The following is a 57,671-nucleotide window of genomic DNA, read 5'->3' on the forward strand; positions in this document are numbered from 1 at the left end:
TTGTCTCCGTTTTAAAAACAAAAAGGACCGCCCCGCATTGCACGGAAGCGATCCTATAATAGCACCCTTTCTGGTGTTGGAGACAATATACAAAAGTGCGAGCAGAAAAACAAGTGGAAAAATAGATGACTACTGCACCTCGGAAATAGCCGCTCAAGTAAACTTAGTGACCGCTGCTGTCGTCGCCTCTAGTCCTTGAGGCAACGAACAGAAAACCCGTAGTCCTTGTAGTTGAAGTCCAGGTACGCATCGCCGAAGTAGTAGTTCAAGTCCATGAGGTACGCATTGTTGCTATTGCCCTCTGTAGAACTCCAAAAGTACGCGTCGTCGCCCTCGACGCTGTAATCCCCGTCGTTGTTCCTGTAGCCGGCAGGGAGCGCGGAGAAGGCGAAGGCATCCTCGTTGATGATGCCTCTATACGCCTTCCAACCTGTTGTAGACTTGAGCATCTTGCCAGCGGTTGATTGACCGCCGACTGCCGTGAACAAAGTTTCGAATTCCGCTTTTGTTGGCAAGTGCCAGCCACTCGGACACACTCCCTGTACCGGATAAGTCGGTGAACAGGCCTTGCCTTTGCCACAACCCTTACTATTTGCACTCCATGTACCCACGCTGTCCATAGCCGCCGCCCATGTGTAAAGGCGACCGTACTTGGAGCAGTAGCTTGCATTGTCAGCATAACAATAGCTGTTCGCAGTTTCGTAGTTGAGATTCTGGGCCATCCAAGTTTGCGTGCCGATGGTGACAGTCTTGTACGTCTGCCCGTCGCGGGAATCTATCATGGTTCCGGCCGTCACTTCGGCAGGCTCAGTGACCTTGCTAGAAGATGATTCTGCTTTTTCTGAACTGCTCGACTTTGTCGAACTGCTAAATGCGACAGAACTACTTGATTTTACACTGCTGCTGGACACACTTGTCTCGCTATCGCTCGACTTCGGTGTGACGCTGGATGACGACGATTTGGCTCCGCTGCTGCTGGACTTTGTCGAACTGCTACAGGATCCTTCGTGGCTATCGCTACTCAGGATGACGCTCTCACTGCTGGATGACGATTCGTCACAATCCTCGCACACACTGGAAGACGAACCTTCCGAAGGGCGAGTCGCAAAATCGCTGTCGTCATCGCCGCAAGCAGCAAGCATCGCGGCAAAGGATATGGCAATACAGCCGACAAAAAGTTTTTTCATCGTGTTCACCTATTTCCCCAAAAAAACTACGGCCCGGCAGGTATCATATCGTGGCACATTCCTACTGCCCCGATTCGCTCAATGAGGAATTCTCCCGTAGTCCCGGCCGCGCCCGAGAACTTCAGCCTAACAGAAGCAACCTTTTTCAAGGCATCCGTTAAATCGGGGCTTACGCCAGCACCGCAGTTGTTCTTGAACTTTTCCCAGACAAAATCGCTGATTTTTTCGCTTGTAGAAGCCGGAACGCTCGCCACAAAGCTACACGACCCCATCGTCGGGATTGCACCGTCTTCAAGACCAAGCTCGATCTCGAAATCAATAGATGATTTGTACTGAAGGCAAATTCCGCCCCACGGAGAAACATTCACACCTTCCTGTTCTTCGTTCCAGACATTAAAAGCCACACCCGCATAAGGTTTTTCGTAGCCATCTCCGAACTTGACTCCCAGCTCAATTCCGTGGTGTTTTTCAATGAGTTCCGGGAACGGAGAACCATAAATTAGCGTATCAATATCGGACGGGAACTGAAGTGCAGAAGCCCCTCCTTTAACGCGATCGTTAAATTCATACCAGTACCCAGAAGTGCGGCTGTCACCACCCGTTTCAACTTGACCTTCACCGCGGTCGTTATAGCCATCCCAGAGCATGTTCCCGATAATGAGTTTGGCACTGGAAGACGATTCCACAACGCTAGACGAAGAAGACTTCGGCGCAACAGCGGACGAAGACACCGGAACGCTACCGGAGCCGCACTGTCCGAGCGACCCGATTTTCTTGAGAAGGAAATCACCCGTATCTCCCGCCTTGCCATTGAACCGCAGGTGGACCGCAGCCGCATTTGCAAGGACCTTAGATGCATCGATATCCATTCCAAAACCGCAACTCGAGCCGAACTTGCTCCAAGGGATATCGACCATTTTCACGGAATCCGAGGCGCTTAGATGGTAAGCAAGTTGACAGTCAATCGTCAAAGTTCCATCTTCTGCCTGAAGCCAGACATTGAAATCGAGGTCAGAAGAATATTCTAAGCAAAGACCACCCCATTCCGAGACATCGGCACCTTCCTGTTCCTCATTCAGGATGTTGAAGCCGAGGCCTACGTGCGGAACTTCGGCACCAGCGCCCAAAACAACCTTTTCCTTTATTCCGCCATAGGTTTCCATCATGAATTCGTAGCAGGTGCCGGTATACCAGTTTTCGTCACACGCTTTTTTAATGTCCGGCGGAAAGGTAAACTTCGAGGAGCCGCCATCGTCAATGTCGTTGATTTCATACCAATATCCCGCCATTTCACCGTCACTTCCGGTCACTACGCGACCTTCCTCATCAGCGGAACCGTCCCAAAGGAACTTAGGCCAGACTCCCCCCGAAACCAGGGCGCGACTTTCGCTCGAAGCGACTGAAGAAGAAGACTCCTTTACCTTGCAGCACGTCGTATCGGGCGGAAGTTCGCTGGAAGACGACGGACTGGATTCATCGTGACTGTCGCCACTCAGGATGACGGCAGACGAGGAAGAACTTTCGTTTCCGGAAGTATCCGGGGAAGTGGACGAAGAATCGTCACCGCAAGCCGCAAGCATCGTGGCAAAAGAGACGGCAACACAGCCGGCAAATAATCTTTTCATGGATTTTCTCCCTTTAAGGCCCTAAACATTTTGTTTTCTTAATATAAATTAAAAATTCCCGCCTTTACCGGGCGAGAACTTATTTTTTTTGCTACGGGAATGCCACAATCCCACAAAAAAGGCATTTTTTACCCGAAATGCCAGTCCGGATGTTCTTCCATCTCCTGAAGCTGGATCTTGTGAAGCACCACGTGCCCTTCGGAAAGGCTCTTCTGCACGTCGATGATGCGCTGGTTGCTGGACCCGCGGAACTTGAGTTCGAGCGACTTTTTCGCCATGACGAACGGGCCGTCGATGAGGATATCGGCATACGAGAGCAGTTCCAGAAATTCCGGTTTTTCCTCCCAGTGCTGCTGCAGGTACTCGAACGTGTATCCCGTGAAAATCACGAGATTCTTGTCGCGGTCCTTGATGGCGCTTGCAAGCGGGATGAGCGCCGCAGCCTGGTCCATCGGGTCGCCACCGCTGAACGTGACACCGTCCAGAAGCGGGTTCTCGTCGAGCATCGAGAGGATTTCCTCGATATCAATAAAATGACCCCCGTTGAAATCGTGGGTCTGAGGGTTCTGGCACCCGGGGCAATTGTGATGGCACCCCTGGGTAAACACTACCATGCGGATTCCGGGACCGTCCACGAAAGATTCGGGCTCGATACCGGCAATCCGCAAACGCGGGTATTCGTCCATGTTATACGCCGTGCTTCACGCGGTCGTTCACTTCGGCACGCTTTGCGTTGTTGAAACGGTCAACCGTACCCACGAGGTAACCCGTGATGCGGCGGATGCGTTCGAAGCACACGCCTTCGCCATAGAGAGATTTTTCTTTTTCGGACATGTTTTTACTCCTTGGTTAAAATGGTTTATCTAATGCCACGGAAAGCAGGCATTCCCGGAAACTTCTTCCGGAGTTCGTTCAGTTTTTCTTCAGAAATGTAATGGCCTTCGCTACGTCCGCAACGGGGGCAGGTGTCACCGATGACTCCCACGAAACCGCAGACCGGGTCGCGGTCAACCGGGTGGTTGATGGAACCGTAACCGATACCCACCTCGGCCATGTAGCGCACGATCTTCTCGAAAGCGTCGAGGTTCTGCGTCGGGTCGCCGTCAAGCTCGATGTAGCTGATGTGGCCCGCGTTGGTGAGCGCGTGGTACGGGGCTTCGAGAGCGAGCTTCTTGAAGGCCGAAATCTTGTAGTACACCGGCACGTGGAACGAGTTGGTGTAGTAGTCGCGGTCGGTAACGCCCGGGATAATGCCATACTTCTTCTTGTCCATGCGGACGAAGCGGCCCGAAAGGCCTTCCGCCGGCGTAGCGAGCAAGCTGAAGTTGAGGCCGAGGCGCTTACTTTCCTTGTCGCAGAAGTCGCGCATGTGGCCAATAATCTTGAGGCCGAGTTCCTGGCTGGCTTCGGATTCGCCGTGGTGCTTGCCCGTAAGCATGACGAGCGTTTCGGCAAGGCCGATAAAGCCGATGGAGAGCGTGCCGTGCTTGATGACCTCGCCCACCGTGTCTTCCCAGCCGAGCTTGTCGGAATCAATCCAAACGCCCTGCCCCATGAGGAACGGGAAGTTCTTGACCTTGCGGCGGCTCTGCACGGCGAAGCGTTCCATGAGCTGGTCGCTCACGAGCTGCAGCATGCGGTCGAGTTCCTTGAAGAACAGGTCCACCGAGCGCATCTTGATGGCGATGCGCGGAAGGTTGATGGAGGTGAAGCTCAGGTTGCCGCGGCCGTAGGAGATTTCGCGGGTCGGATCGTAGTTGTTGCCGATAACGCGGGTACGGCAGCCCATGTAAGAGATTTCGGTTTCCGGATGGCCCGGCTTGTAGTACTGCAGGTTGTACGGAGCATCCTGGAAACTGAAGTTCGGGAACAGGCGCTTCGCGCTCACCTTGCAGGCAAGCTTGAACAGGTCGTAGTTCGGGTCGCCCTCGTTGAGGTTCACGCCCTTCTTCACGCGGAAAATCTGGATCGGGAAGATGGCAGTCTCGCCACCGCCCAGGCCCTCGTCCGTAGTGAGGAGGAGGTTACGCATGACCATGCGGGCTTCCGGATCGGTGCACATACCGTAGTTGATGCTAGAGAACGGAGTCTGCGCACCGGCGCGGCTGTGCATGGAGTTCAGGTTGTGGACAAACGCTTCCATCGCCTGGAAGGTAGCCTTGTCGGTCTCTTCGTAGGCCTGCTTCTCGGCAAACTTCTGGGCCTTCATCACCATCTCGGTATCGAAGGTCTTGGAAAGTTCGCGGGCTTCGGTTTCCACGAACTTCTCGTTCGGCACGAGGGTCGCCACCATGCCCATCTGTTCCATTTCGGAATGGAGCTTCTTCACGATAGGCATGATTTCCTCTTCTTCCTTGCCGGTGAAGAGGATGAGGGCCTTCACCATGTTAGAGAGGTAGGCCTTGCGGTAGGTGATGCGCACGCCGTTCGCCATCGCGTAGTCGAAGTTCGGCACCGACTGGCCGCCATGCTGGTCGTTCTGGTTACTTTGTATGGCAATCGCCGCAAGGGCAGCGTAGCTGCGGATATCCTTCGGTTCGCGGAGATGGCCGTGACCGGTATTGAACCCGTTTTTGAACAACTTAATAAGGTCAATCTGGCAGCACGTCATGGTGAGCGAGTAGAAATCCAGGTCGTGGATATGGATATCGCCATCCATGTGGGCGCGGCTGTGCTCGGGCTTGAGCATCATCATCGTGTAGAAGTGCTTCGCAGATTCGCTACCGTACTTGAGCATCGTGCCCATCGCGGTATCGCCGTCGATGTTCGCGTTCTCGCGCTTGAGGTCGGATTCCTTCGCGGAACTGAACGTGATGTCGCGGAGCGTGTGCATGAGGCGAGTGTTCACCTCGCGGATGCGGGTACGCTCGGCACGGTACAGGATGTAGCTCTTGGCGGTATCGGCATAGTTGTTGTCGGTAAGCGCCTTTTCGACCGCGTCCTGGATCTCTTCGATGTCCGGCTTGGTCTTGCCTTCGGCCTCGAGGCGGCCCACGGCGTAGGCGGCTACCTTTAGAGCAGTACTGCTCAAAACGTCTTCGTGGCCAAGCAGGTCAATCTGTTCCTGGGATGCCTTGATCTGTTCGTTGAGTTCGCCAGAGGCGCGGAAGGCCTTGATAATGGCGTCAGAAATCTTCTCGATGTTGAACGGCATTTCGCGGCCGTCACGCTTCCTAACTGTAAAAATCATACCAATCCAAAAAAAAGTTCAACACACTACATCTTGTGCAAGAGGTCGAACCGCCACCACAAGATGTAGGTAATAAGATAATAAAACATTTTGGCAAAAGAATGATTTTTTTCAAAAAAACAGTAATTTTTTTGTAATAATACGAAAAACTTATCAACAACTTGTAAAATGGTTGTAGCCGGACCTCGACCGCTGGTCGGGTTTTGAAAAATCCAACTCCCTATGGCACAAACATTTAGCCGTTTCGGGGGCTCCGGAAAACTATTCACACCCCCAAAAAGGGGCTATTTTCGCCCCAGCGGGTTGACAAGGGAAAGCGGTTTGAGCAGTAGTTTTGGGGGTTACTTCAGTTCCACGACAATACGGACAGAAGCGCTGACCTCGACGGAATCGGCGATGGCGTTTTCATCGGGGCCCATTTCGGCAGCGCCATCCAACATCGCCGCTTTCGCCATCATGAGGCCATTCGTGCGGTACCTGCGATTGTAGGTAATTCCGCCGCCTTCCCCGTTAATCTGGAGAACGCGACCGAGCTTGGCGTCAACACCTTCGGCATAGTCGCGGGCCTTCGCCAGCGCCTTCTTGCCCGCAGCCTTGATAACCTGCGACTGGACGCCATCGACATCCTTAAGCTGGGCCGCCGTCCTATGGATTTCGACATCCGGCTCGGCCGCAAGCGCCTGCACGAGAGCGGCGGCATCAATTTTGCGATTTACCGTAATGACAAAATTCTGCGTGGCCACGTAGCCAACAAGTTCCCGCTTTCCACTACGGTACGACCATTCCTTGCGGACATCCACGCTGTTCTGCTCCACGTTGGACTGCGGAATTTCAAGCGACTTCACGTTTTCGAAAATCACAGAGCGGCGTTCCGCCAGACGCCTGGTTACAGTTTCCTTGTCCCTGCCGCGGATTTCAAGGCTAAAGCCCATCTCGAACTTGTCGGCGGCAAACTTCTTGGACTCCGAAACCGAGACCTCGATTTTCGGGACGTCGTACACCGTCGTACCGTCAGAAGAAACCGCAGGTACAACCGCGGGTTCGGCCTTCACTGTGCGGATAAGGACGCACGCGCAGGCAATCAACAACACGAGACAGATGATGTTAAGCAGTTTTGCAATCATCGTTTAGACCTCCTTTTTTTGGGAAAATCAACTTATTTCTTCGCGAACAGGAGCGCCGCAAACTTGAGCACGACGGCGACGAGCACGGTGGTCGTCATGCTGATGAACGGCATCCACGGCCAGCTGAAGACTTTATCAAAAACGGCAGGCACGCCAAAGGCGGGGATACCCTGGATAAGCACGAGGCTCCCCATGCCGCAAAGTACGGAGGCAATCACCTGCCAACTCTTGAGGCCCTTCACGAAGAACGCGAGGAGGAACATGCCGAGAAGCGGGCCTGTAAAAAGTCCCGTAAAGAAGAGGGCGTTCTTGAGGAGGCTCCCCTGCTGCGTTGCGGCAAAGAGTGCAAAGAACACGCCGAGTACGCCCCAGACCACCGTCCAAATTTTAGCACGCTTGAGCCCGCCCATTCCCGCAGATTCGTCCCAGCCGAGAAAATCGCGTTCGGACGTATTGCTGAGCGAATTGATGGAACTAGAAAGGCTGCTCATGGCCGCCGCGCAAATGGCGGCGACAATCAATCCCGTCACACCAGACGGAAGGCCGTTCACGATAAAGTACGGGAACACGTCGTTCTGCCCGACACTTTCGGGGAGGCTAGCGACATGCGCCTTCTGATAATAAACGTAAAGAGCGGCGCCCACCCAGTAGAAAAGAATCGAGACAAAGCAGCCGAGCACCATCGAAAGCACGCTTGAACGGTTCGCCGCCTTCACGTCCTTGCAGCTCAGATAACGTTGTACAAACTGCTGGTCACACCCGCGTATCGCAATTTCAAGAATCGCATAAGCAAAGCCCGCCGAAATAAGCGTGCGTGCATTGGATACATCCATCGAGGCGTCCCACCACTTTGTCTTGCCGGCCTCGCTCGCCATGGCCGCCATCTCGCCGAAACCGCCTACCGCGTTCGAGATAAGCACGAGCACCAGGACGCCACCGCCAAAGAACACGCAGAACTGCATCACGTCGGTCCAGATGACGGCCCTGATACCGCCGAACCACGTGTAGAAAATTGCGACCGCGGCAGAAACGACAATGGCCAGTTTCAAGTCTATGTGCAGGATTTGCGCCAGCACGAGCGAGGGCGCATAAAGCAATATACCCGTACGCAACAGCAGGTGCAGACTGTAGAACACCGCGGCAAGCCGGCGCACAGCCTTCGAGCCGAAACGCACTTCGAAAAGTTCGTACGCGCTGGAAATGCCCGACGTGCGGAACCGAGGAATGAACACAAAGCCCACGACGACGATGCTCAGGAGAGCGCCAATCTGGAACATGAGGAACGTCATGTTGTCGCCGTACACGTCGGCTGGAGCACCGAGGAATGTCGTCGCGCTCACGGATGTCGCGATGAGGCTTATGCCCACGGCGACCCACGGCATGGAACCACCACCGAACATGTATTCCTTGAGATTCTTGTTGCCGCGGGAAACCCACAGGCCAATAAACAGCGAAAGCAACAGGTAGGCAGCAAGCACTACCCAGTCAAGCAACGTAAACACGACTAGACTCCCTGCTCAACGGCAACGTGCTCGGCCGTCTTGTCGGTGTACTGGATAACCTGGTTGCGGCCGCCTTCCTTCGCCTTGTAGAGCGCCTGGTCCGCATAAGTTACCGCCTTCTTCATGTCGTGGAAATCGGGCGTCACGAGGAAGGCGCCGATGCTCACGGTCACGCGGAGGGGGTCCTGCTGGTGCACGTCGAACTCGAGCTTCATTACCGCATGGCGAATGCGTTCCGCCGTCTCGATCATCCCTTCGGGGGTCGTATCGACAAGGCCAACGACAAACTCCTCGCCACCGTAACGGGCGACAATGTCTATTTCCTTGCGGATTTCGCCACTGATGGCACCCGCGATTCCCTTGATGACCACATCGCCGATGGGGTGGCCGTAGGTATCGTTCACGTTCTTGAAGTGGTCGATATCCATCATGAGCACGCCGATATTGTACTTCTGGCGGTCGGCTCGAATCTTCTCGGTACGCAGGTTCTCGTGGAGCGTACGGTGGTTGATAAGCCCGGTAAGGCCGTCGCGCGTCGCGAGGTCCTTGTCGCGTTCCACCTGGCAGGCACGCGCATACGCAAAACCCGCAACACCCGCAAAAGCCTTGAGCAGGTTCATCTCGTGTTCGGAATAGCGGTCGCTCCGGCGGCTTTCAAGACAGATGGCGAGTTCTGCCTGTTCCGCGTTCGCGTCGGAAGGTACCGGCATCACGAACAGCTGGCGGATATCCATGTTCTTCTTTTCCTGGCTGTCGATACGCGGGATGTACGCATTGAACGCCGACTGGTTGAACGTGCGTTCTACCGGACGGTTATGGTACAGCGCGAGAATCGCAAGGCCCTTGTCGGAAAGCGTAAATGTCTTGTTCTCGAACTGGTCGGCATCGATACCGTAGCAGCTCACTACGCGGCCCGTACGTTCCTGGTGCAGGTTGTAGTCGTTCTGGCGGTCGAGGGCCAGAATCATCATGCGGTCGAAGGGAATGTTGCCCTTCACGTATTCCGAAATCTGGCGGTAGATTTCCTTCACCGACATGTTCTTGAAGAACTGGTGCTGGTAATGGTACAGCACGCTGAACTGCTGCTGCTCGATGTAGTTCTTCGCCGAAACAAAACTCTTGAAATAGAGCGTATAGAGCGTGCTCGCGATGTAGGTAAGCGCCTGCGCCGTATGCTGGTTGAACGCACTCGGGTAGAGCGAATCCATCACGACAGCACCCACGCGGTTCTTGCCGCGGTCAAGCATCGGGACCGCGACTACGGACTTGATCATCGGGTTATCGATGTAGTAGAGCAGAGGCTTGCCGCCCGAAAGGTCGCCCTCGAGCAGGCGGTTCACGTCGAGGCGGAAAAGCTGGCTGATAAGGCCCGTATTCTCGGTAATCTTCACGTCGGTCGCAATCTTCGCCTCGGGATTCGAGCAGGCATACGCGCGGATTCCCCACTCCTTCATGGAATTGAGGGGCGAAAAGACCACGAGGGAATGTACGTTCGGGACAATGCGCTTGAGGCCCTCGAGCATATCACCGAAGGCCTTTTTCACGTCGGCATCGGCGCGCGCCCACACCTGGTTTACACGGAGGGTCGAACCGGGCTCGTTGTAATCGGTCTCGGAATCCCCGAAGGAATTCTTGAGTTCGGGCGTGACGGCAGGGGTAATTCCCGTAGCGCGCACTGCACTCCCCACCACAGGGAGCGACGCGGTCTTTCCGCCGGGAATACGCGGCAGGTTCATGTAACCGAGAGCCGCGGCGACACCCGCAAAGGGGATCAGGAACAGGAACATCCCTCCCTGGAGCGAAAGACCCAGGAGGAAGCCTGCAACAACGAACAAGATTATCGACATCTGCATCTGCGTCCTCTGAAACTTACAGCCGGAATGAACGGTAGAGCATGGAGCAGGCGACTCCCGCGAACAGGAAATGGCTTATCCATGCGGCAAGGAATGGCGACAGCGCCCCGTTTTCACCCATCTTCAATCCGATTCTTTCTAGAATATAATAACTAAAAACGAGCAACAGGCCAACTCCGAACTTCTGGGATAGCCCTCCAGAACGACTATACCTGTGGCAAAGGGCCGCCCCGATGAGAAGCACGATCAGGTTCATCCAGTGGGCCGAGCGCTTGAAGTGCAGCGAGGTTTCCATGGCACGCGTATCTTCACCGGAGCGTTTCAGCACCTCGATGCGTTCCATCACCATCTTCGAGTCCATCTCGTCGGAAACCTGGCGTTCGTTGATGAGGTCCTCGGGCCGGGTAAACACCTTCCCGAGCATTTTTTCCCTGTGGAACGTCAGTACCGTCACCGAGCCGTCCTTGTTGAACACGCGCTTCATGCCGCGTTCGAACAGCCAGCACGGTTCCTCGCGCAGGGAATCGGGCTTCGTGGTATCGGGTTCGAGCCAGCGCACCGTCTTCGCGTCGTAACGTTCCGCAAGCCTTCCCTGCTCGCGCAGGAGCAGCACCACGTCGCGGCCCATCTTCGCCTTGCCCGAATAGAACTTGAAGAACCAGCTCGCCTTCTCGCTGTCGATAAACGTGAAGTCGTTCTTTTCCTTGATGCGCGGGTTCTTCTTCTTTTGCGCGTTCGTCTCCATGATTTCGAGGCGCTTGTGGTTCGCGTCGGGCAGCCAGTGTTCGCTCATCTCGTACGAACCTATCGAGGCGAGCACGCCCAAAAAGAATATCGGGAACAGCGTCTTGAGCGGGCTCTGGCCCGAGCTCTGCATGGCGCTCATCTCGAGATGGCGAGACATGTTACCCACCGAAGCCAGCACCGCGATAAACATCGAAACCGGCGTGATAAGGTACAGCATGTACGGCAGGTAGCAGAAGTAGTAGTCGAGAGCGTCCTTCGTATCGCGGGCAAGCCATGTCTTGATGTTGCCCACGAAGTCAATAACGGCGAACATGAAGATGGCACCGATGGTCACGATAAGGAACATCTTGAGGAAATTCCAGACTAGGTACCTTGAAAACTTCATGCGCGGCCCCTCCCTATGGAGCGGAACTTGCGGCCCGCCGCCCTCATGAACCTGAAGAACTTGGAATCGCCGGTAAAGCGGTCACGCACCATCGCCACCGTAATGAATATGCCGAACACGCCGATGATGATGTTCGACGCCCACATGGCAAGTTCCGGCGAGATGATAAGGCGGTCGGCCAGGTTCTCGCCGCCGATAAGGCAAATCCAGTAAATCACGAAAAACGCAAGACTGTAGATGATGCCCGTACCGATACCGCCCTTGCGGGCCATGATACCGAGGGGAGCACCGATAAGCACGAAAATGAAGCACGCGAACGAGGTGCTGAACTTCTTGTGGATTTCGACCAGGTACTGCGCGGCACGCTTCTGTTCGGATTCCATGCGGCCCCACAGCCTCTCCGTATTGCGCAACGAAGAAATCTCCTGCATGCGCAGGCGTTGCAGGGACTTGCGCCTCTGGACAGAATCAGGGAACAGCGCACCCTTTGCATCTTGAGGCACAATGCTATCGCCCTTCACGTAGTCGCGGGTCGCGACGAGGGTCGGCAGGCGCTTTTCGAAGGCGACCTGCGATACGGTATCGTACTTCGCGCGGGCCTCGTTCACCACGTCCATCATCATCTCGACGGGCATCTCGCGGTCACTGCGGTAACTGCGGCTCCTGCGTTCCAGGCGGTCGTCCACGTTCTGCAGGGCAAGGTCCTGCGAGAAGAAGCGGATTCGGAAATAGTTCTCGGGCTTGTCCGGGTCCACCGTATGCGTCTCGCCACTGCGGAGCCTGAACATGAGGGTAGCACCGTTATCCACGTAGTCGAGCGTCGCACTGTCGGCATAGACAATCCTCGGCGCGCCCTTTTTTTCCATCTCGTACACCTGGATGCCGTAAAGCACGCCCGATACCGGGTCGATGCGGTTTACCCACAGGTGTACGTCCGGGAACTGCGTAATCAGGCGCCCCGCGTCGATAAACACGTGCGGTTTCTTGCGCGAGACCGCGTTCATGAGTTCTACGGAGCGGTGGTTCGCCTCGGGCAATACCCAGTTGTTGAAAAGAATCATGAGCACCACAAGGAGCGAGGCCACAAGCATCACGGGGCGCATGAGCGACAAGGGGGAAACACCTGCCGCCTTGACCGCAGTAATCTCGTGGTCGCCCGAAAGGCGCCCGAAAGCCATGAGGCATGCGACAAGCACCGCCATCGGAATCGAGAGCGAAAGCATCCATGCGAGGTTCAGCGCGAATATTTCGAGCACCGTCGATGCGGGCAGGCCCTTCGACAGCACGTTATCAAGAATTTTTACAAGAAAATCGACAACAAACAAAAACGTTATGCCAAAAAGCGCCGCCAGGAACGGACCAATAAGCTCTTTCAACACATAACGGACTAGAATCATTTTTCCTTACGTTCGATTTTTTCTACTTTAACGGTGAAAAATTAGAATTAACCGAAGAAAAAAAATGAAACTGACCCTAAAGACAGCACTGTTCTCAAGCATTTTTCTTAGCGTAGCCATTTTTAGCGGCTGCTCCTCCGATTCTTCGGGCAGGGTAACGCACACGCAGTTCTGCAAGAACAAGTACGACAAGGCCGAAGAGCTCTTCAAGAAGGAAAAGTACGGACGCGTCATCGACAAGGCCGAAGAAATCATGAGTTACTGTGCCGGTACGGGCTACCTGGAACAGACTTCGTTCCTGCTCGCCGAGAGTCACTTCAACCTGGAAAACTGGATCGAGGCGCGCGGCGAATACGGCAGCTTCATCGCGAACTTCCCCGGCTCCCCATTTGCGGAATCCGCCGAGTTCAAGAAGGCCATCTGCTCGTTCAACATGGAATTCCGCGTGAGCCGCGACGAGGCGAACACCACCGTCGCCATGAAGGATTTCGAGCGTTACCTCTCGAACCATCCCGATACCCCGCTACGCGATTCCATAAACTATTACTACGGGCTACTCGTGGAACGCATCGCCGAGAAGGAATTCCAGACGGCAAGACTCTACCTGCGCATGGACAAGCCGCAGGCGGCAGTCATCTACTTCAAGGAATTCCTCGAGACCTACCAGCAGTCCAAGCGCCGCAAGGAAGCGTTGTTCCTCACCTCGCAGGCATACACCGACCTCGACCAGTTCGAAGCCGCACGCGAATACCTGAACATGGCTAAGCTCGAACTCAAGGATGACGACAAGGACGGTCACAAGCTCCTCAAAAAGACCGAAAAAAAAATCGCGAAGGCCGAAGAAAAATTCGAGAAGCGCATGAAGAAGGATTCCGAAAAGAAGCGCATCCTGAAAGAAGAACGCGAAATGCTGAACTAGGTCTCTTATGCGTCATGCGGGTTTCAAGTCCATCCTCGTGCTATTCGCCACGCTGCTCTGTGCGACGGGCGCAATCGCCGATGACGAGGAATCCAAGCCCACACGCGACCTTTCCAGGCTTTCCGTTTTTGCGCAGCCTTCCATTTCATTCCTGAGTTTTGACCAGCGCAAGTATTTCCAGAACGCCGTCGACACCATCTACGCCGAGTTCAAGTCACAGGCGGTCGACGCCGAGGAATCGCTGTACGTGGCAAAGCAGAACTTCCAGAAGGTGAACTTCTGCTTCCCGGTCACGGCAGGCCTACAGTACCAGGTGACGGACGGACACTTCTTGAGCGCGGGCATAGGGTTCATCTACGACAACGAATCGGTGGTGCTTTCTGACCGCAAGAACAAGGCGCACAACTACAGTTACACCATCCAGGGCGTCCCCGCATTCTTGGAATACAGGCTCGCGATACCCGGGAACCTCATCACGCTTTCGAACGGTGGACTGTTCAGCGTCGCCGTACGCTGGTACTGGACTCTCCCCGGAACGGAAATCTACACCACCTGGGGCAAGCTCGAGGCAAACAACAAGCCCTGGGGCGCTGGCTTCGGCGTGAGCCTCGGGTACCTGATAGCAAGCTGGAACGGACTCAACGTGTTCGGCGACATCGGGTTCAGCACCATCAAGGTGGAATCGAAGGAAACGTTTGCGGACATCGTTCCGGATGGCCCGACCGAGAAGGCCAAGTGGGATATCGGAGGCCTGCAATTGCAGATCCGCATGAGCTTCGGGCTCATCAAGATGCCCACAATGAAGCTCGAGGACGCCGTCGCGAAAGGCAAGGATGCAAAGGCGAGCAACGCGACAGCCGTCGCCGACACGACTGCAGCGCCGAAGCCGGCCACCGACACGACTGCAGCGCCGAAGCCGGCGGAAAAGCCGGTCGAGAACGCTACGCCTAGCAGCGAAGCCGCCGAGAAAAACGCCGGAGATGCCGCGGGTAATGAAACTGCACCGGCAACCACGGCCGAACCGCCTGCAGAAAAGATTCAACCGAAGGCGGAATAATGAGCCTGCTCCCGGGGGAAAAGCCGCAGTACGCGGAAACGCACTTCAAGTTCCGGCTGCCTTGGTCGCTGCTGTACAGGCCGTGGCCCGAAATAATCGTGGACGCGCCCTTCCAGTTTATACCCGGAGCGGAACCTACCCTATGGATAGTCGTGCGTGACGCGCACCGGTTCCCGACACTCATCGAGAAGATGGATGTTGAAATAAGTTCCAAGGGTTTGGCGGATGCTTCAAGTTTGTCAGGTGTTGCAAGTTTGTCGGATGCCAAAAGTTTGGCGGTCGCAAATTTCGTGCCAAACAGGACTATAGATTTAGACATTCGCGCTACGGAACAGTTCGGGTTTTTCCCTGTGAACCTGGGAACGCTCCCTGCGGGCAATTACGATATCCGTTGCAAGGTGACTGCCCGCCGTATTGACACGTCAACGAACGGTACTACAGACAAAGTAAGAACGTTTGTCCGCTGGAACCTGCCCGGGCTAAAACCCGCCCCGCTAAAGATACAGGTACTTGCGCAGGACCCGCCGAAGGCCCCCGGATTTATCGCCGGCGAAATGCACTGCCACACGCGATACTCCTGCGACCACGTGGAATACGGGGCCTCTCCCGCGATACTGCAACAGGCGGCAAAGGCCATCGGGCTCGATTTCGTGAGCTGTACCGATCACGCCTACGATTTCGCATTCTCCGAAGAAGACTACACGAAGGAAGCGCCTTCGCCCGCACCGCGCTTCCAGGCGCTCCGCGACGAGATTGCATCGCTCCCTTCCGGCGAAGGCATGCCCCTCCTACTCGCGGGCGAAGAAGTTTCTGCCGGCAACAGCAAAGGCGAGAACGTTCACATGCTCGCCCTCGCCCCGGACGGTTACCTGCCCGGGCTCGGCGACTGCGGGCGCTACTGGCTCGACAACAAGCCCACGATGAAGATTCCACAACTCCTGCAGGCGACAGGCGCGCACTGCTTCGCGGCGCACCCCTTCCAGCAGATGGGATTGCTCGAGAAATTCATCTTTAGGCGCGGGTACTGGAGTCACAAGGACCTGAATCTGGACGCAGCCCACAAGATACGCGGGTTGCAGTTCTGGAACGGAATTCGCGACGAAGGCTTCAAGCTCGGGCGCGAGTTCTGGATCGAAGAACTCGGCAAGGGGAACTTCTTGCTCCCGATTGGCGGCAACGATGCGCACGGCGACCTGAACGACACCACCTCCGTCGCGACGCCGCTCTGCACGCTCCGGCACACGCGCGACCATATCTTCGGGAAGGTGCGGACGGTGGTAAGCCCCCCTCGTCTTACCGGTGACGATGGCACCGTCATCACGCAAGAAAACATCAACGCAGCCTTCGCTGGCGACAACTGCTACATTACCGACGGGCCCGCCCTCTGGTGGGAACGCGCAAGCATCCACGGGAGCAAGGGAATCATATTCCACGCCCGCAATACGAACGACTTTGGCGGGGCATTCCGCTACATCCGCATATTCGGGCGCCGCTACACTACAGGCGGCAAGCTCGCGAAGCAAGAGGAACTCTGCATAGAAAGCCTCGTCGCCGCACCCGCAAGCAGCGACATCGAAATCCACTTCGACGACTTCGCCTACCTGCGCGCCGAATGTGAATCCGCGACAGGAAAGTTCGCCATGACCTCCGCCGCGAAGGCCCTCTGATTAAAACCAATAAATCAGTGATTTAAGCGATTAATCACCGGTATCCTAGCTTTGGACTTGTCGTTTTTCGCGCAAATTCGCCACCTTTCTTTTGGCACGATTCTTGCACCATAAGGGGGATGAGTCGGTTAAGTAAACAACTAATTCGGGAGAAGGTCGAGGAGATTCGGAAGCACAAGTTTTTCGACCCGACATACGACCCCGTATTCAAGAAAATATTCAGGAGCAAGACGAACCTAATGCACTTCCTGAACGCGGTCCTCCACCTGGAAGGCGAGAACCGCATCAAGTCCGTAGGGCACCTCAAGCCCGCAATCAAGATGCGTAACCTCGCAGGCAAGGAAAAGAAAATCCTATTCGACATCCACGCAAGGACTGCCGACGGGAGGTTCATCGACATCGAGATGCAACGTGCGACCCAGGAAGACTTCCTGGACCGCATCGAGCTATATTCCACGCTCCTTTCCGTCAACGCGAAACTCTCCCTGGATGCCCAAGCGAGCAAGAAACAGCGGAAAGAACACCCCTACCTCATGCCGACGGTCTATTCCATATGGATTTGCAACTTCCCGGTACCGTTCTGCAGGGAATTTCACGAAGAACTCGCCCTTTTCCGCACCTCCGACGTGGGAAACTCGCACCCCTTGACTATCTACCCCAAGAAAAGGTATATTATCATAGACCTGACCAAGTACATCCCGACGGAGGCGACTTCGCCGGAAAACCAGTGGATAGAACTCTTCAGGAACCTGCCGACGGCAAAGGCCGTGCCGCGGGGCATCGACAAGGTCGTGAGGGCAGTCTACAGGCAGTTACTGGTCAAGAAGGCTACAGAAACGTTCATAACGGAGGTCGCGACAGGTATGATCGACAAGGATGAATTCAATGCGTGCATGAGTTATGCCCGCCGCGAAGGATACGAGGAAGGCGAGGCAAAAGGCGAAGCTCGCGCGAAAAGAAAATTCGCTGCCCGAGACAAGAAGATTGCGGAATACTTCCGCTCAATCGGCGTCCCCAAAAAACACATCGAAACAGCAATGGCCATCAGGTAACTTTTTACTTGACAAAACTCCCTTTATCTACGATATCATAGTAAGATATAGGGAAATTTTATGGCAAGACCCACCTTCGGCAAAATTGCAGCAGCCGCATTCCTGATTGTTTGCGTAGCCCTTCTCGATGGTTGTGACGACTGCGGTAACTGTATTGACGGCATCATGGAAATGGACATGCCCCAGGAGGACGGTTCAACGAACTGTCTTTACTTCGGGGAATCGGAAAAGTTCATCTTCAACGTTCCTGCAGACAGCCTATGCCCCAACACGCTCCGAATCCGGAGGGAAGCGCTGCAGTACAAGGGAATAATGGGCCTTACCTTCATAGACGAGAGCCTAATCGCGGGAGGCACCGTTTTCTACAACCTGCCCGACTGCCTTGAAACGGAGGGCGAATTAGAAGGATTTGAATTCTCGACAGGGCTTTTCCTGTGCTCGCTCCTATACAGCGAAAAGGCGGTTCCCTGACTCACGGCGGCCCCGCCAAAGCAATAAAACACGCAACGGTTCCACGACAAGGCAATTTGCTATATTGAAAACATGCCCCGTCTGATGTCACCCCTACGCCCACGCTACATGCGAGTCCCTCCGGACCCGCACCGCGCAGACCAGGTACCGCAAGAAAACGAGAATCCCGTAGACACCCCCGCCGAGGAAGTTCCCGAGGAATCCTCCCGCATCGCAGAGGGTACTTACAGACAAATTCGCGACTACAGCCTGGTACTGCTGTCGCAGGGCATTGTCCACCGGCTAGAACGCAGCCCCGAAGGGCCGTTCGAGATTTTTGTCAAGCCGGAATACGAACCGCAGGCATTACACCAGCTGGAGCTCTACCGCAAGGAAAATCCCCCGAGGGAAGAAAACCCGCCGTTGCCGCTCAGCCTGAGCCTGCAACCCGCGTGGGTGCTACTCGTGCCCGTGGTCTGCACGCTTCTCGACTTTTCGGGCAAGGTCGCCCGCATGCATAGCCTCGGCCTTTCCGATGCCGACAAGGTAATGCACGGGCAGTGGTGGCGAACCATCACCGCCCTTACACTGCACGGCGACGCCCGCCACATTGCAAGCAACCTGCTTTCGGGCTACATCGTCCTCACCCTCTTGTCGTACCGCACGCCGCTCGCCCGTATGGCGCCCTTCCTCGCTATCGCAAGCGCACTTGCAAACTTCTGCACCGTCCTCACCGTGCAGACGGACTTCCGTTCCCTCGGGTTCTCCACGTTCGTGTTCGCCGCCATCGGGGCACTTGCCGTAATCGAGTTCAGGCTCATGCCCAGGGAGACCCACGGCCAGCTCCGTCGCTTCGCACCGCTGTGCGGAGCCGCCTCGCTCGCCGTATTCCTCGGGCTTGGCGAAAACGCCGACATTCTCGGCCACGCCTACGGGTTTATCGCAGGGCTCTTCTGCGGATTCATCCCCAAAAAGAAGGCGCTCCGCTGGGGAACGCCTACCAAACTGGTTGATCTCGTGTGGGTCGCTATCTATTTCGCGATTTTCGCTATCGGCTGGAAGTTCGCACTCGCCTAGCCCGCGAATCCGTTAAATCCTAGATGCTCGCGAGGAACTTCTTGGCCTTGTCGGCGTACTGCGTATTGTCGCCGTAGACCTCGATGATACGTTCGGCAACGTTCTTCGCCTTGTTCTTGGAGCCGAGTTCGTTGTGGAGCAGAACGAGCTTCCACATGGCATCCGGAACGAGCGGAGTTTCGTCGAGCGGTTCTTCCTTCTGGAAACGGTCTTCCTTGTCGCCCGTACGCTTGCCGAATTCGCTAACGAAGTCTTCGAGCAGTTTTGCGGCAGCGGAAAGGTCACCCTTTTCCATCTTGGCGGCGGCCAGACCGTGGATGGCGGCCGAACGCACGAGCGCGACATCGCCCGCATTGTCGATGGACTTCTGGAACAGCGCGATAGCACCGTCGTAGTCGGCCTTCTCGTACTTGATGTTGCCGGCAAAGAGGGCGGCCTTCGCAAGGGAGAGTCCCTTCACGTCGCCGGCCTGGATACGGGCTTCGAATTCGGCGAGGGCGGCATCCTTCTCGTTCGCGTAGAGGAGCGTGTAGCCCTTGCCCAGGAGCTCGGTCTGTTCGATGGCGGCAGCCTTGCGGCTGTCCCTGAACTGGACGATACCCGCGACAACCACGAGCAAAATGACAAGCCCAACGAGCACCTTGGTACCGTGCTGGACAAAAAATTCCTTGATTTCAGAATTATTCTGGTTAGATTCGTTAGCCATTTTCGACTTCCATTTTGAAATTTCGTAAGCCAAACATAGAAAAACTCGCCGACTTTGCCAACTGAAGGCCCCCCATCTTGACAAAAAAACGCCCTTTTGCTATTTTTGACCCCGCTATGCCACTCTAGCTCAGCTGGTAGAGCAGCTGATTCGTAATCAGCAGGTCGGCAGTTCAAATCTGCTGGGTGGCTCGAAAGCCCCGATTCCCGCAAGGAACCGGGGTTTTTCTTTTATCCGTGATGGTCCGCGCGCGGGTCGCCCCCTAACCAAAAAACGCTTTTTTTACTATATTTGGCGCCCTATGAATCCGAATGGCGCCATTATTGTTCAGAGCAACCTCGAAATCATGGTCGAGGTCGATTCCCCCTCCTACGAAGCGGCACGAGACGCGATTGCTCCCTTCACCGAACTGGTCAAGAGCCCCGAGCACCTGCATACATACAAGATATCGCACCTGAGCCTTTGGAACGCCGCAGCGACCGGACTCCGCGCACCCGACGTGCTGGAACGCCTCGAAAGCCAGAGCCGCTACCCCATCCCGCAAAGCGTCATTACCGAAATCGAGGACTACATGGCCCGCTACGGCCTGCTGCGCCTCAAGATGGACGATTGCGGCAACCTCATCATGGAATCCGACGACAAGATCATGTTCGTCGAAATCTGCAAGTTGCCCGAAGTCGCCGAGTACGTGAAGGAATTCATCGACGACACGCACGCCATTATGGACGGCGAACGCCGCGGCCACATCAAGATGGCGCTCACCAACGCCGGGTTCCCGGTCGAGGACCTCGCGGGTTACACCGTGGGCGACCCGCTCCCCATCCACCTGCGCAAGACTACCCTCGGCGGAAAGGAATTCAACCTCCGCGACTATCAGAAAGAAGCGGCACAGATTTTCTATGCGAGCGGTTCCGAGAAAGGCGGTTCGGGCGTAATCGTGCTGCCTTGCGGTTCGGGCAAGACGGTGATTGGCCTTGCCACGATGGCTTTGGTACAAACTAAAACCCTCATCCTCACGCCGAACATTTCGGCAAGCCGCCAGTGGATCCGCGAAATCTGCGACAAGACTGACCTCACCATAGACATGGTAAAGGAATACTCCGGCGAAGTCAAGGAAATCGGCCCGGTAACCGTCGCGACCTACCAGATTCTGACCCAGAGGAAGCGCGTCAAGAAGGACGAGAACGCGAACGCAACCGAAGAACTCGAGATGAGCGACGAGGAAGTGAAAAAGGAACTCGCAAACTTCCCGCTGTTCAGCCAGCAGAAGTGGGGCCTCATGATTTACGACGAGGTGCACCTGCTCCCCGCCCCGGTGTTCCGCCTGAGTACCGAAATGCAGGCGACCCGCCGTCTTGGCCTTACAGCGACGCTCGTGCGCGAAGACCACAAGGAAACGGAAGTATTCAGCCTTATCGGCCCCAAGAAGTACGACATCCCGTGGCGCATCCTGGAAGCGCAGGGCTGGATTGCCACTGCCGACTGTAACGAGATTCGTATCCCGATGGAAGCGGAACTCAAGATGAAGTACGCCCTCGCGCCTATCCGCGAGAAGATTACGCTCGCCTCGACGAACCCCGAAAAGACGGACATCGTGGAGCGCCTGCTCAAGCATTTCAACAAGCCCGACGACCGCGTGCTGATTATCGGGCAGTACATCGACCAGCTCGAGGCCCTCTCCGAAGACCTGCAGATTCCGCTCATCACAGGCAAGACTCCGAACAAGGAACGCGAACGCCTGTACGCCGCCTTCCGCGACGGCAGCCAGAAGAACCTGATGGTCTCAAAGGTCGGCAACTTCGCCATCGACCTGCCCGACGCGAACGTGCTCATCCAGGTTTCGGGAACGTTCGGAAGCCGCCAGGAAGAAGCCCAGCGACTGGGCCGCGTATTGCGCCCCAAGAGCGACGGCGGTGCGGCGCACTTCTACAGCATCGTGACGCAGGATTCCAAGGAACAGGAATTCGCCATGAACCGCCAACTGTTCCTCACCGAACAGGGTTATGCATACAAGATAATCAAGCGCGGCGACTGGGATATTCTTGCGCGCACACCTGAGGAACTTGCCGCTAGGCAGTAGAACCTAAACGAAAAGCCTCCGACGAAACGGAGGCTTTTTCATAGACTGCGGGAAACTTTCCGCAAACTCTACTTTTCCATGACGATGAGTTCCGGTTCGCCACGGCCCGGGAGCGGCTTAAAAATCTTTACAAGCGTTTCGGTCGGCGGGCGGTTGAACCCGCTTGTCGTGCACACGAACAGGTAGTTCGTACCCGCGACGACCTGCGTGGCAACGCTCAACGGAGCAAGTTTCAAGTAGGCGTAATCCTTCGTCGCGACTGCAAACACCGCAGAATCTTCCGCAGTAAGCGCCCTCTGGTCGGTAAAGCCGCCCATGAGCATTTCGTCCGTCTTGCCGGTGGCAAGGTCCGCGAAGAAACCTTCGACTTCCTTAGCAGCAACTTCCGCACCGTTTTCCGCGGTTATTCGCTTGTTCGAAATCCCGTAAGCAAGCGTCACGTTCGCGTTCGGTTCAAGCGTCTTGAGTTCTGCGGCAGATGCCTTGCGGCCGCCGCTCCCGTAGGTACAGAACGGCACCACCACCTTGCCCGAAAGATCGTTCGAGTCGAGGAAGGTATAGACCGGCGGGGCGAAACTCCCGAACATGATCGGGTAACCGAGATACACCGTATCGTATTTCGCAAGGTCGGCCTTTGCGTTCACGAGTGCGGGCCACTGTTTGCTTTCGCGCTGGGCACCCACTGCGGCAATCGTGCTGTCGTATGTTGAGGGATACGGAGTCACCGTCGCAATCTCGAACATGTCGGCGTTCTTTGCCTTCTGGAAAATTTCCGCGAGTTTCTTGGTGGCACCCGTCTGCGAGTAATAAACGACAAGCGACTTCGATGCTGCCTGCGGGGCCGCCGCCTCGGGCTGCGCGCCCTTCTCGCCCGTCTTGGACTGAGCGCTTTCCTGGCTGCAGGCGGTAAACGCGCACATCGCTGCCGCAACAAGAATCAAGCCAACTTTCTTTCTCATTTTACTACTCCTTGTCTAGATCCTGCTCCTTCGAACCTTACGGTTCTTCGCTCAGGATGACACTCTCTCTAGTACCTGATTTTCCCTTCGGCGACCTTGCGCAGGTGCTGACCGTAGGGAGACTTCCCGTACTTGGCGGCAGACTCGAGCAACTTTTCCTTGCTAATCCAGCCGTTCACGTAGGCAATCTCTTCCACTGCGGAAATCTGGATGCCCTGGCGGTTCTCGATCATCTTCACGAACTCGCCCGCTTCAATCAGGCTGTCCATCGTGCCGGTATCGAGCCAGGCAAAGCCGCGGCCCAGGAGTTTCACGTCAAGTTCTCCCCTGTCGAGGTACGTCTTGTTCAAGTCGGTAATCTCGAGTTCCCCGCGGGCGCTCGGCTTCTGGGCCTTCGCAAATCCGCTCACGCGGTTGTCGTAGAAGTAGAGACCCGTAATCGCGTAGTTGCTCTTGGGTTCCTTCGGCTTCTCTTCCACAGAAATCACCTTGCCGTTGTCGTTGAATTCCACCACGCCGAAACGTTCCGGGTCTTCCACGTAGTAACCGAACACGCTCGCGCGTCCGTTCTCTTCGGCGTTTTTCACCGCGGCCTTCAAAAGCGGGCTGAAGCCGTTGCCGTAGAAGATGTTGTCGCCCAGCACCATCGCGCAGCAGTCGTTACCGATAAATTCCTCGCCCAGGATAAACGCCTGTGCCAGGCCATCGGGGCTCGGCTGCACCTTGTAACTCAGCTTGAGGCCCATCGCGGAACCGTCGCCCAGCAAGCGCTCGAAATTCGGCAGGTCCGTCGGCGTCGAGATGATGAGGATTTCGCGGATGCCCGCGAGCATCAAGGTCGAAAGCGGGTAGTAGATCATGGGCTTGTCGTAGACCGGCAAGAGCTGCTTGCTGGTGACCATGGTCAGCGGGTAGAGCCTTGTGCCGGAGCCCCCGGCGAGAACGATTCCTTTCATGCTAGGTTCCTTTTATTTTTTCAAAATAATAGAAATCTTAAAATTACAGTCGGGACAAAAGAACTATCTTTGCGCATTATGGCAGAGCAAAACAAGGCCACACTCAAGGATTTCATTGCAAGATTCACCGCAAACCCGGCAGGAGGCCACTCTGCGCCCGCTTCCGAGGACATCCTGGAAGCATTCATGGAATGGGCGCAGTCCCGCGGAACCACGCTCTACCCCGCGCAGGAAGAGGCCATCCTCGAACTTCTGGACGGCAAAAACGTTATCCTGAATACGCCCACAGGTTCGGGCAAGTCGATGGTCGCACTCGCGCTCCATTTCGACAGCATCGCGCATGGCCGCAAGAGCGTGTACACCTGCCCCATCAAGGCGCTCGTGAACGAGAAGTGGATGGCGCTCTGCAAGGAATTCGGGCCCGAGAACGTGGGGCTTTCTACCGGTGATGCGACCGTGAACCGCGACGCCCCCATCCTGTGCTGCACCGCAGAAATTTTAAGCAACATGGCGCTCTGCGAAGGCGAGAAACTCACGATTACCGATATAGTGATGGACGAGTTCCACTACTATTCCGACCGCGAGCGCGGAGTCGCCTGGCAAATACCGCTCTTGACGCTCCCGCAGTCTCGATTTCTCCTGATGAGTGCGACCGTCGGCGCAACTGAATTTTTCGAACGCGAGATGACGAAGCATACCGGCAGGCAGTCGGTCACCGTACGATCCTCGCAGAGGCCCGTCCCGCTCGATTTCAGCTACAGCACCACAGAGATTTCGACCGAAGTGCAGAAGCTCGTGAACGAGGGCAAGGCGCCCGTATATGTAGTTCACTTTACTCAAGCGGCAGCGGCAAGCAACGCGCAGAACTTCATGAGTCTCGACCTCTGCACCAAGGAAGAGAAGGTCAAGATAAACGAAGCCATCAAGGAAGTGCGGTTCTCTAGCCCCTACGGTCCCGATGTCAAGCGCTGGCTCAAGCAGGGAATCGGCCTGCACCACGCAGGTCTTTTGCCCAAGTACCGCATCCTCTGCGAAAAGCTCGCGCAGCAAGGCTTACTGAAAGTCATCTGCGGTACCGACACGCTCGGCGTGGGCGTGAACGTCCCCATCCGCACGGTACTCTTCACGCAGCTCTGCAAGTACAGCGGCGACAAGACGGCAATTTTAACCGCACGCGACTTCCACCAGATTGCGGGCCGCGCAGGGCGCAAGGGATTCGACAACATCGGATACGTGGTGGCGCAGGCTCCCGAACACGTAATCGAGAACATGAAGCTCGAGGCGAAGAGCCGCCAAACAGGAAAGAAGTTCCAGAAGCGCAAACCGCCCGAGCACGGCTACGTTCCCTTCGACGAGAGCACGTACAGGCGCCTGATTGACGCGCAGCCCGAACCGCTTACCTCGAGTTTCCGCGTAGACCACGGGATGCTCCTGAACATTCTGAGTCGCGAGACCGACGGCTGCAAGGCGATGCGCACGCTCATCAAGGACTGCCACGAGAGTGCCGCGAGCAAGAAGCAGTTACAGCACCGCTCCTTCCAGCTTTTCCGCAGCCTGGTAGAAAAGAACATCGTGGAATTCGTGAAACCCGTAGCCGAGGGCTACAGTCACCTGCGCGTGAACATGGACCTGCAGGACGACTTCGCGATGAACCAGCCGCTCTCGCTCTACCTGGTAGATACGCTCCCGAAACTCGACAGCAATTCGCCGGAATACGCGCTCGACGTGATTACGCTATGCGAAAGCATCGTAGAGAACCCGGAGGCGATTCTGCGCATCCAGCAGAACAAGGCCCGCACGGCAAGGCTCGACGAACTCAAGGCGCAGGGCATGGAATACAACCAGCGCATGGAAGAAATCGAGAAGGTCGAGTACCCCAAGCCGCTCCGCGAGTTTATCTACGGCACGTACAACGAGTTTGCGGAACAGCACCCGTGGGTCGACGTGAACGTGGAACCCAAGAGCATCGTGCGCGAGATGTTCGAGAACTTCAGCACCTTCAGCGGCTACGTGAAGCAGTACGGCCTGCAGCGCATGGAAGCGATTTTGCTCCGGCACCTCAACTACGTATATAAGGTTTTGAGCCAGACGGTGCCCGACGGCTACAAGAATGACGAACTCCACGAGATGGAAGACTACCTCGGCGACATGATCCGTCGCACCGACTCGAGCCTGCTAGAAGAATGGGAAAAGATGGCCCATCCCGAGGACTACCAGAAGCGCCTGGAAGAAGGCCTCACCGAAGACGAGGCGGAGAAGGCGTTCGGGGCCGACAAGGCCGCAGCCGACATCACCTACGACAAGAAGCGGTTCCTCGGCATGGTCCGCCAGCGTATATTCCAGATTATGGGCAACCTCGCCAAGCAGGACTTTGCCGCAGTTCTCGACAGCCTCGCAGACGACCTGGAAGAGGGCCAGATGCTCGTGGACGGCGAAGGCAAGCCGTGGACCGAAAACACGCTTACCGAGATTATGGCCGCCTACACGGCAGAGCACCACAAGTTCCGCCTCGATGTGGAAGGTCGCGCACTCGCCCACACCATCGTCAGCTACGAAGGCGACGTGATGCACATACAGCAGATGCTGCAGGACGAGGAAGAATTCAACGACTGGAGCATCGATTTCGAGATAAACCTCGCCGACAGCCGCGAAGCCGGAATCCCGCTCCTGAAAATGCTGCGCATCGGCGAAGCGTAGGATGCTGTCATCCTGAGTGCAGCGCCATCATTAACACGTTCATTGTCACCCCCGCGTAGGCGGGGGTCTCTTTTTTTATATCTTTATCGACATGCAGAACTTGAAAGGCAGATTCGCGGCAGTCCTCCCCGCAGGAGGGCTCGGCAAACGCATGGGCGGAAACATTCCCAAGCAGCTGATGCTCCTGGGCGGCAAGCCCGTCTACCGCTACAGCCTCGAGACTTTCCTCGAGATGGAAGAAATTGCAGAAGTCGTGATGGCCGTACCCACCGACTGGAAGGATCATTTTGAAAAGGAAATTTTCAACAGCGAACACTCCGGCAAGCTCGGCGAACTTATTGCCTGCAAAATGAAGATTGTCGTGGGCGGTGCGGAACGCTGGCAGTCCGTACAGAACGGCGTGAACGCACTTACGAGCAATGCGGAATTTGTTCTGGTCCATGACGTGGCACGCCCCTTCGTGAGCAGGGAAATCATCCGCGACGTGTGCGAAACGCTTCTAACCAAGGGCAGCTGCCTTGTGGCAAAGCCCGCCGTCGATACCATCAAGATTGCTAAAGACGGGCGCGTCGAATCCACCATCGACCGCAATACCGTCTGGATGGCACAGACCCCGCAGGCCGCCTCCATCGCGCTACTGAAAAGGCTCTACGCGCGCATCGCCGCAGAGCCCCTGAACTTCACGCCCACCGACGAGGCGAGCATCCTTGAATATTTTGACGAGAGCGTCTACATCGTGAAGGGCAACGCCGCGAACGACAAGCTCACCACTCCCGAAGACTTCGAGATCTTCGCCAGCCGCGCGAAATAGTATAAACATCACTCCGCGCGAAACAGGTTCTCGTCATGCCCGGCTTGGCCGGGCATCTTGTCTTCAAACCTTCCCGCCGAACTCGAAGCCGGCTTCTTCCACCGCCTTCCTGAGCGCCGCCTCATCGACATCGTGTACGTCGTGCCATTCCACGCGAAGTTCCTTCTTCGAAACATCGGCCTCGGCAAATTCCACGCCGTCCAACACGCGAACCGCCTTCTCGACACACGCCTTGCAGTGGCTGCAGCTCATGCCGTTCACGCGGTAAGTCACGAGAACGCATTCATCGCATTCCTCTTCGTGGTCGTGACAGCAGTTTCCTTCGTGATCGTGTCCGCACCCGCAATGTCCACCATGTTCGTGCCCACAGCCGCAGCCCTTGTGCCCGAACTTCGCGTAAATCATGAATGCTGCGAGCAGGCCCGCACATACATAGTCAAACACGCCCAGCGCCCCGTGACCGTGGCATTCCGCGCCACCCTGCGGGAGCATCGCCGCAAGGAAGGTGTCCATGAAGAACGTATCGACAATCAGCCCGAAGCCAATCGCGCCGACCGCAATCGAGACGAGGTATGCCACGAGAGTCCGCTTGCCAAAGGCCTTCCCCACCACAAGCATGCTCGCGATACTCGTCGCAGGCCCCGCCATGAGCAGCACGAGGGCCGCACCCGGAGTAATTCCCTTCGCCACGAGCGCAAGCGCAAGCGGAATGGACCCCGTCGCACACGTGTACATCGGCATCGCGAGCATGAGCACGGCAAGCATACAGAGCAGCGGATATTCACGCAGGGCAAGGAAGAGCTCGTTCGGGACAAACGCCGAAATCAAGGCGCCCAGCAAAAGGCCAATGAGCAGCCACTTGCTCACGTCGCCCACCATGTTCACGAGCCCGTAGCGGAAGGTCTCCACAACCTTCTGGCCGAAAGACATGCGGTGCACATCGCGCGATTCACAACCGCAGCCATGTTCGCCGCACCCGCAATGATCGTGATGGTCGTGGTCATCGTGGTCATGGTCCTCCTCGCAGTGACCGCAACCGCAGTGATGATCGGTATCGCAGTCGTCAAAGTCGATGGTTTCGGGGTGTGCCTCACCAAGCACCGCACCTTCTTCCCCGCGAGAAACGAAATTCGTGAGCACGCCACCGAAAAGCGCCGTCGTAAACGCCGCAATCGGACGCAAAATCGCAAACGGAAGCCCGAGCAGCGAATACGTCGCGAGGATAGAATCCACACCCGTCGCAGGCGTCGAAATGAGGAAGCTCACGCTCGCCCCCTTGCTCGCCCCCTCCTTCCGGAGTGCAATCGACGTAGGAATCACGCCGCAACTGCAAATCGGGAGCGGCACACCGAACAGGGCCGCCCATAGCACCGACATGAAATTCGACTTGGAAATCTTGGGAACGTACAGGTGGTTAGGCACCCACACGTGCAAAACGCCCGCAAGCAAGAAACCGAGCAGCAGGAACGGTGCCATCTCGGAAAACAGCGTGATAAACTCGTGAACAAAGACCTTAAAGATATCGACGAAGGAATCCATGTCTACTTTCCCTTCTTGTGCAGAATGTGCGTGAGACCCGTATTGAAAATGAGCCCGATATGCTCGTCGTCAAGCGAATAGAACATCTTGCGGCCATCGCGGCGCGGCTTTACCAGGTTCGCCGTACGCAAGATGCGCAGCTGGTGGCTCACCACCGACTGTTCGAGGTTCAGTTTTTCGGCAATCTCGTTCACGGAGAGTTCGCCCGAAAGCATCAGGTGAATGATGCGGATGCGCGTAGTATCGCCAAAGAACTTGAAGAATTCAGAAAGTTCGAAAAGCGTATCGAGCGACACGTCCTGTTCTTGAGCCTTCCTACCGTTATTTTTGATATATGAACAAGTATTCATATTTTCATATATAGAAATCAGCACCCGTTTTGTCAAGAGATACAACGACTTTTTTCAAATACCCTCCCACTTTCTGTCGAAATTATTACATTTACCGCAAATTACCGGAGGAATCCATGAATATATCCAAGATTATCGCGGCAGGCGCCCTCGCCACCTCGCTCGCAGTCGCACAGGAAGACGCCTGGCCCGCAGACGAGCAGACCGATGCTTCGACAAGCTCAGCAACCGAAGCTGAGGAAGCCGAGCCCGCAGAGGAAGCTGCCGAACAGTCCAGCGAGGCCGCAGAACCACAGAGCGAAACTACCGCCCAGACGGCCAGCGAACCCGCCCCTGCAGCCAGCGAACAGACCGACACCCGCACCGCATACGACTCAGGCGACAATGCCTACGCAGAAAACACGGCAAGCGCCCCGCAAAAAACAAACACGCTCAACTCCAAGATGGGCGTCGGCGCGCACATCGACTTCAACTACAGTTTCTTGAACGGACTCGCCCAGGACTGGAACATGGGTGACGAGACGGACGCCCCGGCCGGCTTCGGCTTCGACGCGGGTATCCGCGGACGCATCCCCATGGTGGACTACCTCCAGTTCGTGCCCGAGCTGAACTTCCACTTCGCGGCCCTCACCCAGAGCGACGAGGCCGCCGAGCGCGTGTTCAAGCAGATGGACCTCGAAATCCCGCTCACGATGCGCGCAACCGTTCTGGACATGCTATACATCGCGGCTGGCGTGCAGCTCACCCTGAACCTCAGTTCCAAGGTCACCTTCGAGGAAGAGGACATCGATATGGGTGGCGGACTTGGCACCACGAGCATGGAATTCAATGAGAAAATCGAACAGGCCGGGTTCACGTTCGGGCTCCTCTTCGGGGCAGGCTTCTTTATTATGGAACGCCTCTCCATCGACGCAGCCTTCATGCTCGGACTCAGCGACATGTACCCCGATTGCGAAAGCGACCTGATTGAATCGATGGACGGCGGCAAGCAGATGACCTTCAAGGTCGGCGTCGGCTACTGGTTCATGTAAGCCAATATCGACCCGTGACCCTTCGTCATACCGAAGCAGCGAAGCTGCAAGTGTATCCATAGACACACTCTTGCCAACGGAATGACACAGAAAAACCCGCTCGGACGAGCGGGTTTTTGTTATAAAGTTTGGTCAATCTCTTAATAAACGGCGCACTTAGCTGGAACAGGCAGATTAACTGTAACAACGGGTTCCGAACATGGTGTGTTTATATACCACTCATTTGCAGCGCCAATCGTTACAACGTTACTGCCGCATTTAATCGTTCCACCAACCATACTTCCTGTAGGCTGGCAGTTGAAATTTGCATAACTAATCGCAATCGTTATAGATGCTTCACCAGCAGGGACTTCTATTCCTGTATTAGCGGCTTCAATTAGGAAATCCGGCTTCGTTGCGTCAATCGCCTTGGCATCGTCACACTGGATTGTCACCGCAGTGCTGTCATCGTTTTCGACCGTGAATGATACGCCCTTTACTTCATCGTCCTTGGCGGCCACCGGGGCAGTAGCAACTAGACCCGTGGCATCGGCAGTAGCGCCTTTCCACGTGTAGCCGATAATATTCGCCTTGGACGTACAACCGCTTGCAGTCCATGTAGCCGATTCACCTTTCGACACATCGGGTTGGATATTCGTCGGCATGCACTTGCAACCTTCAATCTTCTGACCGTTCACCCTCAACGGAGAGCAAGAAACTTCCTGCGTAGCTCCACCGGACGTTACAGATGCAACAGCCGTCTTTGTGCCCGAAACAGAATATGAAGTCAGACCTGTGGTCTTCCCTTGTGTACCTGCATACGAATCAGGCGTTCCATTCGGGAAGCTCCAATTTATCATAATCTTCAAAAGTTCATTAGTCTTAATTACAGCCGTATTAGGTTTAAACGTCCAGGTAACCGACTCGCCCAATTCCGCAGAAGTCTTTGGTGCAGTAGAAAGCCCTGCAAAACAGGTACCAAACTGCCCCGCCGGCACATTCACTTCCGACGAAGAAGACTCGACTACGACCGGAGCAACGGACGACGAGCTCTGCTGGCCGATGGGGCCCCTTGAGGAGAAGTTATTGAAAAAATCCCTTGAAGAAGACGAAGATACCGGCGGAGGGTTTCCGTCCGAAGATTCGGGGGTCGGGGCAGCAGACGACTCAATCTGGATTGCCGAACCCTGCGCCTTCGCCATCTCGTTTTCGCATATGACATCCGCGGCGCAGTTCTTCTTGGCATCGGCAACCTGGCTAGCGAAGTCGATAGACTGCGTTTCGAGCATTGCCTTGACATAACCGTCAGTTTCTTCGTTCAGGGGTTCCACGGAACCATCACCGCAGGCCCAAAATCCGGCCACCAAGCCGAACGACGATAAACTTATCAAAAGTTTCTTCTTCATAAAAAACCTCTTTTTCTACCTAGAAAATTACATTATTATTTGCAAAAGGGGTAACGGAAATCCTTTTTTTGTGAACGAAAACACGCAAAAAAGCCCATTTTTGCCCCAAAAACACGCACTACTGCTCCTCGTCCACCGAAATCTTGCGCTGGCCGGTAATAAACTGGTGCACATAGGGGTTGCTCGTGTTCTTGATTTCGTCCACCGTACCCACCTCGATAATGCGCCCGTTCAGGAGCATCGCGATGCGGTCGGCCACCTTGAAGGCGCTCACCATGTCGTGGGTCACCACCACCGAGGTCACGCCGAGCTTGCTCTGCATGTCGAGGATGAGGTCGTTAATCACGTCGCTCGTGATGGGGTCAAGGCCGGTCGTCGGTTCGTCGTACAAAAGGATTTCCGGGTTCAGGGCAATCGCGCGGGCAAGCGCCACGCGCTTGCGCATACCGCCCGAAAGCTCGCTCGGCATCTTGGTGCGGAACTCGGGAACGAGGTTGATCATCTGGAGCTTCTCGGTCACCACGTCCTGGATTTGTTTCTCGGAAAGTTCCGGATGGTGCTCGCGCAACGCGAACGCGATGTTCTCGCCGGTGTTCATGGAATCGAAGAGCGCGCCCATCTGGAAGAGCATGCCCATCTTGCGGCGAATCGTATGCGTGTCGAAAAACTTCGGGGTACTGATGGTCACACCGTCGACGGACACTTCGCCACCATCGGGCTGCAAGAGGCCAATCATGTGCTTAAGAATAACCGACTTTCCACCACCGGACTTTCCAATGATGACCATCGTCTCGCCGCGCCGGATATCGAGGTTCACGTCCTCGAGAACGGTCTGCGGGCCGAAGGATTTCTTGAGTCCCTTGAGCCTGATGGCAATGTCGTTCGGGTCAATCTTTACGTTTGGCATATATCACCTGCAAAACTAGAAGAACATGATGGCATCGAGAATGAAGTCAGAAATCAGAATCATGAGGCAGCTCGAGACCACGACGTTCATGGTCGCAAGCCCCACACCGCGGGCGCCGGCCTGGGCGTTAATCCCGTGGTAGTAGCCCAGCACAAAAATAATCACGCCGAACACGAGCGACTTTATCATGCCCGACCAGAGGTCCATGGAATCGAACAGGTACTGCATGCCGGTAGTGTAAGTGTACGTAGTAATATCTAGGCCAAGCACGCACACGATCCAGCCACCGATAAGCGCGAGAGCATTCGAAATCGCGGTAAGGCACGGGATCATCGTCATGAAGGCGACAAAGCGCGGGAGGGCGAGGTAGCGGTAGGGCTCAAGACCGAGCACCGTGTAGGCCGCGAGTTCCTCCTTCTCCTTCATGCTGCCAAGTTCGGCGGCAACGGCACTGCCCACGCGGCCCGAAAGCACGATAGCCGTAAGCAGGGGTCCAAGTTCGATAAGCACCATCTTGCAGGCAGCAGTACCCACAAACTTGTCGGCCACCAGGTTCTGGAACTCGAACTCGGCGCAAACGGTCGCCACCATGCCGGTAAAGATGGACGTCACAAACAAAAGCGGAAGGCTAGACACGCCGATGGAAACCATCTGCTTCACGACAAGGTCGGGGTTCTTGAACACGTGAGGCATCTGCTTGAGCGTCAACAGCAATATGCACAGCACCTCGCCAATGCTCGAGATGCCGTCCACGATGACGCGACCTATCCACGCAATGGGCCTGAGCAGCAAGGGCATCGCTAATACCCTCCAAAGTCAGAGGGGCCCGAGAACGAGGCGTCGTCGCCGTAACTGTAATCCTGTTCCTCTCCGCCAACCATCCCGGAATCGTCGAAGCCGTCCTTGAACGTAGTGCATTCGGGAATGAACGTGAGCGGGATATCCCTCACCGAACCGTTACGGTGCTTCGCCACGATGAGTTCCGCCTTGTTCTTTTCTTCTTCCTTGTGGGTGCGCACGTAGGGGCGTTCCACGAACCACACCATATCGGCATCCTGTTCGATAGAGCCCGATTCGCGAAGGTCACTGAGCTGGGGCCTGTCGCGGCCCTTCTCTTCGACCTTACGGCTCAACTGGGCAAGCGCGATGACCGGAATCTGCAGTTCCTTCGCCAAAATCTTGAGGCCGCGCGAAATTGCACCGATGGCGACGGCACGGTTTTCCTCGTTGCCCGTCTTCATCAGCTGCAGGTAGTCGATAATCAGCATATCGAGTTCGCCCTTGCGCTTGAGGTCTCGGGCCTTGCTCATGAGTTCCATGATGCCGAGGTCGGCATTGTCATCCACGAACAGCGGAGCCTGGTTGATCGGCCCCACGTGTGCCACCAGCTGGTTCATCTCGTCCGAGTTCAACTTGTTGTTGCGGAGCTTACTCTGGTCCACGCCGGAACGGGAACACAGCAAGCGCTGGGCCAGCTGCACGCCATCCATTTCGAGGCTGAAGAACGCCACGTGCTTGCCGTAATCGATAGCGGCGTTCGCGGCAATCGTGAGCGCGAACGACGTCTTGCCCACACCGGGGCGCGCCGCCAGGATAATCAGGTCCGAATTCTGCAGGCCGTTCGTGAGTTCGTCCAGGTCCTTGAGGCCCGTGGGCACGCCGGTCATGCCGTCCCTACGGGTAGTGAGGCGCTCCAGGAGCGGGCTCATGAACTTCTCGATGGGGCGGAGCGTGTTCTTCACCTGCTTTTCGGCAATCGCGAACACGGAACGTTCGGCAGATTGCAGGACCTCGTCCGGCGACGATGTCGCATCCATCGCCTGCTTTATGGTTTCGGACGACATCTTGATGAGCTTGCGGAGCACGTGCTTGTTGCGCAGGTGCTCGAGGTTCCACTCCACGTTCGCCGCAGAAGCGACGCTTTCCATCAGGTCAAAAATGTATTCGCGGTTACCCGCCTCGCGGAGCTTGCCCATCGACTCGAGTTCGGCCGGGAGCGTGAGCATGTCGATAGCCGTACCGCGGCTATAAAGGTTCTTCATGGCACGCCAAATCAACTGGTGGCGTTCCAGGTAAAAGAAGTCGTCTTCCGCAATCATCTCGATAGCGGGCGAAATCGTATTCGGGTCGCGGAGAATGCCACCAAGCAAGTAACGCTCGGCATCGGTATCCATCGGGACCTGGCGACCTTCGTAAGTATTATTTTCCTTTGCAAATTCTGGCATAACAATCAACAGGAAATATAATTTTTATCGGGCTTGCGATAAGCGGGTTACGCCTTGAAGTAACTGCTCTTCGGGATATGGACCTTCCAGGTAACCCACTTGAGCTGCTTATCCTGCGACATGGCGTAGGCATCGACCAGCGAGCACGTCTTGACGCCCGAAAATTCCATATCGGTACCGGCGTGCTCCTCGAAATTCTTCCCCTTGCCGAATACCTGGTGAAAGAGCGGTTCCCCGAACGTGACCATGACCGAGGGGGCGATGAACGAGAGTTCCTTCGCAAGCATCTTCTTGAGAGTCGCCTCGAGCAGGGCGGGAATGTTACGCGCGGTTCTGCCCTTGTAGAAGAACGTGACCCCGATCGATTCTGCCGGGATGGAGAGGCTACCGAAGAGACGCACGAGCATCTCGCCCGCGGGGGTAGCAAAGAACGGGCCGCCTTGTGCCGGAGGAGCGGGCAGCAGAAGCAGGACCTTCGGGTTCGCGGGGCCCTCGTAGAGCGCGAGGTCGCCGACATTCGCGTAGACCACGTCGGACTTGATGGCCGCATAGAAGGCGTCGAGCGATTCCGCAGATTCGAACGCGGAGGCGGCCTTCTTCACGGCCGGGCGGGCGGCCGGAGCCGCAAGGCCGCCCGTCGGGGCGAACAGCGAAGCGGCGGGAGATTCGCCTGCAAGCGAAGCGCTTGCGGAAGGCGCGCCTGTCGCAGACGTGTTTATCGCGGCGGGCGCGCTTGTCGCAGCGAAAGAAACGTTTGCCGCGGGATTGTTTGTCACGGGAGAGAACTGCGCAGATGCGGGCACGGAAGGCGCGGTGTTTATTGCCGGCCTGGACGGTGCCGGGGCGGCCCGCTTCACGAGGGTCCACGGTTCATCGAGGAACACCTCGGAATCCCCCATGTCAATCTGCCCACGGAGATACTTGCGAAGTTCAGCAAAGTCAAATTCTTCCGGCATGTTCCCTCACCGCGATACTCTTAGTTTATCAATAACAAATCCGACGATTTCCTGGGCCAGGTCGACCTTACCGCCCATCTTCATTTCGGGCACATCCATGCCGGGGCGCACCAGCGTGTAGCGCACGCAATCGTGCCCGAATCCGGAATCGCTTGCGACCGGGGCGTTCAACAGGAGGGCGTCGGCGCCGCTCTTCGCGAGCTTTTCGGCGGCATGCTGTTCAAAGTGGTCAGTCTCGAGCGCGAACCCCACGATGACCTGTTGTTTATTGCAGGGCGCTTCTTTGCCAGTATGGGATGCGCCGGCATTCTGGTTGCGAGATGCGCTTTGGTCGCAAGATGAATTCTGGTTGCGAGATGCGCGGGCGGCGGTGCAGTCCCGTAAAATATTCGGGTTCGGCACGAGTTCTATGGTAAGCTGGCTCCGGCTGTCCTTGATTTTCGCATCGGCGGCGTGGGCGGGGCGGTAGTCCGCTACCGCCGCGCAATGCACGACGGCGTCGGCCTGGTCGAGTCGTTCCATCACGGCGTCGTGCATATCCCGGGCGCTTCTAACGCGGGTCACCTGGACTCCGCCCGGGAACGCCGCCTCCATCGGGCCCGCGACGACTTCGACCTGGAAACCGTTCGCGTAGAACACGGAAGCAAGTGCCACTGCAGTCTTCCCGCTGCTGCGGTTGCTGATGTAGCGCACCGGGTCAATCGCCTCTTCGGTGCGGCCCGCGGTCAAGAGCACCTTCTTGCCATGACCGGGGAGTGTTGCATCCAGAGTCGGGTCGATATCCTGCGCGACAGGGAACGCGGGAGGTTCGTGAGCTTCGCCCTTCGGCAAGCTCAGGGACCTTGGTAAGGTTGGTGAGCTTGTCGAACCATCCAGCCACTTCGCAATCTCCGCCGGTTCCATAAGCCTACCCTGCCCCACCTCGCCGCAGGCAAGTTCACCCGCGGGAGATTCAAGCACGGTCGTGTTTTCAAACCCGCGCAGCACCTCGAGGTTACGTTTTACCGCGGGGCTGTTGTACATCGCCACATTCATCGCGGGCGCAACGATACGCGGGCACGTGCAACTCATGAAGCAGAGGCTTACCGGGTCGTCGGCGATACCGCAGGCGAATTTCCCGATAACGTTCGCGGTTGCGGGCACCACCAGGTAGAGGTCCGCCCACCGCGGGAAATCAATATGCTGGAAAGGCCGCGCCTCCACGGCACCGTTCTTCAGGTACACGGGGCACTTGCTGAGGCTTGCGAATGTAAGCGGCGCCACGAACTCCGTCGCGGCCTCCGTCATGCACACGCGCACCTCGGCGCCCTTCTTCTGCAGCAGGCGCAAAAGTTCGCAGCTCTTGTAGACCGCGATACCGCCCGAGACACCCAGAAGGATTTTCTTTCCGGCAAGATTCATATAGTGCAAGATAGAAAAACTAGGGCGGTTTCACCCTTCCCGATGGCGCGCCCGGCCCGCACGAACTCGCTTTTTGCCGAAAAAGCAGACCAAAGGGGGCGTTTGTCGCAATTTGGTCTGCATAATTTCGTACAAATTAAACAAAATATGGTAAAATCAAGGGATTTTTCTCCTGAAGGAGCGGTTTTGGAGGCGCATTTGGAGGCTTACACCCCAAAAATCTCTAAATCATTTACACACAAACTAACAAAAAGCAGACTAATGCCCACTTCCACGCCAGTTTAGTCTGTAAATTTGCGAATCATTCGCAAATCTGCCCGAAAATTACAACAATAGTCCCACCCGCAAATCAAGGCACCAGCGAATCCACACCCGCGCTACCTCAAAAAACGAAAATCCCGCAGGCTAATGCCCGCGGGACTTTCTAAACTAGTAAGAGATCTTACTTGGCTTCTTCAGCGGCAGCTTCTTCAGCCGGCTTTTCGGCCTTCTTCTTGGTTGCCTTCTTCTTCGGGGCGGCAGCTTCGCCAATCGTCGTACCCGATTCACCCGGCTTGTGGGAATCCATCCAAGCCTTGAGTTCTGCGGATTCGCGGTTCTTGAAGTAGTCCACCACGGAGAGGTAGATCTTGCGGTTGTTCTGGTCGATCTCGGTCACGACAGCCGGGACTTCGTCGCCAACCTTGAATGCATCGGCCGGAACCTTGATGTATTCAGCGGTGAGCTTGGAGACCGGGATGAAGCCTTCGATACCGTCGTTGAGTTCAACCACGACGCCGCGGTCGAGCATACGGACAATCTTGCCCTTCACTTCGGAATCCACCGGGAACGTGGTTTCGATAGAATCCCACGGGTCTTCGGTGAGGTGCTTCATGGACAGAGAAATGCGGCGCTTTTCCTTATCGACAGCGAGCACGACGCATTCGACCTTGTCGCCCTTCTTGACCATTTCGTTCGGGTGAGTGATCTTCTTGGTCCAGGACATGTCGGACACGTGAATGAGGCCATCCACACCTTCCTTGATTTCGACGAACGCGCCGAAGGAAGCGATGTTGCGGATTTCGCCAACCACGCGTGCACCCGGAGGAAGTTCGGTCTCGATGGAATCCCACGGATCGCTTTCGAGCTGCTTCATGCCGAGAGAAATGCGTTCGGCTTCTTCTTCAACCTTGAGCACAACGGCTTCCACTTCCTGACCCACGGAGAGGATCTTGGAGGGGTGCTTGCCGTGCTGCGTCCAGGACATTTCGGAAACGTGGATGAGGCCTTCGACGCCGCTATCCAGTTCGACAAATGCACCGTAATCGGTAATGGAAACAACCTTACCCTTAACGATAGCGCCTTCCGGATAACGTTCGGCGATATCCTTCCACGGATGCGGCTTAAGCTGCTTCATGCCGAGAGAGATGCGTTCCTTCTTGTCGTTGAAGTCGAGAACCATGACTTCGACTTCCTGGCCGAGCTGGAGCATTTCGGACGGGTGGTTGATGCGCTTGTAGCTCATGTCGGTGATGTGGAGGAGGCCGTCTACGCCGCCAAGGTCGATGAATGCACCGAAGTCGGTGATGTTCTTGACGATACCCTTGCGGACCTGGCCCTTCTCGAGAGTTTCGAGAACGTCGCCACGCTGCTTGTTGCGTTCTTCTTCGAGAACCACGCGGCGGGACACGACGATGTTGCGACGGGCCTTGTTGACCTTGATAACCTTGAGGTCGAATTCCTGGCCGATGAGAGCGTTGATGTCCGGGATCTGACGGAGGTCGATCTGGGAACCCGGGAGGAAGGCGTCGATGCCGAACAGGTCGACAACCACACCGCCCTTGATACGCTTGGTGAGCGTACCGCGCACGACTTCGTTGTTTTCGAATGCCGCGTGGATGCGATCCCACACGCGCACGAAGTCGGCCTTCTGCTTCGAAAGGATGAGACGGCCGTCTTCATCTTCGAGCTTCTCGACAAACACTTCGATTTCGGAACCGATTTCGAGGGAGTCCGTGTCCTTGAATTCAGCACGATCAATGACACCTTCGGACTTGTAGTTCACGTCGATGAGCACTTCCTGGTCGTTGACCTGGCTGATCTTGCCCATGACGAGCTTGCCCTGTTCGAGGCAGCCCATGCCGGCATAGATATCGGCGTTAGCCTTGCGGAAGTCCTGGCTGCATTCGCCCTGAGCGGCGAGGATTTCGGCGAGATCTTCCTGGGTTCCGAATTTGAGATTTTGAGACATATTGTTAATTGGGGTTGTGGATCAAAGGACTCGGGACTACGCCACTACACCTACGTAGTCGAGAATCTTTTGAACCTGTTGTTGGATTGAGATGTGTGTAGTGTCAATTTCGATTGCGTCGTCCGCCTTCTTTAACGGGGCGTTCGCGCGGGAGGAATCCAGGCGGTCGCGTTCGACCAGGTTCTGGAGAACCTCCTCAAGAGTTACCTTCTCGCCCTTTTCAAGGAGTTCCTTGTAGCGGCGTTCGGCGCGGACCTTCACGTCCGTCACCATGAAGAACTTGTACTTCGCGTCGGGGAACACGACCGTGCCGATGTCGCGGCCATCCAGGATGCAGCTCTGCTTCTTGCCGATTTCGCGCTGCTGCTTGGTCATCGCGGCGCGGACAGACGGGAGGGCGCAGTAGATGCTCACGTTGCTCGAAACCTTCATCCCGCGGATTTCGCTTTCGCGGCAAACGCCGTTAATGAGGATATGGTTTTCGGAGTCGAACCCGAGGGTGAGGTTAGAGAGCAGTTCGTCCATCGCGGGGCCTTCCTCGGCCGGCAGTCCCTTGTCGAGGGCGGCAAGCGTCACCGCGCGGTACATGGCACCCGTATCCAGGTAGGTAATACCGAGGGTCTTGGCCACAATCTTGGCCGTAGTGCTCTTCCCGGTACCCGAGCCGCCGTCGAGGGCGATGACAAAATTTTCAGAACTACTCATGAGTGGGGGCAATTATAGAAATTTTTGCCCTAGTACTCAAGATCGTAGAGGTAGACCGTGGCCGTATTTTCGCGCGTATCCCAGAAAATCAGCTGCGAACCGTTCTTGTACAGCGAAAGTTCGTAGTCGTCCTCGTAAAAGTAGTAGTACGAGCCGTCGTCGTCGTGGCCCGAGCCGTACTGCCTTTCCGTGTAGTAGAAGTTATTGCGTCCGTCCAGGTTGAGCGAGGCGAACCCGTCGGAATCAATCCGGAGCGAGGCCGTGTAGGCGGGGCTCACCGGCTCCTCGTAACTGCAGTCATACAGCCCGAAACTGTCGTAGCGGCAGTCCATCACGTAGTAGTAGCGGAAAGACCTGTTGAACAGGGCCCCGTCCGCATCCGGCGAACCCGCGGTCCAGTCCCCGCCACAAGCGGCAAGGAGCAGGGGCAAGAACGCCACCAGGAAAATCTTTCTAAAGAATAAAGCCATGCTTACCTAAAAAAATACCCCGACCGGAGCCGGGGAACAAAAGATTACAGACAACCTATCAGTCAGATTCATAGTCGCCGTTGAAGATCTGCTCTTCGGCTTCCTCGGTGTTCTCGTCGTGGAACTCTTCCGGAGCCTGGAGGTCGCGGGTACTGCCGTACTTGCGCTTTTCTTCGTCGGTCAGCTTGTTCGTGAACACTTCGACCTGCTGTTCCTGCTCGGCTTCCTGTTCTTCTTCCTGCAGAATCTTCTGGCCTTCCTCAAGACGGCGCTGGATGCGCTTCTTTTCCATCTCTTCGAGGTTCGTGCCGACCTTGGCCTGTTCCTCGGAAACGACGTAGCGTTCATTGGCTTCGTCCATGGCGGCCTTGATACCCACGAGGCGGCCCCTGCCATCTACGGACAAGCCTGCCTTACGGAGGGTAGAAAGCGGCAAACGGCGAGCTGCGGTCTGGTACTCGGGCTTGAATTCGTAGCCGTCAGGACTAATCTGATTAGCCTCGTCAGGCGTCACGTAATCAAGTGCTTCCTGCCAACGGGAACCCTGCACACAGGAAGTAAAACCAACAAGGGCATTGTCGAGTGCCTCCGGATCGTTCGACGTGCCAGCGCAGCCGATCAATGCGAAAGCGGTAAGTACTAAACCCAGCAATATCTTTTTCATAGGGAGAAACCTCCGTAAAAAAATTATCCCACACATAATATATAACAATTTTTTCGGCAAAATATCCAAAAAAAGACAAAAAATTCATAACTTCGTGCTATAAAAGCACTTACAATCACTAAAAACAGGTCAGATTTGCTATTTTCTGGCCCAATATGAGTGAAAACGCAGATATTTACCGCATCAAGACCTCCGATGACCGCGAAATAGTCCTTATTGGCACGGCCCACATCTCGAAAGTATCGAAGGAACTTGTGCGCGAGACCATCGAGAACGAAAAACCCGACACCATCTGCGTCGAGCTCGACGAAGGGCGCGCGAAGTCCATCCAAGACCCCGAACGCTGGAAAAAGACCGACCTGAAGGAGGTCATCAAGAAGAAGCAGCTCGCGACCCTCATCGCGAACCTCGTGCTCGGGTCTTACCAGAAGAGGATGGGCGAACAGACCGGGGTGAAGCCCGGGTCCGAACTCAAGGAGGCGGTCGACCTCGCAAGCGAAAAGGAAATCCCCGTGGTTCTCGCCGACCGCGACATCAAGATTACGCTCCGCCGCACATGGGCCTGCACGCCCTGGTACCGCAAGTTCAGTTTGCTGGGCGGGCTTTTCGCAAGCATTTTCGACAAGACGGAAATCAGCGAGGAGGAACTCGCAAAGATCAAGGAGCAGGACGCCCTCAACTCCATGATGCAGGAATTCGGCAAGAGTTTCCCCGAGGTGAAGCAGGTGCTTATCGACGAGCGCGACCAGTTCCTCGCGAGCAAGATCAAGAACGCTCCGGGCCAGAAGGTCGTGGCAGTCATCGGTGCCGGCCACATGAAGGGAATCGCGAGCATCATCGAGGAGAACAAGGAACTCCCGAGCGAGGAATCCATCAGCGTTATCCCGAAGGGCGCACCCATCTGGAAGATTATCGGCTGGGCCATCCCGCTCGCGATTGTCGCAAGCATCGTGTTCGTGGGCTACAAGGCGGGCGTCGAGAAGGCGGGCGAACTGAGCCTGCAGTGGGCAATGCTTACGGGCGGCGGTGCCATGCTCGGCACGATTATCGCAGGGGGCCACCCGCTCACCATCCTTGTGGCGCTGGTCGCCGCACCGTTCACGGGGCTCACGCCGCTTATCGGCGTCGGGTTCTTTACCGCGCTTACGCAAGTGTACATGAGGCCGCCGCGCGTGTCCGAGATGGAGACGCTCTCCGACGACATCTGGCAGGTGAAGCGCTGGTGGAAGAACCGCGTGACCCGCGTAATCCTGTGCTTCCTGTGCCCGGGAATCCCGGCGATTATCGGGAAGATTCTCGCGATATTCCAGATATACCAGGCATTCTAGTAGATTTCTTAAACCCTCTTTGAGGGTTCGGAGTATCCCTTATTGAAACAAAAAGGAACCCGCAAGGGGTTCCTTTTCGTTTCAAGGAGAGAGAGGGATTCGAACCCTCGGACCTGTGACAGTCTCCGGATTTCGAGACCGGCCCAATCGACCACTCTGGCATCTCTCCAAGGTTCGCATAATGTAGTAAAGTTTTAATCTTTTGTCTACCCTTTGAAACAACCAGCCTTATTTCTACATTTGGCCCCGAATCCATAAAAGGATCCAACAGACTTCAGGTTTATGAGCGCGAGTGCGCTTCGGGGCTTTTCAAGGTTCAGCCAGGTAACCGGCACAAGAACCAATCGATAGTGCGGCATGAGCCGCAGATGAAGTTTACGGGTCCTGAAGGCGCATCATGACTAAGAATACCGAAGAACGTATTCCCGAAGAAGATATTAACCCGAATTCCAAAATAGCACGTGAAGCGGACGCTTTCCTAAGCGCCCTTGCTGGCGGTGCGGACGAAGACGAAGCCGACGAGGCAGCATTCCTCGCACTGAACCCGAACGGCGTAGTCGTCGATGAAGAAGGCGACGTGCTGAAGAAGGGTCCCAAATCCGCCATCGATGTCGGCACGAAAGTCGAAATCGAGGAAGGCGAAGTCGAACAGGAACTTGACGAAGACTGTTCGGCAACTTCATCGGCATCGGACGAAGAATACGCCGTGTCGAAGAAGGACTGCGCGGATCAGACTGTTGAAAAGGAGATGTCCGGTCAAGCCGGACATGACAACGCTACTGCCGAGGAAGACAACACGGATATCGAACAATCTTCCGACGATGATCTGGGCGACGAAGCACTCGTGACGTTCGAAGATCTCGGACTTGCCGACGAAGTTCTCGAAGCCATCAAGGCGATGAACTACGAGACACCCTCCCCCATCCAGGCGAAGGCGATTCCGGCACTGTTGCAGGGCGCAAACCTGCTCGGTACGGCTCAGACCGGTACCGGCAAGACGGCCGCGTTCTCGCTCCCGCTGCTTTCCAGGCTCAACTTCAACGGGCACGAGACATCGATGCTCGTACTCACGCCGACACGCGAACTTGCCATCCAGGTGGCGGAAGCTATCCAGCAGTATGCGGTGAAGATGCCGAAAGTACACGTGGTTCCCGTCTACGGCGGGCAGGATATCGCAGTGCAGTTGCGCGCCCTCAAGCGCCAGGCGAACATCGTGGTCGCAACACCGGGCCGACTCATCGACCATATCAAGCGCGGTTCCATCGTGCTTTCGAGCGTGAAGGCCATCGTGCTCGACGAGGCCGACGAAATGCTTGACATGGGATTTATGGAAGATGTGGAGACCATCCTCAAGGAAATCCCCAACGACGCACAGCGCGCACTCTTCAGCGCCACGATGCCTGCAGACGTGAAGAAGATTATCGACCAGCATTTGGGCGAATACGAGGAAGCCCGCATCGAGGGCAAGACGACGACCGTCGAGAACATCCGCCAGCGTTACCTGCTGGTGAAGAACGAGCACAAGATTGAGGCGCTTGCCCGCGTGCTCGAAGGCGAAGACTTTGATGGTGTGCTGATTTTCGTACGCACCAAGCAGAACACGACCGAAGTTGCCGAGAAGCTTGAAAGTCGCGGGTTCAACGTGGCCCCGCTCAACGGCGACCTGGCGCAGTCCATGCGCGAGCGCACCATCAACCGCCTCAAGATGGGCAAGCTCGATATTGTCGTCGCCACCGACGTGGCCGCCCGTGGCATCGACGTGGACCGCATCTCGCTCGTGGTAAACTACGACATTCCCTACGACACGGAATCGTACGTGCATCGCATTGGCCGTACGGGTCGCGCCGGGCGAAGCGGGAACGCAATCCTCTTTATCACCCCGCGCGAAAAGCGCATGCTCAAGACCATCGAGAAGGCCACCCGCCAGCCCATCGAAGTGATGGAAATGCCTACGGCAGAAGTCATCAGCGCCAAGCGCGTCACCGCCTTCAAGGAAAAGATCAGGAGCGTGATTGCCACTGGCGAACTGGACAAGTTCAAGGAACTCGTGGAAAGCATGGTTGCCGAAAGCGCCGAGCCCATCTCCGCCATCGACATCGCCGCCGCCGTCATCAAAATCTGGCAGAAGAAGCAGCCGCTGTTCCCGGAACTCAAGCCGCTCGACGCCCCGCGCGAAAAGAACCGTGGCGGCAGGGATTTCCTCGGGCGAGATTCCGATAAATCCGCCGGCGACTTTACGAACGAAGAAAAGAGCCGCCTGCGTAAGGAACGCAAGGAAGGCAGCAACGGCGTGGAAGAAGGCTTCCTGCGCTACTACATGGGCGTGGGCCGCATGGACCGCGTGACCCCGAAGGATATTGTGGGCGCCATCGCCGGCGAAGGCAACATCAGCAGCAGCAACATCGGGCGCATCAAGCTCTTCGACAGGTTCAGTACCGTCGAACTGCCCGAGACGCTCCCGCAGGAAGTTCTTGACATTCTCTCCGGGATGACAATCCGCGGAAACGATTCCAAGTTCCGCCTCATGACCGACGAGCCGCCCGCAGGCCCGCGCGAAAGCAGGGAAAGCCGTCGCGGGTTCCATCGCGGTGGTCACGACTTTGGCCGCGGCGATCGCCATGGGAAAAAATTCGGCGAAGACCGTCCGTTCGAAAACCGCAGGGCGCGCCGCGAGAAGATGTTCGCCGACCGCAAGCCGGGCAAATTCGAAGACCGCCCGTTCCGCAAGGATCACGACGAGCGCAGCTTTGGCGACAGGCCTTTCCGCAAGACAAGGCGATTCGGACGCGTATAAGTTTTTCGAAAAAGAATTATATTAGTCTCGCAAAATGAAACAGGCAGTTAAGAAAACAGTTCTCGATAACGGCATCACCATTCTGACCGACTACATGCCGCACGCTTACTCGGTTGCGGTTGGTGTTTGGGTGCCGCGCGGATCGCGACACGAAGCAAAAGACGAATACGGGCTGAGCCACTTTTACGAACATCTGGTATTCAAGGGAACCGAAAAGCGAAGCGCCCTCGAAATTGCGCACGCCATCGAGGACAAGGGCGGAAACCTGGAGGCCTACACCACAAGGCAAGAGACCGGGTTCTACGCACAGATTGAACGCAGCCACCTTCCGCTCGCCGTCGACGTGATTGCCGACATGCTCATGCACCCGCGCATGGACAAGAAGGAGATGGAGAAGGAACGCCGCGTCATCATCGAGGAAATCCACAGCTACGACGATATTCCCGAAGAAATCGTGGGCGATGTGTTCAATGCAATCCACTTCAAGGGTTGCGGCATCGCGCATTCCATCACGGGCACCGTCAAGCAGGTGAAGGCGCTCACGCACAGGCAGATGCTCAAGTATAGGGAGCAGGTCATAAGCGAGATTCCGCTCCTAATTTGCGCTTCGGGCAAGGTGGACCACGAGGAACTCGTGCAACTTTGTGCGGAAAAGTTCGCGCAGAAGAAATGCTCCGGCGTGTTGCCCGCGGATGTCTACCGGGCACACAACAGCGTGAAGGTCGTGCAGAAGCAGGACATCGCGCAGTCGAACCTCTTCTGGGGCTTGAGCTTTGACCGCAACCTGATGGACGAGCGCGGGCGTTGCGCCCTCTCGCTTTTCAACGTCGCGATGGGTGCGGGCATGGCAAGCCGCCTGTTCCAGAAGATTCGCGAAGACAAGGGACTCGCCTACTCCGTGTATTCTACCGCGGATATTTACTGCGACTGCACCGACTGGGGCGTATCGCTTGCAACCGAGCCGCACCAGCTCAAGACTGCCCTCGAACTTTCGCTGAACGAGACCCGCAACTTCTTGAAGCGCGGGTTCAGCAAGGGCGAATTCGAACGCACCAAGACGAACATTCTGGGAGGCATGTACCTCGGTGCCGACAGCCCGGAGAAGCGCGTCGTCCGCATGGCGGAACAGATGCTGCACCTCGGGGAATTCCACACGATGGAACACTCCGAGAAAATCATCAAGTCCATGACCGAAGATGAAGTCGTCGTTACGGTGAACCGCCTGTTCGGTGCCGCAAAGTTCTCCGCCGCGGTCATCGAGCCCGCCGGCCGCAAGAAGACCGAACTGGACGTCAATTTTTTCTAGACGCACCTACGTCATCCTGAACGCGGAGCGTGAAGGATCCAGACCCGACCATTGCGCATTCAATTCTGCGCGGGCAAATCTGCGTGAGCAGACCAAATGGGTTGTTCGGCGGCTTTTGGTCTGCTGAAAATTACTTTGCACGTAACAAAACAGGAGGATTTGAAAGGCTCGAGCAGACCAAATGGGCTGCTCGGTTGCTTTTGGTCTGCTGAAAATCACTTTGCACGCAACAAAACAGGAGGATTTGAAAGGCTCGAGCAGACCAAACGGGTTGTTCAGCGGCTTTTGGTCTGCTGAAAATTACTTTGCACGTAACAAAACAGGAGGATTTGCAAGGCTCGAGCAGACCAAATGGGTTGTTCAGCGGCTTTTGGTCTGCTGAAAATTACTTTGCACGTAACAAAACAGGAGAATTTGCAAGGCTCGAGCAGACCAAACGGGTTGTTCGGCGGCATTTGGTCTGCTGAAAATTACTTTGCACACAACAAAACAGGAGGATTTGCAAGACTCAAGCAGACCAACTGGGCTATTTTCCTGCATTTGATCTGCTTTTAAACGAAAATGCTCCTGAATCAAGGCGCTCCGCGCATAAAAAAACGCCCGTTGCCCATGGCCTTGCCGACCGGCGCGCATTCAATCAAAAAGCGCCCCGCCCTGTTACAGGCGGAGCGCAATTTCTCGCGTTTTCGCTAAGTCAGCTAATTAAGCAGCCTTCACGACTTCGACGACCTTGGCGAATGCTTCCGGATCGGCGACGGCGGGGACGAGACCGTTCGGCTCTATATTGGGCAAGGCATCTCCGGCATCGCCTCACTCTCGCCTCCGCGGCTTGTCAATACAAGCCGTTCTGGCTCACGGACACGACCGTTCGGCTCCATATTGGGCAAGGCATCTCCGGCATCGCCTCACTCTCGCCTACATCGCCAGCTTACGCCTGGCGATTCCGGCTCACTCATGGCCTTGCCGACCGGCGCGCATTCAAGCAAAAAAGCGCCCCGCCCTGTTACAGGCGGAGCGCAATTTCTCGAGTTTTCGCTAAGTCAGCTAATTAAGCAGCCTTCACGACTTCGACGACCTTGGCAAATGCTTCCGGATCGGCGACGGCCATATCGGCGAGAACCTTGCGGTTCATCTGGATGTTGGCCTTGGAAAGCTTGTAAATGAACTGGCTGTAGCTGATGCCGTGTTCACGGACGGCGGCATTGAGGCGGACGATCCACAGGGAGCGGAACGTGCCCTTCTTGTCGCGGCGGTGAGCGTAGGCATACTGACCGGCGTGAGCAACTGCGTCGATGGCAAGGCGAAGGTTCGACTTGCGACGGCCGTAGAAGCCCTTGGCGGCCTTGAGGATTTTTTTGCGGCGTTCGCGGGAAGGAACTCTGGTTTTAGCGCGTGGCATTCTTACTCTCCTTATGCTACTACAAGCAGACGCTTGACGTGATAGGTATCGACCTTCTTGACGAGTGCACCCTTACGAAGGTTGCGCTTACGCTTAGTGGTCATCTTGGCTTGAATGTGGCGCATACCAGCGCGCTTGAACTTGACGTGGCCGGAACCCGTCACGCGGAAGCGCTTCTTAGCACCGCTGTGTGTTTTCATTTTAGGCATTTGTACCTCGTAGGTTAATGTTAAGCCTCACCTGCTGCCTTTGGCTCGGTTGCGGGCTTCGGTGCCTGGTCCTGCTTTTTGGCAGAACCCGCACCACGTTTAGGACCGTAGATAGAAAGCATTGTGTTGCCTTCCACCCTGGAGTCCATTTCCAAATCGCCGAATGGTGCCAGGTCTTCCTTGGCGCGTTCCATCAGGCGCTTGCCGTAGTCCATGTGCGCCATCTCGCGCCCACGGAACTGCATGATAAGCTTCACCTTCATACCATCCTGCAAGAACTCGGCCGCCTGCTTGATCCTGTACTGGTAGTCGTTCTCGGCAGTCTTCGGGTGCATCTTGATTTCTTTCAGCTTCACCACGTGCTGCTTGGCCTTAGCGGCCTTGGCCTTCTTGACCTGCTCGAACTTGTACTTGCCGTAGTTGATGATGCGGCATACGGGCGGTTTTGCATTCGGAGACACTTCCACCAGGTCCAGTCCGGCGTCCTTTGCCATCTGCAATGCCTTGCTCGTCTCGATGATGATGGCCTCGCCATCTTCCTTCACAAGACGAATCGGGGAGATATGGATATCTTCGTTGGTACGGGTCCCATCGCTGGGACGGTTGGGCATGCGGCGATCGCGCGGATTAGGGAACAAGTATACTCCTTGGGTATGATTGTTAATGTGGGCGAAAATTTAGCAAGTTTTATGTAAATTTCAAATATCTTTCGACAAAACCCTTTAAAAAATGCCCGATTTTTGTATAATTGGGCTTGTTGCGGCGGTAGCTCAATGGTAGAGCCTTAGCCTTCCAAGCTAATGGTTGCCGGTTCGATCCCGGTCCGCCGCTCTAGGACCCCTCGTTCGAGGGGTCTTTTTTTGTTTTTTTTCATCTTGGTGGGGGAAGCCTCCCCCTGGCTTCCATCGCCAGTCCCAGTGACAAAGGTCCCTGAGCCTGCCGAAGGGCCGCCACCCCCTCGCCTAGGTGGCTCTGCCCCCTAAAACCCCCGATCATGAGTCATCCTGAGCGGAACGCAGTGGAGTCGAAGGATCCAGACCCGAATGTCATCCCCGCGCAGGCGGGGATCTTTTCAAGCAGGTCCAGACCTGCTTTTCGTTAAAGAGTTTGCTTCGAGGTCGGATTTACACACTCACACATTCACTTCGTTCGAGTGTTCGCTTTGTAAATCCCCCCTCTCCGCAAAGAAACACGAGAGTGGCTCTGGGAAAAGACTGTTTATCGCGGGAACGTTTCGAAGCGGGTACTGCGAAAGCCTCGTGACTAGTTAGTCCCATCGGCCTTCACGAACCGCGGGTACAGAATTAAACTGCAAGGAGATGTTTCTAGGCATCCATCATCAAGCGAGGCTCGAGAGATTCGATCTTGTAATTGTTGCGGGTGGACTTTTTAGCCTTGAAAGCAGACTTATTGGTGTTCTTGTTGTTGGACTTGACGTTCTTGGACATGATTTTCGCCTTTTTAGTTAAAACTTTTTTGTGTGGAATTTGAAAAAAATTCCATTTGGGATATACAAAGTACAGCGCACTTCCAGGTGCGCTGTACTTTGTGTCAAAATTTGTGATTATTCAACCTTCACGCAACGGACGGAGAAGCCATATGTTTTTAAATCCCCATCATCTGGTTGCGGAGCTCGCTCATTTGAGCCAGATACATAGCCACCCATTGCGTATACAGTCACATCGTAACTATGCTCTTGCGGGTAAAACCAGAAAGCAACCTTTTTAAGGGATTTAAACACACCTCCCTCAGGGTCCCTTAATCCAGCGCCAACTAGGGAGAACCCACTGTAGTTCGTTCCGCTGAAACCGTATGTGGAACGCATTCCCTTGACACCATCATCATTCCATTCAGCATTTATGACAATGACATAGTCGTTAAAATTAAACAGCCTCCAGCCATCAGGGCAGATTCCTTGGTGATTTTCCTGAATAAGTTCAGCGCAACTCTCGGTATTGCAGCGGCTCGGCAACTGCATTGCCTCCGCCCACTGGTAAAGTCCACCGAACTGATCGCAGTTGGTAGTATCGTTGTTATAGCAATAGCGCTCTATATTGTTATCGTCACTTTGGTTCTGATTGCCAGGCACATCGATACCGATATTCAGGTTCTCAGCCATTACTGTCACAGAAGCTACTTTATGCACGGTATCTGTACCAGTTATCGTTATGTAGTAATAACTGCGGCCATTACGCGGATCCCTGAATGTCTTATACCCATCTTCATCAAATTTTTGGTATCCAAGTGTCTTCGAATGGTCAAACGGCACATACTCGCTGCTGCTCGACACCGACGAGGAACTCGATTTCGCACTGCTGCTCGATTTTGCAGAACTGCTAGACTTCGCCGAACTGCTGCTCGACAGATCCTCGCCCCCTTCGGCTGAGCTCAGGGCAGGCTCCGCCGAGGATGACGAACGCGCGGAGCTGCTCGAAGCGACGCTGGACCCTTCGACAGGCTCAGGGACCTTAGAACTGCTGCTGGACACACTTGTCTCGCTACTGCTCGACTGCGGTGTGACGCTCTCACTGCTCGACGAGGTGGGTTCATCGTCACGCGGGGCAAAACTGCTCTCGTCGTCGCAAGCGGAAAGCGCCAACAGGGCTACGGCAGAAAGAGCCAAGAGTTTCGCGTGTAAATTGAAAATCATGATTGTCCTCCTTTCGTCTAAATATAAATAATTTCTAAATTTGCCTCTGTAAAAACGGCCGACATGGAGGCAATTATGTTTTTCGAACAAGCCATCGCACACCAGATTCCGGGCTACACCAAGGAGGCTGACTCACTCCACGGCGAATCGCTCGCCATGCTTGACTACAAGGACGAACTGAAGGTCAAGAACGACGCTATCCAGGAATTCTGGGACGTGAACCGCCTTGCCGGCAACCCACAGAAGGTTATCGCGAGCCCCATGCCCCGCGGGTACCGCACCACGAGCAAGCGCCGTGTGTACATGCAACCGGGCAACCTGCAGTTCGACCGCCAGGAATCCATGCTCGAACCCGAAGAGCACAACAAGATTTACGACTTCCTGTTCGAGAAACTGATTACGCCCGCGTACAAGCCGCTCGCCTACGCGCTCAACTGGATTATCATCCGCGGCACGTACCAGTACCGCGTGGTGATTTTCAACATCAAGAAGATTGACGCGAGCATCGTACGTAAACTCAAGTTGATTTCGGACGCACTGAAGGAATCGCCGCTCCACGTGACCGCGGCGCACGCCTACGTGGACACGACCGAATCGGACTACTACCTGGAATCGAAGCGCCCCACCGAAGGCCTGAACTTCAAGCAGCTCTACGGCCCGCGCGAACTCAGCCTGAATCTCGGGCACTTCAGCCTGCGCTACCCCGTCACGGGATTCAGCCAGATTAACGAGAGCCAGATTCACAACCTCATCAAGGCGGCGAGCCGCATGCTCAGCCTCGGCAAGGAAGACCACTTCCTGGACCTGTACTGCGGTTACGGCCTGTTCAGCTTTGCGCTCGGCGAAGCCGCCAAGGACGTGCTGGGCGTGGAATGGGAAGGCCCGTCCATCGACTGCGCGAAGGCTTCCGCAAAGCACCTGAAGAAAAACTACCGCTTTATCGCGGGCAAAATCGACGAAATGTTCGTGCAGACGCGCCTCCCGAAGCCGGTATTGAACGAGCCCGAAAAAATCCTGCTCGACCCGCCCCGCAAGGGCTGCGAACCCAGCGTGATTCATGCGCTCGCGATGAGGAAACCCATCCGCGTGTGCCACATTTTCTGCGGCACCGACGAGATTCCCGCATCGCTCAAGGAATGGGAACGTTACGGCTACCGCGTGCGCGAAGTGCAGCCGCTCGATTTGTTCCCCGGCACCCCGCACCTCGAAACCATCGTGATGCTCGAGAGGAAATAAGCGTGGAGGAAAAAAAGCCTGCACTCTGGACACGCAACTTCGTGACGGTCGCCGCCGCGAACTTCTTGCTGTTCTTCAGCTTTTACCAGCTGTTGCCGATTCTGCCGCTCTACATTATCGAGAAGTTCCAGACCGACAACGCAACCGCAGGGTTCATCATCTCGCTCTACACCATCGGGGCACTCGCCTGCAGGCCCTTCGCGGGTTTCCTCGTGGATACGCTTTCCCGCAAGCCGCTGTACTTCTGGACGTTCTTCGCGTTTACCGCATGCTTCTTGGGCTACAAGACGGTGGCCTTCCTGCCGATACTTGCCGCAGTGCGCTTTGCCCACGGCCTCTTCTTCGGGATTTCGAGTACCGCGAGCAACACGGTGGCCATCGACGCGCTCCCCGCAAGCCGCCGCGGGGAAGGCATCGGTTATTTCGGGATTAGCGTGAATCTCGCGTTCGCGACCGGCCCGATGACGGGTATGTTCCTGTACGAGGCCTTCGGGGACACCATCGTGTTTATCATCTCGATTGCGCTGTGCATCATCGGGCTCGTTCTCGTGCAGACCCTGAACGTTCCCCGCAAGGAGAAAAAGGCTCATGCGCCGCTTTCGCTCGACAGGTTCTTCCTCACCCGCGCCATCCCGCAATTCGTGAATTTCATCTTCGTGGGGTTCGCCTACGGGCCCGTCACGAACTACATCGCGCTCTACGCGAAGGAACTGGGCATCGGAGGTTCCGGCTGGTTCTATGCGCTCATCGCGGCAGGGCTCATCTTGAACCGCGTTATGACCGGGCGCCTGATTGACCGCGGCTACCTGATTCACCTGGTGGGCACCGGCATGACGCTCAACATCGTCGCCTACTTCCTGCTCGCCTTTAGCCACTCGCCCGTCACCTTCTTCGCATCGGCATTCCTGATTGGCACGAGCCTCGGGCTAATTTTCCCGGGCTACCAGACGATGTGCGTGAACCTCGCCCGCCACGACCAGCGCGGCACCGCGAACAGCACGTACCTCAGCGGCTGGGACATCGGTATCGGAGCGGGCATTTTGGCGGGTGGCTCGATGGCGGGGCATTTCGGCATGCACCAGCAGGTATTTTTCACCTGCGCCGTGGCACTTGTAATCGCCGACATATTATATTTCACGTGGACCGCAAGGCACTACCTGAAGAACAAGCTGGAAGGCTAGCCGTCCCGTCTTTTCCTAACGGACCGCAATCTTCGACGTTCTTCTGCCGTAGCGAACGATGTAAATTCCCGGTTTTTCCATCGGAATCGAAAGCGCGTTTGCCTGAGCCATGCCCGACCAAACCTTGGCACCACGGACATCAAACACTGCAACCTTCTTGCCAAGCAATTCGCCCTGCAGCACGATATCCCGATTCAAGACCGCAACGGTAAAGTTGAGTTTGCCGCTCTTTTGCACTTCAGGTTTCACCGCCGTGGCTGTATCTTCCGGGAGTACCGGCAGGGGGACTTCCTTCCCCGACAAAATCGGGAAACCGTCGTTCGAGCCAAGAGAATCGTACGCAAAGGCTTCACCGAGTCTTTCGGCAAAATCCCTGGATTTCATTTCCTTTTCCGAGAGTCCCGTTGAATCTTTCTCGTTCCTTTTCAAATGATAGATGTTGTCATTCGTGCATTCGGCACATACATTGGATGCCAGGGAATCCGTAGTATAAAGGTTTTGCTGCACCAAAAGCGGGCTTAATCTTACAAAGCCATAAAACGCATATTTACCACTTGAAGATTTTTTAGCCAGTTTTCCGCGATGGTAGCTATTCAGGACGTAGGATCTTTCTTTGAGACTCAATTCTCCGATTAGCCCTCCTATGTCATATTCACCATCAATGGTACCGGTATTAAAGCACCTGTCAAGAAGTATGGACGATTCCGCAGAACCGACAATTCCCCCACCACGCGATCCGCCATAGATATTCGAGTGGTCGTTCCAACAATTGACAATCTTTACGTCAGCCGCATCCGCCACAATCGCTGCGGCGTAGCGTCCCCTGATATTGGCATTCTTGATTCCCAGATTTTTGATTGTCGCTCCCGACGCATTGGCTATAAACGCAGCCTTTGATTCAGTGATCGATCCCGAAGGATCCAAATTCACAAGCAAATTGGAAATAACATGGCCATCTCCGTCAAAGACTCCCTTAAACGAGTCCCTTCTCCAACCACTTATCGGTGTCCATGTTTCCGAGGAATCAAAAACAATATCCTGCGTCAGCCTATAGTTTTTATCCGTGTAGAAAGCATACCGGTTTGAATCAAGAGACAATCGAGAGAGCATCACCAAATCTTCCTTCCCCTTGATAAGGAAGGGCTTTTCAGCAGTGCCCTCGCCGTCAAACTCGTACGAAATAACGGGATAGCCGTCATTGACATGTTTTTCGTCGGCGGCAAAAGTCCGGTTCATATCCTTGACGACATCCTTGTCGATGAATTCTTCGTGCGTAAAGCTTGCCGTATCCATTATTCCTGCCCCACTAGCGATTTTACCCGCAAAGGGGAACCCGTCTTTTTGATGATAGGCATACTGGATTGCGGTTCTCCCCGAATCCAACTTTCCATAATACCTTTCGATTTCTGCAAAAACAGCTCCGACAACTTCAGGGTAATCCGTCACAATTCGCCCCGCATTATAGACTCCGTAAGCAAGCTCGACAGAGCCAGCGACGCCACCGACAACACCCTCACCTACAACTTCCCCGCGGTTAAAGGAATTCGAAATCACCGTCGCGAGGCCCGATATTCCACCTACATGCCCATCCGCAAATACACTCCCGTAATTGTCGGCGTTCATGATGACGCCACCCTTTCCGGTAATTCCGCCAGCATTTAACGTCGTCCGGATAGTCCCCCTGTTGACGACATTGCAAATAATCGGTTTATCGCCGGCGTAACGGGTACGCCCCATAATCCCACCCGCCATTCCAGTCGAAAGCTCAGCAGACACATCGGCCTCGTTCACGACATTAATAATGGACCCATACCACATGAAGGCAATGACTCCTCCGGCGTTCCCGACTCGGTCCATGGCGGCAATGCTACCCGAAACTTTAATGTTTGATGCATACAGCGGCCCGGAACACAAGACACCGGCAGCCATAGTCCCGCCCCTGATATCAACATCCTCAAGAACAAGGTTGTCCACATATGCAGGTTGATCGGTCGCATCTAAAAACGCAGCGCAACCATTCTCCGAATAGGAGCGCAACTTGGAAATCTTGTGACCGCCACCATCATAATGGATTTCTTGTACCGGAATCGGTTTCCAATTTTCTTGCGCGTTCCATTCAATGTCTGCAGTCTGCTTATAATACTCTTTATCCTTATAGCGAATGGCCCCTGAATGCTTGTTAAAGAGCAAAAGGTCGTCAAAAGACGATATCAGGAACGGGTCATTTTTTGTACCGCTGCCCTTAAGATACTTGAAATCCCGAGATTCCGAAAGTAAAATGGGATACCCGCCATTTATCTTGACATCGCCGGTATCGGGCAGGTAGTTCGGCCCCAAGGAATCCGCATACTTGTCAATCTCACTCATCTTTGTCTTTTCTTCAAGCAAGGTCCCTTGATAATATGTTTCAGCAAAATTGAAGCAGCGGATAATCGTATCTTTCCGGTCGGAACTATACGGAGAGAAGTTGTAGAGGGAAGCTGTCGGGTAACCCTCCCCACTGACTCTCCCGGCATTGTAGGACTCTTCCAGATCAAATAGATAATGCGCCTGTCCACCGCCATAATTACCTATCAAGCCTCCCACATAGCTCTCACCAATGATTTCGCCCATGTTCCTAAGCAAACTGATATTGTATTTCGCATTTATGTCGCCATCCCTCCCGATACCAAACGAACCGGCGAGCCCTCCCACATATTTGTTCCCCGAGACAGTTCCGTAGTTCCTCAATTTGGTAAAATAGACACTCGATTCGGGCACATCAACAGAAAAGCCCCCAACAATGCCGCCTACCGTCTGCCCTCCGTAGACGGAACCGTAGTTGTCGCATTCAGATACTCCGCCACCATCTCCATAAAAAATCGATCCATAGCCAAAGATTCCTCCAACATGGCCACGCCCCTTTACGGATCCCTTAAAAATGCATTGATTGACGCTTACCGCATCGGAAGCGTACCCCGGATACCCAACAACGCCTCCAACATAATTGTTTCCTTCGACTATCGCATCAACAAAAATTTTGTGTACTGACGAAGCCATAGCCCCTGCAGCGGAACCAACAAAGTTTCGTCCCTTGATAAAGGAATTGACAATATTCAGGTTGTAAACACCACCATCCAAGTAACCGAACAGGCCTTGGAAATCGTCTTCGGAATTCACATAAAGACCACTGATGGTATGGCCATTTCCATTCAAACTAAGCTTTGCGGGCCTCGTAGTATCGCCTACGGAAGTCCATTTATACTTAGGCGGATTCTTGCCCCAAGTCGAGGCATCGCCTTCGTTAATGACAATATCGGTCATCAAGGTAAAATAATAGTTCGACTTCGTCGAGTCCGTGGCATATTTCACCATCAAGGCAAATTCTTCGGGCGTCGTAATTTGAACGATGTTTCCACTCTGCTTAAAGAATGTTTTTGCGGGCTTGACCGGCCAAGGAACAGGCTCCGCAAGAACGTGCCCGACATAGAAAAATAAAGCGCAAATGATTAAAGCAAACTTGTTCATACGTTCCCTCCCCTATTCTCCATCCTGAACACATCTGACAAAGCAGCCAGATCGCTTGGCCAAGTTACTCACGAATGTTCTACCCAAAAAGAAATTCGCCGTATATGCACGCCTGTAATCAAGTTGTGAAGCGCTGCAAAATTCTGCATGGGCCGTTTGGATATAAAAAGACCATTTCTTTGCCGTGGAACTAGTCCCACCAAAGTCCAAAGGCAAGCCAGAAAATCCCGTCGTATTGAGAGGGCCTTCGGCAACGGAACCCCAATTCAGAATCCAACCCACATCTGAAGCAAGCGATGCCGCGCTATTGCCGTTCAAAAGGGCCTTCCATTCGCTGGTATCGGGAACATGCCACCCGCTAGGGCAAATTCCCCTGTGCGGATGGTTTATCAAGGTATCCGGGACAGTAGTATCGGCGTAAACCGTATCGAGATCCATCAGAGCCGACCAGGAATAGTTTCTGCCCCCAATACCGCAGTCATCGCCATCCTTGACATAGCAACGGCTCTGGATATACATGCTTCGCGATCCGTCGTAATAGTTCAAGTTTTCCGCCATCCACTTTTTGCCGTCGATGACAACTGTCTTATATTTTTTCCCATCGCGGTCGTCTGTCAAAACGCCATATTCATAATTCTTGTTGAAAACATCTTCCTTATCATAATCGAAAAGCGAATCCTGCACCCAAGCACTATTCTCGCAGCGGAACCTGAATCCAAGCATTTCATAGATGTCGCCCTCGTTTGCCTTCAGGCAG

General features: G+C 55.4%; 50 protein-coding genes and 3 tRNA genes (1 of these 53 running past the window's edge). 20 read left to right on the top strand and 33 right to left on the bottom strand.

Going from position 1 to position 57,671, the window contains the following annotated elements; translation table 11 throughout:
• On the top strand, window positions 1-199 hold a 199-nt coding region (locus tag BUB22_RS16900), incomplete at its 5' end, for a hypothetical protein (protein ID WP_217650369.1).
• Here the strand turns inward: BUB22_RS16900 and BUB22_RS09585 are convergent.
• The 10 genes from BUB22_RS09585 to BUB22_RS09630 all read right to left on the bottom strand — a co-directional run bounded on the left by BUB22_RS09585 (window position 189) and on the right by BUB22_RS09630 (window position 13,010).
• On the bottom strand, window positions 189-1,187 hold the full coding sequence (locus BUB22_RS09585) for a fibrobacter succinogenes major paralogous domain-containing protein (protein WP_073114938.1): 999 nt from the start codon (window positions 1,185-1,187) through the stop codon (window positions 189-191). The two genes, BUB22_RS16900 and BUB22_RS09585, sit on opposite strands and share 11 nt — an antisense overlap.
• A gap of 26 nt (window positions 1,188-1,213) precedes the next feature.
• Window positions 1,214-2,812 carry a hypothetical protein gene (locus BUB22_RS09590; RefSeq protein ID WP_073114939.1) on the bottom strand — a complete coding sequence of 533 codons (1,599 nt, stop codon included), beginning with the start codon at window positions 2,810-2,812 and terminating at the stop codon, window positions 1,214-1,216.
• A gap of 128 nt (window positions 2,813-2,940) precedes the next feature.
• Window positions 2,941-3,498, bottom strand: a complete 558-nt coding sequence (gene nrdG / locus BUB22_RS09595; RefSeq protein WP_073114940.1) for an anaerobic ribonucleoside-triphosphate reductase activating protein — start codon at window positions 3,496-3,498, stop codon at window positions 2,941-2,943.
• Between the two features lies 1 nt (window position 3,499).
• Window positions 3,500-3,646, bottom strand: coding sequence for an anaerobic ribonucleoside-triphosphate reductase (gene nrdD / locus BUB22_RS09600; protein WP_072808836.1), 147 nt, complete (start codon window positions 3,644-3,646; stop codon window positions 3,500-3,502).
• A 25-nt stretch (window positions 3,647-3,671) separates the two neighbouring features.
• Window positions 3,672-6,002, bottom strand: coding sequence for an anaerobic ribonucleoside triphosphate reductase (locus tag BUB22_RS09605; protein WP_073114941.1), 2,331 nt, complete (start codon window positions 6,000-6,002; stop codon window positions 3,672-3,674).
• A 341-nt stretch (window positions 6,003-6,343) separates the two neighbouring features.
• Entirely contained in the window at window positions 6,344-7,126 is a 783-nt protein-coding gene (locus BUB22_RS09610) for an SIMPL domain-containing protein (RefSeq protein ID WP_073114942.1), read from the bottom strand.
• Between the two features lie 32 nt (window positions 7,127-7,158).
• Window positions 7,159-8,628, bottom strand: coding sequence for a sodium:solute symporter (locus tag BUB22_RS09615; RefSeq protein WP_073114943.1), 1,470 nt, complete (start codon window positions 8,626-8,628; stop codon window positions 7,159-7,161).
• 2 nt (window positions 8,629-8,630) lie between these two features.
• Window positions 8,631-10,481 (bottom strand): sensor domain-containing diguanylate cyclase, encoded by a 1,851-nt coding sequence (locus BUB22_RS09620; RefSeq protein WP_072808844.1) that lies wholly within the window; start codon window positions 10,479-10,481, stop codon window positions 8,631-8,633.
• Between the two features lie 16 nt (window positions 10,482-10,497).
• The gene (locus BUB22_RS09625) at window positions 10,498-11,613 is read right to left on the bottom strand and encodes an LptF/LptG family permease (RefSeq protein WP_073114944.1); all 1,116 of its coding nucleotides are present in this window, start codon (window positions 11,611-11,613) and stop codon (window positions 10,498-10,500) included.
• Complete coding sequence (locus BUB22_RS09630) at window positions 11,610-13,010, bottom strand: LptF/LptG family permease (RefSeq protein ID WP_073114945.1); 1,401 nt, start codon at window positions 13,008-13,010, stop codon at window positions 11,610-11,612. Before BUB22_RS09630 ends, BUB22_RS09625 begins: the two co-directional genes overlap by 4 nt.
• 64 nt (window positions 13,011-13,074) lie before the next feature.
• On the opposite strand from BUB22_RS09630, the gene BUB22_RS09635 reads away from it, so the two are divergent.
• The 6 genes from BUB22_RS09635 to BUB22_RS09660 all read left to right on the top strand — a co-directional run bounded on the left by BUB22_RS09635 (window position 13,075) and on the right by BUB22_RS09660 (window position 19,232).
• Window positions 13,075-13,929, top strand: a complete 855-nt coding sequence (locus BUB22_RS09635; protein ID WP_073114946.1) for an outer membrane protein assembly factor BamD — start codon at window positions 13,075-13,077, stop codon at window positions 13,927-13,929.
• A 7-nt stretch (window positions 13,930-13,936) separates the two neighbouring features.
• Window positions 13,937-14,986 (top strand): hypothetical protein, encoded by a 1,050-nt coding sequence (locus BUB22_RS16720; protein ID WP_073114947.1) that lies wholly within the window; start codon window positions 13,937-13,939, stop codon window positions 14,984-14,986.
• A complete protein-coding gene (locus BUB22_RS09645; RefSeq protein WP_073114948.1) occupies window positions 14,986-16,653 on the top strand; it encodes a PHP domain-containing protein in 1,668 nt (555 codons plus the stop codon). Before BUB22_RS16720 ends, BUB22_RS09645 begins: the two co-directional genes overlap by 1 nt.
• Before the next feature lie 119 nt (window positions 16,654-16,772).
• Window positions 16,773-17,705 (top strand): PD-(D/E)XK nuclease family transposase, encoded by a 933-nt coding sequence (locus BUB22_RS09650; RefSeq protein WP_073114949.1) that lies wholly within the window; start codon window positions 16,773-16,775, stop codon window positions 17,703-17,705.
• Window positions 17,706-17,765: 60 nt separating this feature from the next.
• A complete protein-coding gene (locus BUB22_RS09655) occupies window positions 17,766-18,176 on the top strand; it encodes a hypothetical protein (protein WP_073114950.1) in 411 nt (136 codons plus the stop codon).
• 72 nt (window positions 18,177-18,248) lie between these two features.
• On the top strand, window positions 18,249-19,232 hold the full coding sequence (locus BUB22_RS09660) for a rhomboid family intramembrane serine protease (protein WP_073114951.1): 984 nt from the start codon (window positions 18,249-18,251) through the stop codon (window positions 19,230-19,232).
• Window positions 19,233-19,251: 19 nt separating this feature from the next.
• On the opposite strand, the gene BUB22_RS09665 is transcribed toward BUB22_RS09660, so the two are convergent.
• A complete protein-coding gene (locus tag BUB22_RS09665) occupies window positions 19,252-19,938 on the bottom strand; it encodes a tetratricopeptide repeat protein (protein ID WP_073114952.1) in 687 nt (228 codons plus the stop codon).
• A gap of 118 nt (window positions 19,939-20,056) precedes the next feature.
• Here BUB22_RS09665 and BUB22_RS09670 point away from each other — a divergent pair.
• Window positions 20,057-20,129 (top strand) — tRNA-Thr (locus BUB22_RS09670).
• Between the two features lie 110 nt (window positions 20,130-20,239).
• Window positions 20,240-22,018, top strand: coding sequence for a DNA repair helicase XPB (locus BUB22_RS09675; RefSeq protein ID WP_073114953.1), 1,779 nt, complete (start codon window positions 20,240-20,242; stop codon window positions 22,016-22,018).
• A 68-nt stretch (window positions 22,019-22,086) separates the two neighbouring features.
• Here BUB22_RS09675 and BUB22_RS09680 read toward each other — a convergent pair whose 3' ends face one another.
• Window positions 22,087-22,977, bottom strand: coding sequence for a flavodoxin (locus tag BUB22_RS09680; RefSeq protein WP_073114954.1), 891 nt, complete (start codon window positions 22,975-22,977; stop codon window positions 22,087-22,089).
• Between the two features lie 68 nt (window positions 22,978-23,045).
• Window positions 23,046-23,933 carry a glucose-1-phosphate thymidylyltransferase RfbA gene (gene rfbA, locus BUB22_RS09685; RefSeq protein ID WP_073114955.1) on the bottom strand — a complete coding sequence of 296 codons (888 nt, stop codon included), beginning with the start codon at window positions 23,931-23,933 and terminating at the stop codon, window positions 23,046-23,048.
• Window positions 23,934-24,011: 78 nt separating this feature from the next.
• On the opposite strand from rfbA, the gene BUB22_RS09690 reads away from it, so the two are divergent.
• Window positions 24,012-26,630: a DEAD/DEAH box helicase gene (locus BUB22_RS09690; protein ID WP_073114956.1), complete on the top strand. Its 2,619-nt coding sequence runs from the start codon at window positions 24,012-24,014 to the stop codon at window positions 26,628-26,630.
• A gap of 91 nt (window positions 26,631-26,721) precedes the next feature.
• Window positions 26,722-27,441: a 2-C-methyl-D-erythritol 4-phosphate cytidylyltransferase gene (gene ispD, locus BUB22_RS09695; RefSeq protein WP_073114957.1), complete on the top strand. Its 720-nt coding sequence runs from the start codon at window positions 26,722-26,724 to the stop codon at window positions 27,439-27,441.
• 63 nt (window positions 27,442-27,504) lie between these two features.
• Here the strand turns inward: ispD and BUB22_RS09700 are convergent, their stop codons facing one another.
• Entirely contained in the window at window positions 27,505-28,980 is a 1,476-nt protein-coding gene (locus BUB22_RS09700; RefSeq protein WP_073114958.1) for an SO_0444 family Cu/Zn efflux transporter, read from the bottom strand.
• Window positions 28,981-28,982: 2 nt separating this feature from the next.
• Window positions 28,983-29,330: an ArsR/SmtB family transcription factor gene (locus BUB22_RS09705; RefSeq protein WP_072812942.1), complete on the bottom strand. Its 348-nt coding sequence runs from the start codon at window positions 29,328-29,330 to the stop codon at window positions 28,983-28,985.
• A 116-nt stretch (window positions 29,331-29,446) separates the two neighbouring features.
• Here BUB22_RS09705 and BUB22_RS09710 point away from each other — a divergent pair, with 116 nt between their 5' ends.
• Complete coding sequence (locus BUB22_RS09710; RefSeq protein ID WP_073114959.1) at window positions 29,447-30,361, top strand: porin family protein; 915 nt, start codon at window positions 29,447-29,449, stop codon at window positions 30,359-30,361.
• A gap of 140 nt (window positions 30,362-30,501) precedes the next feature.
• On the opposite strand, the gene BUB22_RS09715 is transcribed toward BUB22_RS09710, so the two are convergent.
• The 6 genes from BUB22_RS09715 to BUB22_RS09740 all read right to left on the bottom strand — a co-directional run bounded on the left by BUB22_RS09715 (window position 30,502) and on the right by BUB22_RS09740 (window position 37,235).
• Window positions 30,502-31,746 (bottom strand): hypothetical protein, encoded by a 1,245-nt coding sequence (locus BUB22_RS09715; RefSeq protein ID WP_073114960.1) that lies wholly within the window; start codon window positions 31,744-31,746, stop codon window positions 30,502-30,504.
• 118 nt (window positions 31,747-31,864) lie between these two features.
• Window positions 31,865-32,653, bottom strand: a complete 789-nt coding sequence (locus BUB22_RS09720) for an ABC transporter ATP-binding protein (protein ID WP_072812894.1) — start codon at window positions 32,651-32,653, stop codon at window positions 31,865-31,867.
• Between the two features lie 15 nt (window positions 32,654-32,668).
• A complete protein-coding gene (locus tag BUB22_RS09725) occupies window positions 32,669-33,451 on the bottom strand; it encodes an MlaE family ABC transporter permease (RefSeq protein ID WP_072812891.1) in 783 nt (260 codons plus the stop codon).
• 2 nt (window positions 33,452-33,453) lie between these two features.
• Window positions 33,454-34,878: a replicative DNA helicase gene (gene dnaB / locus BUB22_RS09730; RefSeq protein ID WP_072812888.1), complete on the bottom strand. Its 1,425-nt coding sequence runs from the start codon at window positions 34,876-34,878 to the stop codon at window positions 33,454-33,456.
• Between the two features lie 47 nt (window positions 34,879-34,925).
• Entirely contained in the window at window positions 34,926-35,834 is a 909-nt protein-coding gene (locus BUB22_RS09735; protein WP_073114961.1) for a uracil-DNA glycosylase family protein, read from the bottom strand.
• Between the two features lie 6 nt (window positions 35,835-35,840).
• Window positions 35,841-37,235 (bottom strand): bifunctional phosphopantothenoylcysteine decarboxylase/phosphopantothenate synthase, encoded by a 1,395-nt coding sequence (locus BUB22_RS09740; protein ID WP_073114962.1) that lies wholly within the window; start codon window positions 37,233-37,235, stop codon window positions 35,841-35,843.
• A gap of 3 nt (window positions 37,236-37,238) precedes the next feature.
• Between BUB22_RS09740 and BUB22_RS16390 the strand changes: the two genes are divergently transcribed.
• A complete protein-coding gene (locus tag BUB22_RS16390; RefSeq protein WP_139258932.1) occupies window positions 37,239-37,520 on the top strand; it encodes a hypothetical protein in 282 nt (93 codons plus the stop codon).
• A gap of 157 nt (window positions 37,521-37,677) precedes the next feature.
• On the opposite strand, the gene BUB22_RS09745 is transcribed toward BUB22_RS16390, so the two are convergent.
• The 4 genes from BUB22_RS09745 to BUB22_RS09760 are packed head-to-tail and all read right to left on the bottom strand — an operon-like array spanning window position 37,678 to window position 41,304.
• Window positions 37,678-39,465, bottom strand: a complete 1,788-nt coding sequence (locus BUB22_RS09745; RefSeq protein ID WP_073114963.1) for a 30S ribosomal protein S1 — start codon at window positions 39,463-39,465, stop codon at window positions 37,678-37,680.
• Between the two features lie 36 nt (window positions 39,466-39,501).
• A complete protein-coding gene (gene cmk, locus BUB22_RS09750; RefSeq protein ID WP_072812879.1) occupies window positions 39,502-40,170 on the bottom strand; it encodes a (d)CMP kinase in 669 nt (222 codons plus the stop codon).
• A 29-nt stretch (window positions 40,171-40,199) separates the two neighbouring features.
• Complete coding sequence (locus BUB22_RS09755) at window positions 40,200-40,640, bottom strand: hypothetical protein (protein ID WP_073114964.1); 441 nt, start codon at window positions 40,638-40,640, stop codon at window positions 40,200-40,202.
• A gap of 58 nt (window positions 40,641-40,698) precedes the next feature.
• Window positions 40,699-41,304, bottom strand: coding sequence for a hypothetical protein (locus BUB22_RS09760; protein ID WP_073114965.1), 606 nt, complete (start codon window positions 41,302-41,304; stop codon window positions 40,699-40,701).
• Between the two features lie 155 nt (window positions 41,305-41,459).
• Here BUB22_RS09760 and BUB22_RS09765 point away from each other — a divergent pair, with 155 nt between their 5' ends.
• Complete coding sequence (locus BUB22_RS09765; RefSeq protein WP_073114966.1) at window positions 41,460-42,632, top strand: TraB/GumN family protein; 1,173 nt, start codon at window positions 41,460-41,462, stop codon at window positions 42,630-42,632.
• An 84-nt stretch (window positions 42,633-42,716) separates the two neighbouring features.
• On the opposite strand, the gene BUB22_RS09770 is transcribed toward BUB22_RS09765, so the two are convergent.
• A tRNA-Ser gene (locus BUB22_RS09770) sits at window positions 42,717-42,801 on the bottom strand.
• 228 nt (window positions 42,802-43,029) lie between these two features.
• On the opposite strand from BUB22_RS09770, the gene BUB22_RS09775 reads away from it, so the two are divergent.
• The 3 genes from BUB22_RS09775 to BUB22_RS16400 all read left to right on the top strand — a co-directional run bounded on the left by BUB22_RS09775 (window position 43,030) and on the right by BUB22_RS16400 (window position 47,287).
• Complete coding sequence (locus BUB22_RS09775) at window positions 43,030-45,426, top strand: DEAD/DEAH box helicase (RefSeq protein WP_073114967.1); 2,397 nt, start codon at window positions 43,030-43,032, stop codon at window positions 45,424-45,426.
• A 34-nt stretch (window positions 45,427-45,460) separates the two neighbouring features.
• Window positions 45,461-46,732 carry a M16 family metallopeptidase gene (locus tag BUB22_RS09780; RefSeq protein WP_073114968.1) on the top strand — a complete coding sequence of 424 codons (1,272 nt, stop codon included), beginning with the start codon at window positions 45,461-45,463 and terminating at the stop codon, window positions 46,730-46,732.
• Between the two features lie 351 nt (window positions 46,733-47,083).
• Window positions 47,084-47,287, top strand: coding sequence for a hypothetical protein (locus BUB22_RS16400; protein WP_139258936.1), 204 nt, complete (start codon window positions 47,084-47,086; stop codon window positions 47,285-47,287).
• 493 nt (window positions 47,288-47,780) lie between these two features.
• On the opposite strand, the gene rplT is transcribed toward BUB22_RS16400, so the two are convergent.
• The 3 genes from rplT to infC are packed head-to-tail and all read right to left on the bottom strand — an operon-like array spanning window position 47,781 to window position 48,978.
• Window positions 47,781-48,131, bottom strand: a complete 351-nt coding sequence (gene rplT, locus BUB22_RS09790; RefSeq protein WP_072812868.1) for a 50S ribosomal protein L20 — start codon at window positions 48,129-48,131, stop codon at window positions 47,781-47,783.
• Between the two features lie 11 nt (window positions 48,132-48,142).
• Complete coding sequence (gene rpmI, locus BUB22_RS09795; protein ID WP_072812865.1) at window positions 48,143-48,340, bottom strand: 50S ribosomal protein L35; 198 nt, start codon at window positions 48,338-48,340, stop codon at window positions 48,143-48,145.
• A 20-nt stretch (window positions 48,341-48,360) separates the two neighbouring features.
• Window positions 48,361-48,978: a translation initiation factor IF-3 gene (gene infC / locus BUB22_RS09800; RefSeq protein ID WP_254794707.1), complete on the bottom strand. Its 618-nt coding sequence runs from the start codon at window positions 48,976-48,978 to the stop codon at window positions 48,361-48,363.
• A 121-nt stretch (window positions 48,979-49,099) separates the two neighbouring features.
• On the opposite strand from infC, the gene BUB22_RS09805 reads away from it, so the two are divergent.
• Window positions 49,100-49,171, top strand: a tRNA-Gly gene (locus tag BUB22_RS09805).
• A gap of 494 nt (window positions 49,172-49,665) precedes the next feature.
• Here BUB22_RS09805 and BUB22_RS16405 read toward each other — a convergent pair.
• Together BUB22_RS16405 and BUB22_RS09810 are read right to left on the bottom strand one after the other, a co-directional pair.
• Window positions 49,666-49,788 carry an LEPR-XLL domain-containing protein gene (locus BUB22_RS16405; RefSeq protein WP_139258938.1) on the bottom strand — a complete coding sequence of 41 codons (123 nt, stop codon included), beginning with the start codon at window positions 49,786-49,788 and terminating at the stop codon, window positions 49,666-49,668.
• A gap of 116 nt (window positions 49,789-49,904) precedes the next feature.
• Entirely contained in the window at window positions 49,905-50,990 is a 1,086-nt protein-coding gene (locus BUB22_RS09810; RefSeq protein ID WP_083535490.1) for an FISUMP domain-containing protein, read from the bottom strand.
• Between the two features lie 75 nt (window positions 50,991-51,065).
• Between BUB22_RS09810 and BUB22_RS09815 the strand changes: the two genes are divergently transcribed.
• On the top strand, window positions 51,066-52,226 hold the full coding sequence (locus tag BUB22_RS09815; RefSeq protein WP_073114992.1) for a class I SAM-dependent RNA methyltransferase: 1,161 nt from the start codon (window positions 51,066-51,068) through the stop codon (window positions 52,224-52,226).
• A 2-nt stretch (window positions 52,227-52,228) separates the two neighbouring features.
• On the top strand, window positions 52,229-53,407 hold the full coding sequence (locus BUB22_RS09820) for an MFS transporter (RefSeq protein WP_254794708.1): 1,179 nt from the start codon (window positions 52,229-52,231) through the stop codon (window positions 53,405-53,407).
• 15 nt (window positions 53,408-53,422) lie between these two features.
• On the opposite strand, the gene BUB22_RS09825 is transcribed toward BUB22_RS09820, so the two are convergent.
• On the bottom strand, window positions 53,423-56,914 hold the full coding sequence (locus tag BUB22_RS09825) for a hypothetical protein (RefSeq protein ID WP_073114971.1): 3,492 nt from the start codon (window positions 56,912-56,914) through the stop codon (window positions 53,423-53,425).
• A 12-nt stretch (window positions 56,915-56,926) separates the two neighbouring features.
• On the bottom strand, window positions 56,927-57,671 hold the final stretch of the coding sequence (locus BUB22_RS09830; protein WP_073114972.1) for an FISUMP domain-containing protein. 1,055 nt of this gene lie beyond the right edge of the window; only the last 745 of its 1,800 coding nucleotides appear in the window; its start codon lies beyond the right edge, outside the window — the gene reads right to left on this strand; the stop codon is at window positions 56,927-56,929.

It is taken from the genome of Fibrobacter sp. UWCM, assembly GCF_900129735.1.
GTDB lineage: Bacteria > Fibrobacterota > Fibrobacteria > Fibrobacterales > Fibrobacteraceae > Fibrobacter.

Coding starts and splice junctions, on each gene's coding strand:
- BUB22_RS16400 (WP_139258936.1), top strand. CDS start 47,084: ATGGGTTGTTCAGCGGCTTTTGGTCTGCTGAAAATTACTTTGCACGTA.
- BUB22_RS09660 (WP_073114951.1), top strand. CDS start 18,249: ATGCCCCGTCTGATGTCACCCCTACGCCCACGCTACATGCGAGTCCCT.
- BUB22_RS09610 (WP_073114942.1), bottom strand. CDS start 7,126: ATGATTGCAAAACTGCTTAACATCATCTGTCTCGTGTTGTTGATTGCC.
- BUB22_RS09645 (WP_073114948.1), top strand. CDS start 14,986: ATGAGCCTGCTCCCGGGGGAAAAGCCGCAGTACGCGGAAACGCACTTC.
- ispD (WP_073114957.1), top strand. CDS start 26,722: ATGCAGAACTTGAAAGGCAGATTCGCGGCAGTCCTCCCCGCAGGAGGG.
- BUB22_RS09720 (WP_072812894.1), bottom strand. CDS start 32,653: ATGCCAAACGTAAAGATTGACCCGAACGACATTGCCATCAGGCTCAAG.
- BUB22_RS09705 (WP_072812942.1), bottom strand. CDS start 29,330: ATGAATACTTGTTCATATATCAAAAATAACGGTAGGAAGGCTCAAGAA.
- BUB22_RS09665 (WP_073114952.1), bottom strand. CDS start 19,938: ATGGCTAACGAATCTAACCAGAATAATTCTGAAATCAAGGAATTTTTT.
- BUB22_RS09625 (WP_073114944.1), bottom strand. CDS start 11,613: ATGAAGTTTTCAAGGTACCTAGTCTGGAATTTCCTCAAGATGTTCCTT.
- nrdD (WP_072808836.1), bottom strand. CDS start 3,646: ATGTCCGAAAAAGAAAAATCTCTCTATGGCGAAGGCGTGTGCTTCGAA.
- rfbA (WP_073114955.1), bottom strand. CDS start 23,933: ATGAAAGGAATCGTTCTCGCCGGGGGCTCCGGCACAAGGCTCTACCCG.
- BUB22_RS09635 (WP_073114946.1), top strand. CDS start 13,075: ATGAAACTGACCCTAAAGACAGCACTGTTCTCAAGCATTTTTCTTAGC.
- BUB22_RS09815 (WP_073114992.1), top strand. CDS start 51,066: ATGTTTTTCGAACAAGCCATCGCACACCAGATTCCGGGCTACACCAAG.
- BUB22_RS09710 (WP_073114959.1), top strand. CDS start 29,447: ATGAATATATCCAAGATTATCGCGGCAGGCGCCCTCGCCACCTCGCTC.
- BUB22_RS09740 (WP_073114962.1), bottom strand. CDS start 37,235: ATGAATCTTGCCGGAAAGAAAATCCTTCTGGGTGTCTCGGGCGGTATC.
- BUB22_RS09605 (WP_073114941.1), bottom strand. CDS start 6,002: ATGATTTTTACAGTTAGGAAGCGTGACGGCCGCGAAATGCCGTTCAAC.
- BUB22_RS16405 (WP_139258938.1), bottom strand. CDS start 49,788: ATGTCCAAGAACGTCAAGTCCAACAACAAGAACACCAATAAGTCTGCT.
- BUB22_RS09810 (WP_083535490.1), bottom strand. CDS start 50,990: ATGATTTTCAATTTACACGCGAAACTCTTGGCTCTTTCTGCCGTAGCC.
- BUB22_RS09765 (WP_073114966.1), top strand. CDS start 41,460: ATGAGTGAAAACGCAGATATTTACCGCATCAAGACCTCCGATGACCGC.
- BUB22_RS09675 (WP_073114953.1), top strand. CDS start 20,240: ATGAATCCGAATGGCGCCATTATTGTTCAGAGCAACCTCGAAATCATG.
- BUB22_RS09650 (WP_073114949.1), top strand. CDS start 16,773: ATGAGTCGGTTAAGTAAACAACTAATTCGGGAGAAGGTCGAGGAGATT.
- BUB22_RS09725 (WP_072812891.1), bottom strand. CDS start 33,451: ATGCCCTTGCTGCTCAGGCCCATTGCGTGGATAGGTCGCGTCATCGTG.
- BUB22_RS09755 (WP_073114964.1), bottom strand. CDS start 40,640: ATGGCTTTATTCTTTAGAAAGATTTTCCTGGTGGCGTTCTTGCCCCTG.
- BUB22_RS16720 (WP_073114947.1), top strand. CDS start 13,937: ATGCGTCATGCGGGTTTCAAGTCCATCCTCGTGCTATTCGCCACGCTG.
- BUB22_RS09775 (WP_073114967.1), top strand. CDS start 43,030: ATGACTAAGAATACCGAAGAACGTATTCCCGAAGAAGATATTAACCCG.
- nrdG (WP_073114940.1), bottom strand. CDS start 3,498: ATGGACGAATACCCGCGTTTGCGGATTGCCGGTATCGAGCCCGAATCT.
- BUB22_RS09655 (WP_073114950.1), top strand. CDS start 17,766: ATGGCAAGACCCACCTTCGGCAAAATTGCAGCAGCCGCATTCCTGATT.
- BUB22_RS09780 (WP_073114968.1), top strand. CDS start 45,461: ATGAAACAGGCAGTTAAGAAAACAGTTCTCGATAACGGCATCACCATT.
- BUB22_RS09590 (WP_073114939.1), bottom strand. CDS start 2,812: ATGAAAAGATTATTTGCCGGCTGTGTTGCCGTCTCTTTTGCCACGATG.
- BUB22_RS09735 (WP_073114961.1), bottom strand. CDS start 35,834: ATGCCGGAAGAATTTGACTTTGCTGAACTTCGCAAGTATCTCCGTGGG.
- BUB22_RS09760 (WP_073114965.1), bottom strand. CDS start 41,304: ATGAAAAAGATATTGCTGGGTTTAGTACTTACCGCTTTCGCATTGATC.
- BUB22_RS09630 (WP_073114945.1), bottom strand. CDS start 13,010: ATGATTCTAGTCCGTTATGTGTTGAAAGAGCTTATTGGTCCGTTCCTG.
- BUB22_RS09680 (WP_073114954.1), bottom strand. CDS start 22,977: ATGAGAAAGAAAGTTGGCTTGATTCTTGTTGCGGCAGCGATGTGCGCG.
- BUB22_RS09825 (WP_073114971.1), bottom strand. CDS start 56,914: ATGAACAAGTTTGCTTTAATCATTTGCGCTTTATTTTTCTATGTCGGG.
- BUB22_RS09700 (WP_073114958.1), bottom strand. CDS start 28,980: ATGGATTCCTTCGTCGATATCTTTAAGGTCTTTGTTCACGAGTTTATC.
- cmk (WP_072812879.1), bottom strand. CDS start 40,170: ATGAGTAGTTCTGAAAATTTTGTCATCGCCCTCGACGGCGGCTCGGGT.
- BUB22_RS09690 (WP_073114956.1), top strand. CDS start 24,012: ATGGCAGAGCAAAACAAGGCCACACTCAAGGATTTCATTGCAAGATTC.
- rplT (WP_072812868.1), bottom strand. CDS start 48,131: ATGCCACGCGCTAAAACCAGAGTTCCTTCCCGCGAACGCCGCAAAAAA.
- BUB22_RS09715 (WP_073114960.1), bottom strand. CDS start 31,746: ATGAAGAAGAAACTTTTGATAAGTTTATCGTCGTTCGGCTTGGTGGCC.
- rpmI (WP_072812865.1), bottom strand. CDS start 48,340: ATGCCTAAAATGAAAACACACAGCGGTGCTAAGAAGCGCTTCCGCGTG.
- BUB22_RS09620 (WP_072808844.1), bottom strand. CDS start 10,481: ATGCAGATGTCGATAATCTTGTTCGTTGTTGCAGGCTTCCTCCTGGGT.
- BUB22_RS09745 (WP_073114963.1), bottom strand. CDS start 39,465: ATGTCTCAAAATCTCAAATTCGGAACCCAGGAAGATCTCGCCGAAATC.
- dnaB (WP_072812888.1), bottom strand. CDS start 34,878: ATGCCAGAATTTGCAAAGGAAAATAATACTTACGAAGGTCGCCAGGTC.
- BUB22_RS09585 (WP_073114938.1), bottom strand. CDS start 1,187: ATGAAAAAACTTTTTGTCGGCTGTATTGCCATATCCTTTGCCGCGATG.